General features: G+C 53.7%; 60 protein-coding genes and 2 pseudogenes (1 of these 62 cut by a window edge). 11 read left to right on the plus strand and 51 right to left on the minus strand.

The window, feature by feature from the left end; all coding sequences use genetic code 11:
- Window positions 1-21: 21 nt before the first annotated feature.
- The 6 genes from KNP02_RS04015 to glyA form a co-directional block, all read right to left on the minus strand.
- Window positions 22-660, minus strand: a complete 639-nt coding sequence (locus tag KNP02_RS04015; RefSeq protein WP_251129193.1) for a hypothetical protein — start codon at window positions 658-660, stop codon at window positions 22-24.
- A 116-nt stretch (window positions 661-776) separates the two neighbouring features.
- Window positions 777-2,015 (minus strand): sensor histidine kinase, encoded by a 1,239-nt coding sequence (locus KNP02_RS04020; RefSeq protein WP_214708456.1) that lies wholly within the window; start codon window positions 2,013-2,015, stop codon window positions 777-779.
- 1 nt (window position 2,016) lies between these two features.
- A complete protein-coding gene (locus KNP02_RS04025) occupies window positions 2,017-2,694 on the minus strand; it encodes a response regulator transcription factor (protein ID WP_214708454.1) in 678 nt (225 codons plus the stop codon).
- A gap of 71 nt (window positions 2,695-2,765) precedes the next feature.
- Window positions 2,766-3,002 (minus strand): hypothetical protein, encoded by a 237-nt coding sequence (locus tag KNP02_RS04030; RefSeq protein ID WP_034779230.1) that lies wholly within the window; start codon window positions 3,000-3,002, stop codon window positions 2,766-2,768.
- Window positions 3,003-3,148: 146 nt separating this feature from the next.
- Window positions 3,149-4,075 (minus strand): hypothetical protein, encoded by a 927-nt coding sequence (locus KNP02_RS04035; protein ID WP_138858775.1) that lies wholly within the window; start codon window positions 4,073-4,075, stop codon window positions 3,149-3,151.
- A gap of 3 nt (window positions 4,076-4,078) precedes the next feature.
- Entirely contained in the window at window positions 4,079-5,332 is a 1,254-nt protein-coding gene (gene glyA, locus KNP02_RS04040) for a serine hydroxymethyltransferase (RefSeq protein ID WP_214708452.1), read from the minus strand.
- 129 nt (window positions 5,333-5,461) lie between these two features.
- On the opposite strand from glyA, the gene KNP02_RS04045 reads away from it, so the two are divergent.
- Window positions 5,462-6,247, plus strand: coding sequence for an alpha/beta hydrolase (locus KNP02_RS04045; RefSeq protein ID WP_214708450.1), 786 nt, complete (start codon window positions 5,462-5,464; stop codon window positions 6,245-6,247).
- Window positions 6,248-6,282: 35 nt separating this feature from the next.
- Here the strand turns inward: KNP02_RS04045 and KNP02_RS04050 are convergent, their stop codons facing one another.
- The 10 genes from KNP02_RS04050 to rho all read right to left on the minus strand — a co-directional run bounded on the left by KNP02_RS04050 (window position 6,283) and on the right by rho (window position 14,504).
- Window positions 6,283-6,825, minus strand: coding sequence for a TIGR01440 family protein (locus KNP02_RS04050; protein WP_371819464.1), 543 nt, complete (start codon window positions 6,823-6,825; stop codon window positions 6,283-6,285).
- Entirely contained in the window at window positions 6,822-7,262 is a 441-nt protein-coding gene (rpiB, locus tag KNP02_RS04055) for a ribose 5-phosphate isomerase B (protein WP_021066115.1), read from the minus strand. The genes KNP02_RS04050 and rpiB overlap by 4 nt, the downstream gene beginning before the upstream one ends.
- Before the next feature lie 4 nt (window positions 7,263-7,266).
- On the minus strand, window positions 7,267-7,767 hold the full coding sequence (locus KNP02_RS04060; protein WP_214708446.1) for a low molecular weight protein arginine phosphatase: 501 nt from the start codon (window positions 7,765-7,767) through the stop codon (window positions 7,267-7,269).
- 22 nt (window positions 7,768-7,789) lie between these two features.
- Entirely contained in the window at window positions 7,790-8,800 is a 1,011-nt protein-coding gene (locus KNP02_RS04065) for an L-threonylcarbamoyladenylate synthase (protein WP_138858770.1), read from the minus strand.
- Window positions 8,766-9,638, minus strand: a complete 873-nt coding sequence (gene prmC, locus KNP02_RS04070) for a peptide chain release factor N(5)-glutamine methyltransferase (protein ID WP_214708551.1) — start codon at window positions 9,636-9,638, stop codon at window positions 8,766-8,768. The genes KNP02_RS04065 and prmC overlap by 35 nt, the downstream gene beginning before the upstream one ends.
- The gene (gene prfA, locus KNP02_RS04075; protein ID WP_034780138.1) at window positions 9,638-10,708 is read right to left on the minus strand and encodes a peptide chain release factor 1; all 1,071 of its coding nucleotides are present in this window, start codon (window positions 10,706-10,708) and stop codon (window positions 9,638-9,640) included. The genes prmC and prfA overlap by 1 nt, the downstream gene beginning before the upstream one ends.
- Before the next feature lie 79 nt (window positions 10,709-10,787).
- Window positions 10,788-11,399, minus strand: a complete 612-nt coding sequence (locus KNP02_RS04080) for a thymidine kinase (protein WP_021066110.1) — start codon at window positions 11,397-11,399, stop codon at window positions 10,788-10,790.
- A 116-nt stretch (window positions 11,400-11,515) separates the two neighbouring features.
- Window positions 11,516-12,739 carry a cation:proton antiporter gene (locus KNP02_RS04085; protein WP_214708444.1) on the minus strand — a complete coding sequence of 408 codons (1,224 nt, stop codon included), beginning with the start codon at window positions 12,737-12,739 and terminating at the stop codon, window positions 11,516-11,518.
- Window positions 12,740-12,838: 99 nt separating this feature from the next.
- Window positions 12,839-13,081, minus strand: coding sequence for a type B 50S ribosomal protein L31 (locus tag KNP02_RS04090; RefSeq protein WP_021066109.1), 243 nt, complete (start codon window positions 13,079-13,081; stop codon window positions 12,839-12,841).
- 82 nt (window positions 13,082-13,163) lie between these two features.
- Window positions 13,164-14,504 carry a transcription termination factor Rho gene (gene rho / locus KNP02_RS04095; protein ID WP_021066108.1) on the minus strand — a complete coding sequence of 447 codons (1,341 nt, stop codon included), beginning with the start codon at window positions 14,502-14,504 and terminating at the stop codon, window positions 13,164-13,166.
- A 378-nt stretch (window positions 14,505-14,882) separates the two neighbouring features.
- Here rho and KNP02_RS04100 point away from each other — a divergent pair, with 378 nt between their 5' ends.
- Window positions 14,883-15,584, plus strand: a complete 702-nt coding sequence (locus tag KNP02_RS04100) for a C40 family peptidase (protein WP_214708442.1) — start codon at window positions 14,883-14,885, stop codon at window positions 15,582-15,584.
- A 23-nt stretch (window positions 15,585-15,607) separates the two neighbouring features.
- Here KNP02_RS04100 and KNP02_RS04105 read toward each other — a convergent pair whose 3' ends face one another.
- Complete coding sequence (locus KNP02_RS04105; protein ID WP_214708440.1) at window positions 15,608-16,114, minus strand: DUF421 domain-containing protein; 507 nt, start codon at window positions 16,112-16,114, stop codon at window positions 15,608-15,610.
- Between the two features lie 118 nt (window positions 16,115-16,232).
- On the opposite strand from KNP02_RS04105, the pseudogene KNP02_RS04110 reads away from it, so the two are divergent.
- Window positions 16,233-16,631, plus strand: a pseudogene (locus KNP02_RS04110) (hypothetical protein).
- 10 nt (window positions 16,632-16,641) lie between these two features.
- Here the strand turns inward: KNP02_RS04110 and KNP02_RS04115 are convergent.
- The 10 genes and pseudogenes from KNP02_RS04115 to KNP02_RS04160 form a co-directional block, all read right to left on the minus strand.
- Window positions 16,642-17,412, minus strand: coding sequence for an ABC transporter permease (locus tag KNP02_RS04115; RefSeq protein ID WP_138858765.1), 771 nt, complete (start codon window positions 17,410-17,412; stop codon window positions 16,642-16,644).
- Window positions 17,402-18,409: pseudogene (locus KNP02_RS15115) on the minus strand (ATP-binding cassette domain-containing protein). The gene KNP02_RS04115 and the pseudogene KNP02_RS15115 overlap by 11 nt, the downstream one beginning before the upstream one ends.
- 21 nt (window positions 18,410-18,430) lie before the next feature.
- A complete protein-coding gene (glpX, locus tag KNP02_RS04125; RefSeq protein ID WP_214708438.1) occupies window positions 18,431-19,399 on the minus strand; it encodes a class II fructose-bisphosphatase in 969 nt (322 codons plus the stop codon).
- 17 nt (window positions 19,400-19,416) lie between these two features.
- Window positions 19,417-20,670, minus strand: a complete 1,254-nt coding sequence (murA, locus tag KNP02_RS04130) for a UDP-N-acetylglucosamine 1-carboxyvinyltransferase (protein WP_214708436.1) — start codon at window positions 20,668-20,670, stop codon at window positions 19,417-19,419.
- Between the two features lie 26 nt (window positions 20,671-20,696).
- Entirely contained in the window at window positions 20,697-21,347 is a 651-nt protein-coding gene (gene fsa, locus KNP02_RS04135; protein ID WP_128123504.1) for a fructose-6-phosphate aldolase, read from the minus strand.
- A 79-nt stretch (window positions 21,348-21,426) separates the two neighbouring features.
- A complete protein-coding gene (locus tag KNP02_RS04140; protein ID WP_214708434.1) occupies window positions 21,427-22,014 on the minus strand; it encodes a hypothetical protein in 588 nt (195 codons plus the stop codon).
- A gap of 12 nt (window positions 22,015-22,026) precedes the next feature.
- Window positions 22,027-22,257, minus strand: a complete 231-nt coding sequence (locus KNP02_RS04145; RefSeq protein ID WP_214708432.1) for a hypothetical protein — start codon at window positions 22,255-22,257, stop codon at window positions 22,027-22,029.
- Window positions 22,258-22,355: 98 nt separating this feature from the next.
- Entirely contained in the window at window positions 22,356-23,210 is an 855-nt protein-coding gene (gene fba, locus KNP02_RS04150; protein ID WP_138858762.1) for a class II fructose-1,6-bisphosphate aldolase, read from the minus strand.
- Window positions 23,211-23,370: 160 nt separating this feature from the next.
- A complete protein-coding gene (locus tag KNP02_RS04155; protein ID WP_034779266.1) occupies window positions 23,371-23,730 on the minus strand; it encodes a response regulator in 360 nt (119 codons plus the stop codon).
- An 80-nt stretch (window positions 23,731-23,810) separates the two neighbouring features.
- On the minus strand, window positions 23,811-24,161 hold the full coding sequence (locus KNP02_RS04160; protein ID WP_034779268.1) for a YxeA family protein: 351 nt from the start codon (window positions 24,159-24,161) through the stop codon (window positions 23,811-23,813).
- A 112-nt stretch (window positions 24,162-24,273) separates the two neighbouring features.
- On the opposite strand from KNP02_RS04160, the gene KNP02_RS04165 reads away from it, so the two are divergent.
- A complete protein-coding gene (locus KNP02_RS04165) occupies window positions 24,274-24,462 on the plus strand; it encodes a hypothetical protein (RefSeq protein WP_214708430.1) in 189 nt (62 codons plus the stop codon).
- Between the two features lie 42 nt (window positions 24,463-24,504).
- Here the strand turns inward: KNP02_RS04165 and KNP02_RS04170 are convergent, their stop codons facing one another.
- Window positions 24,505-26,160 carry a glycerol-3-phosphate dehydrogenase/oxidase gene (locus KNP02_RS04170; RefSeq protein ID WP_251129194.1) on the minus strand — a complete coding sequence of 552 codons (1,656 nt, stop codon included), beginning with the start codon at window positions 26,158-26,160 and terminating at the stop codon, window positions 24,505-24,507.
- A 260-nt stretch (window positions 26,161-26,420) separates the two neighbouring features.
- Between KNP02_RS04170 and KNP02_RS04175 the strand changes: the two genes are divergently transcribed.
- Window positions 26,421-27,536: an NADH-dependent flavin oxidoreductase gene (locus KNP02_RS04175; protein WP_214708428.1), complete on the plus strand. Its 1,116-nt coding sequence runs from the start codon at window positions 26,421-26,423 to the stop codon at window positions 27,534-27,536.
- Window positions 27,537-27,571: 35 nt separating this feature from the next.
- On the opposite strand, the gene KNP02_RS04180 is transcribed toward KNP02_RS04175, so the two are convergent.
- The 6 genes from KNP02_RS04180 to KNP02_RS14835 form a co-directional block, all read right to left on the minus strand.
- Window positions 27,572-28,906 carry a polysaccharide deacetylase family protein gene (locus KNP02_RS04180; RefSeq protein WP_214708426.1) on the minus strand — a complete coding sequence of 445 codons (1,335 nt, stop codon included), beginning with the start codon at window positions 28,904-28,906 and terminating at the stop codon, window positions 27,572-27,574.
- Between the two features lie 232 nt (window positions 28,907-29,138).
- A complete protein-coding gene (locus KNP02_RS04185) occupies window positions 29,139-29,969 on the minus strand; it encodes a TVP38/TMEM64 family protein (RefSeq protein WP_214708424.1) in 831 nt (276 codons plus the stop codon).
- A gap of 138 nt (window positions 29,970-30,107) precedes the next feature.
- Window positions 30,108-31,703 (minus strand): CTP synthase, encoded by a 1,596-nt coding sequence (locus tag KNP02_RS04190; RefSeq protein WP_214708422.1) that lies wholly within the window; start codon window positions 31,701-31,703, stop codon window positions 30,108-30,110.
- A 235-nt stretch (window positions 31,704-31,938) separates the two neighbouring features.
- A complete protein-coding gene (rpoE, locus tag KNP02_RS04195; protein WP_214708420.1) occupies window positions 31,939-32,418 on the minus strand; it encodes a DNA-directed RNA polymerase subunit delta in 480 nt (159 codons plus the stop codon).
- A gap of 155 nt (window positions 32,419-32,573) precedes the next feature.
- Window positions 32,574-33,533 (minus strand): hypothetical protein, encoded by a 960-nt coding sequence (locus KNP02_RS04200; protein ID WP_251129195.1) that lies wholly within the window; start codon window positions 33,531-33,533, stop codon window positions 32,574-32,576.
- Window positions 33,530-33,802 carry a hypothetical protein gene (locus KNP02_RS14835; RefSeq protein ID WP_251129196.1) on the minus strand — a complete coding sequence of 91 codons (273 nt, stop codon included), beginning with the start codon at window positions 33,800-33,802 and terminating at the stop codon, window positions 33,530-33,532. Before KNP02_RS14835 ends, KNP02_RS04200 begins: the two co-directional genes overlap by 4 nt.
- A 173-nt stretch (window positions 33,803-33,975) precedes the next feature.
- On the opposite strand from KNP02_RS14835, the gene KNP02_RS04205 reads away from it, so the two are divergent.
- On the plus strand, window positions 33,976-35,274 hold the full coding sequence (locus tag KNP02_RS04205) for a methyl-accepting chemotaxis protein (protein WP_214708418.1): 1,299 nt from the start codon (window positions 33,976-33,978) through the stop codon (window positions 35,272-35,274).
- A 39-nt stretch (window positions 35,275-35,313) separates the two neighbouring features.
- Here KNP02_RS04205 and KNP02_RS04210 read toward each other — a convergent pair whose 3' ends face one another.
- The 6 genes from KNP02_RS04210 to KNP02_RS04235 all read right to left on the minus strand — a co-directional run bounded on the left by KNP02_RS04210 (window position 35,314) and on the right by KNP02_RS04235 (window position 41,500).
- Window positions 35,314-37,443 carry a (Fe-S)-binding protein gene (locus tag KNP02_RS04210; protein WP_214708416.1) on the minus strand — a complete coding sequence of 710 codons (2,130 nt, stop codon included), beginning with the start codon at window positions 37,441-37,443 and terminating at the stop codon, window positions 35,314-35,316.
- A 90-nt stretch (window positions 37,444-37,533) separates the two neighbouring features.
- Window positions 37,534-38,250, minus strand: coding sequence for a hypothetical protein (locus KNP02_RS04215; RefSeq protein WP_034779293.1), 717 nt, complete (start codon window positions 38,248-38,250; stop codon window positions 37,534-37,536).
- Between the two features lie 6 nt (window positions 38,251-38,256).
- A complete protein-coding gene (locus tag KNP02_RS04220) occupies window positions 38,257-38,772 on the minus strand; it encodes a GNAT family N-acetyltransferase (RefSeq protein WP_214708414.1) in 516 nt (171 codons plus the stop codon).
- Window positions 38,773-38,818: 46 nt separating this feature from the next.
- Complete coding sequence (locus KNP02_RS04225) at window positions 38,819-39,247, minus strand: hypothetical protein (protein ID WP_214708412.1); 429 nt, start codon at window positions 39,245-39,247, stop codon at window positions 38,819-38,821.
- Window positions 39,244-39,663, minus strand: a complete 420-nt coding sequence (locus KNP02_RS04230) for a YwiB family protein (RefSeq protein ID WP_214708410.1) — start codon at window positions 39,661-39,663, stop codon at window positions 39,244-39,246. The genes KNP02_RS04225 and KNP02_RS04230 overlap by 4 nt, the downstream gene beginning before the upstream one ends.
- Window positions 39,664-39,790: 127 nt before the next feature.
- Window positions 39,791-41,500 (minus strand): glycoside hydrolase family 13 protein, encoded by a 1,710-nt coding sequence (locus tag KNP02_RS04235; RefSeq protein WP_214792178.1) that lies wholly within the window; start codon window positions 41,498-41,500, stop codon window positions 39,791-39,793.
- 214 nt (window positions 41,501-41,714) lie between these two features.
- Between KNP02_RS04235 and KNP02_RS04240 the strand changes: the two genes are divergently transcribed.
- Entirely contained in the window at window positions 41,715-42,179 is a 465-nt protein-coding gene (locus KNP02_RS04240; RefSeq protein WP_214708408.1) for a GNAT family N-acetyltransferase, read from the plus strand.
- A 47-nt stretch (window positions 42,180-42,226) separates the two neighbouring features.
- Window positions 42,227-42,991, plus strand: a complete 765-nt coding sequence (locus KNP02_RS04245) for a MerR family transcriptional regulator (protein ID WP_214708406.1) — start codon at window positions 42,227-42,229, stop codon at window positions 42,989-42,991.
- 26 nt (window positions 42,992-43,017) lie between these two features.
- Here KNP02_RS04245 and KNP02_RS04250 read toward each other — a convergent pair whose 3' ends face one another.
- The 6 genes from KNP02_RS04250 to KNP02_RS04275 are packed head-to-tail and all read right to left on the minus strand — an operon-like array spanning window position 43,018 to window position 49,265.
- Window positions 43,018-43,671 carry a hypothetical protein gene (locus KNP02_RS04250; protein ID WP_214708404.1) on the minus strand — a complete coding sequence of 218 codons (654 nt, stop codon included), beginning with the start codon at window positions 43,669-43,671 and terminating at the stop codon, window positions 43,018-43,020.
- 35 nt (window positions 43,672-43,706) lie between these two features.
- On the minus strand, window positions 43,707-44,708 hold the full coding sequence (locus KNP02_RS04255; RefSeq protein WP_214708402.1) for a polysaccharide deacetylase family protein: 1,002 nt from the start codon (window positions 44,706-44,708) through the stop codon (window positions 43,707-43,709).
- 19 nt (window positions 44,709-44,727) lie between these two features.
- Window positions 44,728-45,312, minus strand: coding sequence for a hypothetical protein (locus KNP02_RS04260; RefSeq protein WP_214708400.1), 585 nt, complete (start codon window positions 45,310-45,312; stop codon window positions 44,728-44,730).
- A gap of 12 nt (window positions 45,313-45,324) precedes the next feature.
- Entirely contained in the window at window positions 45,325-46,467 is a 1,143-nt protein-coding gene (locus KNP02_RS04265) for an aminotransferase class V-fold PLP-dependent enzyme (RefSeq protein WP_214708398.1), read from the minus strand.
- Window positions 46,464-47,315, minus strand: a complete 852-nt coding sequence (locus tag KNP02_RS04270; protein ID WP_214708396.1) for an NAD-dependent epimerase/dehydratase family protein — start codon at window positions 47,313-47,315, stop codon at window positions 46,464-46,466. The genes KNP02_RS04265 and KNP02_RS04270 overlap by 4 nt, the downstream gene beginning before the upstream one ends.
- A 30-nt stretch (window positions 47,316-47,345) precedes the next feature.
- Window positions 47,346-49,265: a polysaccharide biosynthesis protein gene (locus KNP02_RS04275; protein ID WP_214708394.1), complete on the minus strand. Its 1,920-nt coding sequence runs from the start codon at window positions 49,263-49,265 to the stop codon at window positions 47,346-47,348.
- Window positions 49,266-49,683: 418 nt separating this feature from the next.
- Between KNP02_RS04275 and KNP02_RS04280 the strand changes: the two genes are divergently transcribed.
- Window positions 49,684-50,436, plus strand: a complete 753-nt coding sequence (locus KNP02_RS04280; protein WP_214708392.1) for a homing endonuclease associated repeat-containing protein — start codon at window positions 49,684-49,686, stop codon at window positions 50,434-50,436.
- A 36-nt stretch (window positions 50,437-50,472) separates the two neighbouring features.
- Here KNP02_RS04280 and KNP02_RS04285 read toward each other — a convergent pair whose 3' ends face one another.
- From KNP02_RS04285 to speE, 4 genes are all read right to left on the minus strand, one after another.
- Window positions 50,473-51,423, minus strand: a complete 951-nt coding sequence (locus tag KNP02_RS04285) for a sodium-dependent bicarbonate transport family permease (protein ID WP_214708390.1) — start codon at window positions 51,421-51,423, stop codon at window positions 50,473-50,475.
- Window positions 51,424-51,616: 193 nt separating this feature from the next.
- A complete protein-coding gene (locus KNP02_RS04290; protein WP_214708388.1) occupies window positions 51,617-51,985 on the minus strand; it encodes a Na-translocating system protein MpsC family protein in 369 nt (122 codons plus the stop codon).
- A 2-nt stretch (window positions 51,986-51,987) separates the two neighbouring features.
- Window positions 51,988-52,869, minus strand: coding sequence for an agmatinase (gene speB, locus KNP02_RS04295; RefSeq protein ID WP_034779331.1), 882 nt, complete (start codon window positions 52,867-52,869; stop codon window positions 51,988-51,990).
- Window positions 52,866-53,705 (minus strand): polyamine aminopropyltransferase, encoded by an 840-nt coding sequence (speE, locus tag KNP02_RS04300; protein WP_114165210.1) that lies wholly within the window; start codon window positions 53,703-53,705, stop codon window positions 52,866-52,868. The genes speB and speE overlap by 4 nt, the downstream gene beginning before the upstream one ends.
- A 205-nt stretch (window positions 53,706-53,910) precedes the next feature.
- On the opposite strand from speE, the gene KNP02_RS04305 reads away from it, so the two are divergent.
- Window positions 53,911-54,831: an EAL domain-containing protein gene (locus KNP02_RS04305; RefSeq protein WP_214708386.1), complete on the plus strand. Its 921-nt coding sequence runs from the start codon at window positions 53,911-53,913 to the stop codon at window positions 54,829-54,831.
- 38 nt (window positions 54,832-54,869) lie between these two features.
- Here KNP02_RS04305 and KNP02_RS04310 read toward each other — a convergent pair whose 3' ends face one another.
- Entirely contained in the window at window positions 54,870-55,013 is a 144-nt protein-coding gene (locus KNP02_RS04310; RefSeq protein WP_161787553.1) for a hypothetical protein, read from the minus strand.
- 132 nt (window positions 55,014-55,145) lie between these two features.
- On the opposite strand from KNP02_RS04310, the gene cls reads away from it, so the two are divergent.
- Window positions 55,146-56,210: the 5' portion of a cardiolipin synthase gene (cls, locus tag KNP02_RS04315; RefSeq protein WP_214708384.1), read on the plus strand. 465 nt of this gene lie beyond the right edge of the window; the window shows 1,065 of its 1,530 coding nt (coding positions 1-1,065); its start codon is at window positions 55,146-55,148; its stop codon lies beyond the right edge, outside the window.

Below are 56,210 nucleotides of genomic sequence, written 5' to 3' on the forward strand. Positions count from 1 at the left end.
TGCCACTTACGTGGCACTTTTTTAGTCGTCATCTCGGTCATCGTCACGTTCAATCTCTTTCACTTGCTGTTGAAGGTTCAACTCGAGTTTGACGCGGTCACCGGCTTTTGGCGCCTCGTCGTCAAGCTCGTAGCGGCTCGCGAGTTTGAACGTCTCGGACTTGCCGTCACGCTCGATGGTCACGTCACGGTCCGACAGGCTGACGAACGTACCGTAGATGTCAAAGTCGTCACTCTCGCGGTCGACTTCCTTCACTTCCTCGTTTTGATTGAATTCCAATTTGACGCGGTCACCGGCTTTCGGTGTGTCGTCATCAATCTCATGACGGGATGCGAGCGGATACGTCGCTTGCTTGCCGCTGAAGCTGATCGTCACGTCCCGGTCTGATAGGTTGACGAGGGTACCATACAATTCATAATCATCGTCATCGACCGAGCGGACCGGCGTATCACTCGAGGCTGTTCCTTCTGTCGACGCGGCCGCTTCTTGGTTCGCATCGTCTTGTGCGTCATCTGCGGCATCATCCGTCCCACTGTTCACACTGTCGACCGACCGCGGGACGATGACCGTGTCCGTGTTGTCGTTCGCAACATACAACCCGATCCCTGCGACGGCGAGGACTGCCAAGCCGACGCCTAAAATCCATCCGATTAGTTTCATGATGTTTCCTCCTCGTTTCATGTGGTGAACTTGTTCTACATCTTCATCATAGAACGGTGACCTTAGAGCACCACGAGGATTCCATTAGAAAATGATGAGAATCTGCGAAAGTTTTGTCATTTTGCGACGAAGAAAATACTGCCATCCGGCGCGTTCGCATAACTGCCGACCGACCAACCGTTCATGTCGGCCACTTCCTTGGCGATGGCGAGCCCGAGTCCGCTGCCGCTCCGGTCCCGTGCCTCATCGAGTCGATAAAAACGGTCGAACAGACGCGCCCTGGCGTCATCGCTCAGCGTCGTCCCATGGTCACGCACTTCAATCCGATTCGGTGTCATCGTCACGTGCGTGTCAGTCGCGTACTTCAAGCTGTTGTCGATGAAGATGACGACAAGCCGTTGCAGCGAATCACGGTGTCCGTACCACGTTCCTGTCGCCTCGATTGTAAGCCGGACGCTATGCGAACGCTCGAACCGCTCGGTCAATTGTTCGGCGAATTCGGTTAATTCAATCGCTTCGGCCTCGATTTCTTCAAGTGAGGAGAAGCGGCTCAGTTCAAGCATCGGTTCAATCAAGTCTTCGCGCATTTGCCGGGACTCGGTCAAAATGTGATCGATCGCCTCGTCACGGACGGCCGGGTCGCTCTGTCCCCAGCGCCGGAGCAGTTTGGCGTACCCTTCGATGACCGTGAGCGGCGTCTTCAGTTCATGTGAAACATCGGCGACGAAACGCCGTTGTTGCTCCATCGACCCTTCGACCCGGCCAATCATTTGATTGAAGCCCGTCGCAAGTGTCGACACTTCGTCTTGGCTCGTCCCGACATCGATGGTCTCAAGGGTTCCCGATTCCGTGATTCGTTCCATCGTCGTCTCGAGCCGGCGGAGCGGGTCGAGCCCTTGCCTGACGATCCAAAGGCTGCCGATGAACGTCATCGCCACGGCGATCAAAAAGATGATGAGAAAGATCGTGGCGAGCGTCTGGAGCGTCTCACTCACCGCCGCGTCTTGAAACGCGTAGCCGAGTCCATTCGACGTCGCGATGACGAACCAGTCGTCGACGAGGGCCGGCTCGCCGAAATTGACGGGAAACCGCAATCCTTCCTCGGCCTCTCCGCCGATGATGCCCCAGTCGCCGTTCGCTTGCCGTTCGAGCACGACACTGTCCTCGTGTAACGACAAGACGGCCTGGCGATTCCGCTCGTCCTCCTCGAGCAAGCTGAGTGCCTGGCGCAAGACGTCATAGCGGGCGTCGACGATCTGTTGACGCGAGACGAGCCAGGCGACACCGAACGAGGTGATCAGGAGGAACAACATGAACCCCGCCATCGCCAAAGCGATTTTCGTCCGTAGTTTCATCTTATTCACCACGCTTCAGCATATAGCCGACGCCTCGGACCGTCTGAATCCAAGAGCCTCCGAGTTTCTTCCGGACATAGCGGACGTACACATCGACGACGTTCGTGTCCCCGTAATAGTCAAAGCCCCAGACGTGTTCGACGAGTTGGTCGCGCGTGAGCACGCGTTCCGAATGTTCGAGCAGATAGACGAGCAAATCGAACTCTCTCCGGGTCAAGTCGACTTTTTGCCCTTCGCACATCACTTCATGGCGATTGACGTCGACGGTCAGCCCTTCATACGATAAGACCCGTTCGCTCGTATCGACGTGGACGTGTTGCCGCATCCGTAAGAATGCCCGAATCCGCGCGAGCAACTCTTCCATCTCGAACGGCTTCGTGATGTAATCGTCGGCCCCGAGGTCGAGCCCGCTCACTTTGTCGTAACGGTCCCCGCGTGCCGTCACCATCAATACCGGGAGAAGCGGCTGCTCTTCTTTGACGCGGCGCACGACTTCGAGACCGCTCATCTGCGGCAGCATGACATCGAGCAACATGAGGTCAATCCCACCGGCGAGCGCCAAGTCGAGCCCGGCCCGCCCGTCATGAGCGACCTCGACTTGATAACCGGCATGCATAAGTTCAAGTTCGAGTAATCTGGCAATTTTAGCATCGTCTTCGACGACGAGAATCGTAGGCATGGCATTCATCCTTTCTCAAGAAAGCGCCGAGCAGTCCGCCCGACGCATCATTCTAAGTGTTCCCGGATTCCTCAGTCAAAAAACGGACGAACTGCTTCTGGAATCGCTTGTTCGATACGCAATTCGAGTGAATCGCCCATCCGGTCAAACGTCGTTTCAATCCCTTCCGCCTGAAACGCCAAATCAGTCCCGACTTGAGCGATTTGGTCGAGCCACGCGTTGCCGGTCAAGGTGAATAATAGGAACCCGGCGACCCCTGCCGCCATGAGTGTCAATGCGAGCGCACCGACGGCCACTCTTCGAATCATTCTTCCAATCTTTCCTCTGCTCATTGAGCGCATAAATCCCTCTCCCTTGTCTATTTTCTTTCTTTACTGTACGGGAGCGAACTGAGAAAGAGCGGTGAAACAGATTAGAATTTGATGAGAAAAAGAGGCCACAGCACGCTGCGACCTCATTCTTCCTCGAGCACCGATTTGGCAATCGGCGCCCAATACGTTCCATCCATGGCAGCGACCTCGGCGAGCGTCGTCCGGTACATGTCGTCCCCGGCCTTCTTCTCGGCGATGCCTTTCATCCATAAGACGTCCGCTTTATACCCTGATTCGGGATACGTCTCGACATAGGCGGCATAGTCTTGGATCTCCGCTTCACCGAGCTTGTTGTCGACGAGCAAGCGATAAAATCCGACCGCCTGTTCTTGACCGGCTTTCGCCTTGCCGACGAGGAGCGCATCGGCTTCCTCGTATCGTTTGTCCGAGACGAGTGTCTCGACTTTAGCGAGCGGGATGACGGTCGGTGCCTCAGGCGACTCGGTCGTCTCGTCCTCGGTTTGGAGCGCCTCGTTCGCTTCTTCAAGCCGGGCGACTTCTTTCTCGAGTTCTTCTAACCGTTTCGCGAGTGCCTCCTCTTCCGTCACCGTCACGACCCGCTCGTCGGAAGCGGACGGCGTCACTGGGGGTGGCGCCGGGTCCGGCCAAAAGGCGAGCGCGACCAGCCCGAGGCCGACGACGAGCGGCAGGCCGAGCCATGTCTTGTCCCACTTGAACGCATTCTTCCAATCTGACAAGTCCGCATGACCGATGACGGCCGGCGAGAACGAACGAAAGCGGCGCTTGGCCGCCTTCTTTCCGTTCGCCTTCACTTCGAGCGCGAGCCCGAGCCGATGAAACGCCGCCGGCACTTTCATCCCGAGAAGCGGTACGATCCGTTCACTTGCCTCGATATAATAGCCATGATCGAGCAGCGTCGTGACGACCTCGAACTCGTTCGCGACGAGGCGAAACGTCGGGTCGTGCTCGCCTTTTCGGACGAGCCATTCGGTCATATCGATGAGCGGTAGTTCCGCGAGTTCCCGATCTGCGAGTGTCCGTACGTCCATTCGTCAGCCTCGTGCAGGATAGAGCGGGAATTTCGCCGTCAACGCGCGAACGGCTTCGTGCGCTTCTGCGAGCACTGCTTCATCCTCGTGGTTCGTCAAGACGCGTCCGATTAAGCGAGCGACTTCACGCATATCGTCTTCTTTCAATCCGCGTGTCGTCATCGCCGCCGTCCCGAGTCGAATCCCGCTCGTCACGAACGGTGAGGCCGGATCGAATGGGATCGTGTTCTTGTTGACCGTGATGCCGGCTGCGTCGAGCGCATGCTCGGCCGCTTTCCCGGTGATATCGATGCCACGGAGGTCGACGAGGAGAAGGTGGTTATCCGTGCCGCCCGATACGATGCGGAGTCCCTCTTCTTCTAATCCTTGCGCGAGCACTTGTGCGTTTTTGATGACTTGTGCCTGATAATCTTTGAACTCAGGTTGAAGCGCTTCTCCGAACGCCACTGCCTTCGCAGCGATGACGTGCATGAGCGGACCACCTTGAATCCCTGGGAAGATCGACTTGTCAATCGCCTTGGCGAACTCCTCTTTACAGAGGATCATGCCGCCGCGTGGACCGCGGAGCGTCTTGTGCGTCGTCGTCGTCACGAAGTGCGCGTGCTCGACCGGGTTCGGATGAAGTCCGGCCGCGACGAGACCGGCGATGTGCGCCATGTCGACCATGAGGTAAGCATCGACGCTATCGGCGATCTCACGGAACTTGGCGAAGTCGATTGTCCGCGGGTACGCCGAGGCACCAGCGACGATGAGTTTTGGTTTATATTCTTTCGCGAGGGCTGCGACAACGTCATAATCGATGTGTTCTGTCTCTTTGTCCACACCGTATTCGACGAAATTGTATTGAACGCCCGAGAAGTTGACCGGACTTCCATGCGTCAAATGGCCACCGTGCGACAAGTTCATGCCGAGCACCGTGTCACCGGCTTCAAGTACTGTAAAGTAGACGGCCATGTTCGCTTGGGCACCCGAATGCGGCTGCACGTTGGCATGTTCTGCACCGAACAGCTCTTTCGCACGGTCGCGGGCCAAGTTCTCGGCTACGTCGACGAACTCACAACCACCGTAGTAGCGACGGCCTGGATAACCTTCCGCGTACTTGTTCGTGAGCACGCCACCTTGCGCTTCCATGACTGCTTCTGAGACAAAATTCTCCGAGGCAATGAGTTCGATGTTCTCGCGTTGGCGACCGAGCTCGTGTTGCATCGCTTCAAACAATTCCGCATCCTGTACTTTCAACTTCGTCGTGTTTACCATGTTGAAACCCCCTCTGAATGTCTAAAAATCAACACCCCCATCGTAACATATGCTTCTTTTTTTGGGTATCGTCTAATCCACGGGCAAGTCGGGTATCATAATGAAGAAGACGATCAGAGGAGGATGTTTATGATTGAGACAAAACAGATCACCATCACCCCGTTCGAGCGCGAGCGGACGGTTCGGATTTATACCCCGGCCGATTACGACACAACGGACAAACGTTATCCCGTGCTCTATATGCATGACGGACAGAACGTGTTCGCCGACGAGGACGCGAGCTATAAAATGAGTTGGCGCGCCGGCGAGTATGTGGACGCCTCGAAACGCGACTTGATTATCGTCGGCATCGACAGCGCCCCGGGCGAGATGCGACTCGACGAATACGGTCCGTGGGAAAATCCGTACATCGGCGAGAGCCTGCTCGGTCAAGACGTGACGCTCGGCGGCCAAGGGTCGGCTTACATTGAATACATCGCCCAAGAGTTGAAGCCGATGATCGATGCGAACTATCGGACGAATCCGGACGAGACGGCGATGATGGGCAGCTCGATGGGCGGCTTGATCTCGATTTACGCCGCATGTGTCTATCCCGACATCTTCAAACGCGTCGCCTCGCTATCATCGGCGTTCTGGTTCAACCAGACCGAGCTTGAACAGTTAATCGAGTCCAGCGATTTGAGCGGTGTCGAACGTCTATATATGGACGTCGGTCGGAAAGAAGTCGAACAACCGTCAGCGGACGGTCCGACGAACGAAATGTATCTCGAGTCGAGCGAACGCGTCTATGCGCTCCTCCGTGACAAAGTCGACCATATCCGTTTCGAGGTCATCGAGGAAGGCGTGCATAACGAGCTCGCTTGGCGTGAACGGTTCCCGATGGTCCTTTCCTACTTGTTCAGTGAAGAGTTATAACGCAAAAAAAGCCGGTCCTCGCGACCGGCTTTCGTTTATTTCGCTGGATAGTGGGCCCGGGGGCCGCCAATCAGTTTCGGCCGCGTGACGGCGAACGTGACATACGCCTCACCGAGCTGCTTCGCTGATAAGCGGACCGGGATCGCGACCGGCTTCAAATGCATACCGATCAGCGTCGACCCGATATCGATCCCTGCATCCGCTTGAATCGATTCGACGACGCAAGGCGTATCGAAGCTTTCGTACGCTTTCTCCGCCATCGCCCCGCCCGCTGCGCGCACAGGGACGACCGTCACTTCTGTCAAACCGAACTGTTTCTGCGTCCGTCGTTCGACCGTGAGCGCCCGATTAATATGTTCACAGCCTTGAAAGGCGAGATGGACGCCGGTCTTGTCGCGAAGCGTCAGAAACGCTTCGATGAAGTCTGACGCCACATCAATCGAGCCCGCTTTCCCAATCGTCTTACCGACGACCTCACTCGTCGAACAACCGATGACGAGAATCTTGTCCTCATCTAACGGAAACCGTTCGTGCAACTCCGTCAATAAGTTCAAAAGCTCCGCCTTCATCGCTGTCACTTCGTTTCGTAAGCGCTCATCTTATCGACACGGTTCGAGTGGCGTCCGCCCTCGAAATCTGTATCGAGCCATGTCGCCACTAAATCGAGTGCAAGACCCGGTCCGATGACGCGCTCGCCCATCGTCATGATGTTCGAGTCGTTGTGTTGACGTGTCGCTTTCGCGCTGAACGAGTCATGGACGAGTGCCGCCCGGATTCCTTTCACTTTGTTGGCGGCAATTCCGATGCCGATCCCTGTCCCGCAAATCAAGATGCCACGGTCGAACTCACCAGCCGCGACGGCTTCAGCGACCGGAATCGCCACGTCTGGATAATCGATTGACTCGGCCGAGTGTGTCCCGAAGTCCTTATACTCGTGACCAAGCTCTTCCAATAGTCCGATGATGTCTTTTTTCAAGTTAAATCCGCCATGATCGGCGCCAATTGCGATTTTCATTCGTTCATTCCCCCGTCTTCTTTGGTAGGCGTCTCGGTGGTTTTGTCACCTTTGACCCGTCATTCGTCAATTTTAGCACAAGTCGATTCACGAGTGGTTCGAGTTCGTTTCGGACTTGGCGGTAGACGTTCATCGACCCTCCGAACGGGTCATTGATGTCGCGCTCGAGTCCGGTGACGAACTCGTATAACGTGAACGTGCGGTCGGCCAAATCCGGGTACGTGTCCCGAATCTGTTCACGATGCGCCCGTGTCATCGTCATGATGACGTCCGCCCAACGTCCGAGGACATCGTCGAATGTCTGGGTCACGTGATCGAGCTCAATTCCTCGTTCACGCAACACTTGGAGTGCATTTTCTGAGGCGTCGAACCCTTGCATCGTCCGCAGCCCGGCCGAACGAATATCGAACTCGTCCCCCGTCACTTTCGAGCGGAGCAGGGCCATCGCCATCGGGCTTCGGCATGTGTTCCCACTACATATGAATAATACGCGTTTCATTGACATCGCGTGATCCTCCTCTATGTCCTTAAGCCTCTTCCTGTGGACGGATGACTTTACCGCCTGCCGCCTTGTAGAGGCGGTTATATACGGCAAGAGCGACTCCCGTCGGTTCAATCCGATTCACGTAAATCTCTTCTACATCCGTCTCATCAAACTTTCGCAACGCCTCATACAAACGCTGGGCCGCTGTCTCCATCGAAATACCGAGGGAGAGGGTGACGTCCGCCGGGGTCGTCGCTTCATCGAATACGAGTGCGCCAACTCGCTTGCCCGTCGCCTGTCGTGTCGTGATGACACGGACGAGGTCATCGCGTCCTCCTTCGACTAAATAAAGAGGGGCGCTCGGGGCGTAATGGGTGTACTTCATTCCTGGTGATCGTGGCGCAGCTGCTTCATCGCTCAAGTTGGCATCGAGAATGACCGGGCCGATGACCGCCTCAATCGCTTCTTTCGTCACGCCGCCCGGACGTAAAATCATCGCCGGCTCCGTCGTGCAGTCGATCACGGTCGATTCGACACCGATGCCTGTCGGTCCCCCATCCATAATACCCGCGATCCGGCCAGTCAAATCATCTGCCACGTGCCGGGCTGACGTCGGTGATGGACGTCCAGAACGGTTCGCGCTCGGTGCCGCCAGTCCAAGACCGGACGTACGAATCAATTCCAGCGCGGCCGGATGATTCGGCATTCTGAGTCCAATCGAATCAAGACCAGCCGTCACGAACGAAGACGCTCGGCCGTTCGACGGTAAGATGATGGTCAAGGCACCAGGCCAAAACGCTTCCATCAAGCGTCTGGCGACCGGCGGGATGGTTTGCGCGAAATGCTCGGCCTGTTCGACCGAGGCCACGTGGACGATGAGCGGGTTGTCCGACGGTCTTCCTTTCGCCTCGAAAATCTTTTTGATGGCGACGTCGTTCGTCGCGTCTCCGGCGAGTCCGTAGACGGTCTCCGTCGGCATGGCGATCACCTCGCCCGCCTGCAAGAGACGTACCCCTTCCTCAACTTCTGTCGGCTTGATCCATTTCGTTTCCATGCGCAATCCCTTCCCTCACGGCGTAGACGATTCGGTCTTTGCCGTTTATATCTTTTAAAATACCCGTTTCTGCTTCAGGATAACGTTCGGACAGGTACGATTTCACAACTTGTCCTTGATTATACCCGATTTCAAATGCAATCAATTGCCAATCGGCACACAAGACGCGCATCGAGTCGGCGATAATCTTCCGATAAAAATCGAGCCCGTCTGCTCCTCCGAACAAGGCGAGGTGCGGCTCATAGCCTGAGACCGTCTCATCGAGCAGTTCGTCCGCCTCGATATAGGGCGGATTTGAGACGAGCACACGAATCGAGTCGTCGGCAATCGGGGCGAGGCAATCACCTTCATGGAAGGACACGTCCGCCCCGAGCGCTGTTGCGTTCCGCTTGGCGACAGCAATCGCTTCCCGGGAAATATCGACCGTCTGGACGCGGACACCGAGTTCGAGACTTAGCGTGACGGCGATTGCCCCGCTGCCGGTCCCGATATCGACGATGTCATCATCGGCCACGTCGGTCACGTGCTCAACGACCCATTCGATCAACTCTTCCGTTTCCGGGCGCGGAATCAAGACGTCCCGATTGACCTCGAACATCCGCCCGTAAAACGGGGCGTGCCCAATCAAATGCTGGACCGGCTCGCCTGCGAGCAGGCGCTCGAATCCTGTTCGGAATTCAGATTCTTCATCCTCTGTCAATTCGTCGGATAAACGGATGAGCAGTCCCGTCCGATCGACGTCAAGGACGTGCATGAGCCACCACTCCGCGGTCGAGGCATCGCGCCCCGCGTCAAGAAGTTCCCGCTCCGCTTGCTTCAATCTCGCAGCGATTCGCATCAATCCACGTCCTCCATGAGACGAGCCTGTTCGTCCATGACGAGGGCGTCGATGATATCCTCGAGTTCCCCAGCGAGGACGCGGTCGAGCTTTTGAAGCGTGAGTCCGATGCGGTGATCGGTCACGCGGCTCTGTGGGAAGTTATACGTCCGAATCCGCTCCGAGCGGTCCCCTGTCCCGACGGCAGACTTGCGCTGCGCTGACAGTTCTTCGAGGTGTTCGCTCTGCATCTTGTCATAGAGCCGAGCCCGAAGCACTTTGAGTGCTTTGTCTTTATTCTTATGTTGCGACTTCTCATCCTGACATGAGACGACGAGCCCCGAGGGAATGTGCGTCAACCGTACGGCCGATTGGGTCGTGTTGACCGACTGCCCCCCTGGTCCGGACGACGTGAACGTGTCGACACGGACGTCTTTCATATCGATATGCACTTCGACGTCCTCGGCTTCCGGCAATACCGCGACGGTCGCCGTCGATGTATGGATGCGTCCGCCCGACTCGGTCGATGGGACGCGTTGAACCCGATGCGCCCCATTCTCGAACTTCAATTTCGAGTAGGCGCCGGTCCCGTTGATTAGGAACGTCACTTCTTTGAAGCCGCCGAGTTCTGTATAGTTGGCGTCGATCAATTCGGTCTTCCAGTTCTGCCGCTCGGCGAAACGCGTGTACATCTTGTACAGGTCGACTGCGAACAGTGCCGCTTCGTCCCCACCGGCCGCTCCGCGAATCTCGACGATGACGTTCTTGTCGTCGTTCGGGTCTTTCGGCAACAGCAAGACGCGAAGTTTCGCTTCGAGCGCCTTCACTTCCGGCTCGAGGAGCGCCATCTCTTCTTTGGCGAGCTCCCGCATGTCGGCATCAAGTGTGCGATCTTCAAGCATGAGTTTCGCTTCTTTATACGCCGTGCTCGTTTCTTTATAGTGGCGATATGCCTGTACCGTCTCCTCGAGTTGGGACTGTTCTTTTGAATATTGTCGTAATTTATTCGCATCGCTGAGCACTTCAGGGTCAGCGAGCATCTCATTTAATTGCATATAGCGTTCTTCTAATACGCTCAAACGGTCAAACATGATGATCCGTCCTTTCTCCGTCAAATCGAACTGTCTTCATTATAGCAAAAAACGAACCGCCGAGGGCGGTCCGTGGACGTCAGTCGGCCACTGTATGGCGGACTGGGCGTGGTTTATTCGGGACGTCATGACAATGGCGGCAACGCGGCTCATACGACTCCGAGGCACCGACCAAGATGACCGGATCCTCGAAACGGGCCGGTTCCCCGTCAATCAATCGTTGCGTCCGGGAAGCCGGCGCCCCGCATGACAGACAAATCGCCTGCAGTTTCGTGACAAATTCGGCACGTGACAACAGTTCCGGCATCATTGTGAACGGCTCGCCTCGGAAGTCCATGTCGAGTCCAGCGCAGATGACACGTTTGTCTTCTGACGCCAATTGCTCAATCACATCGACGATCCCTTCGTCGAAGAACTGAACCTCGTCGATGGCGATGACTTGCGTCTCTTCGCGCACCGCATCGTACAAATCTTGACTCGATTGAATCGGTACGGCCACGACCGAATTGCCGCTGTGGGAAACGACGTTTTCCTCATGGTAACGGTCGTCAATCGCCGGTTTGAACACTTGGACAGGGATTTTCCCGTAATGCGCCCGACGGACACGGCGGATCAGTTCCTCCGATTTCCCAGAAAACATACTCCCACAAATCACTTCTATCCAACCGTAACGGTTCGTCACATGCATCATTCTACTTCGCCCTCTCCTTCGTTAATCGCTTTCCGATTATAACCATCTTTCGGTCACAGGAAAAGGGTTGACTTCTGACAAAAATCGGAACGGCATGCTCCCGTCCCGATTTCGCTTCATTCGTCTGCCGCTTCTTCTTTTTTATTATCAATCAAATGCAATTTTCGAGCGAGCGGTCGAATCGTCAGCCCGTGTAGTGTCACAGAAATAAAGACCAGTCCGATCGTGAGCGGCAACATTTGTGACGCGTCGTCAATCCCGAGATGCGCCACTTCTTCTGCGAAGAAACCGGCGACTGTCATGGCGACGATTCCACGCGGGGCAATCCATCCGATGAAACCACGTTCGCTGAGCGGAAGCCCGACGCCGATCGTCGATCCATAAATTGCGAGCGGACGAACGAGAAACAAAATGCCGGCAATCGTCAAAAGAAGCGGCCATTGGAAGATGTTGAGCAGTTCATCACGTGATAACGACGCCGTCAGCAGGATGAACACCGACGAGATGAGCAGGATCGAGATGTCCTCTTTAAATGATTGCAACTCTTCGATAATCTCCTCATCTCGATGTTTCGTGTTCGCCATCGTCATCCCCATCGCCGTCACGGCGAGCAGGCCGACTTCATGCATCATGAATTCACTCAATGAGAACAAAATCAAGACGGCCGTCAACGTGACCGAGGCCCGGAGATAGCGAGGGATTTTCTCACCGACAAACCAGCCCATCAACATGTGCCCGAACAAGTAGCCGAGACCGATGCCGACGAGACAAGCACCCGCGAACAAGAGTTGCATCCACAAGTCCATCCCTTCGTAGACGATATAGCCGATGCGGATGACGAACAAGCCGAGAAGGGCACCGACCGGGTCGACGATAATCCCTTCCCATTTCAAGATGGCGCCGACCCGGTCCTTCAAATGCGCTTGGCGCAGTAGCGGGATGACGACCGTCGGCCCGGTGACGACGAACAGCGCCCCCATCGTCCAAGCGGCGACCCAATGGAGACCCCCGACATATTGAATCAACAGCGAGGCCCCAACGAACGACAACGTCACCCCGATCGTCACGATACGGACGATGGACCGGCGGAATTGATTGATTTCACTGAAGTGGAGGCCGAGGCTCCCTTCAAACAAGATGATGGCGACGGCAAATGAAATGATCGGGCTGTACAATTCACCGAGCAGTTCGCGCGGGTCGAACAATCCGAAAATCGGCCCCGCCAAAACGCCTGCGACCGTCATGACGATGATGGCCGGGATTTGATAGCGCCAAGCCAACCACTGTGACAATATACCGACGCCAATCAATACACTGATACTAATCAATATGAATTCCATAAAAGCCCCCTCGCGTCAGTCTTTCATCTCTTTACCCATCGAAAGACAACAAAAAACCGCCAAGGGCAATCCCTAGGCGGTGTGCATACAAGTTGACGATTAGCGTTGGTACTTCTTGTTGAAGCGCTCGATCCGACCGTCCGCAGATGCGAATTTCTGGCGACCTGTGTAGAACGGGTGCGAGTCAGAAGATACATCGACACGGATGAGTGGGTATTCGTTACCATCTTCCATCGTGATTGTCTCGTTAGAGTAACGAGTCGAACCAGAGATGAATTTGAACTCAGTCGTCGAGTCCATGAATACGACTTTACGGTATTCTGGGTGGATTCCTTGTTTCATTGCTTTTCAACTCCTTCGGCCCTAAGTATTCTTTCAACCTAGAGAAAGTTCACTAGAATATAATAGCACCCGGTTCACGGATTTACAAGTCCGTTTTCGTTTTTTTCACCGGGCGTCGACTCTTTTTCTTATCGGCCTCAAGCGCCGCAAAAAAGTCGAGGTTCGTTTTTGTTTCCCGCACCCGGCGCAAGAACTGATCGACGAAGTCTGGCGACTCGTTCATCGTGCGACGAATCGTCCAAAGTGAGTCGAGTTCGCCTTTGCCGAGTAGCAATTCTTCTTTCCGCGTTCCCGAACGACGGATGTCGATGGCCGGGAAAATCCGGCGTTCCGCGAGCTTCCGGTCGAGATGGAGCTCCATGTTCCCCGTCCCTTTGAACTCTTCATAGATGACGTCGTCCATGCGTGACCCTGTGTCAACGAGCGCCGTACCGAGGATCGTCAAACTGCCGCCGTCCTCGATGTTACGGGCCGCCCCGAAGAACTTCTTCGGTTTATGGAACGCGGCCGGGTCGATGCCGCCGGAGAGCGTCCGTCCGCTCGGTGGGACAGACAAGTTATACGCTCGTGTCAGACGCGTGATCGAGTCGAGCAGAATGACGACATCCTTCTTGTGTTCCACGAGACGCATCGCCCGCTCTAAGACGAGCTCTGAAATCCGGGCGTGGTTCTCCGGTGTCTCATCAAACGTCGAGTAGGCGACATCTGCGCCCGGCACCGAGCGCTGGATGTCCGTCACTTCTTCTGGCCGCTCGTCAATCAAGAGAATGATCAACTCGACGTTCGGATGGTTCGTCGTGATCGAGTTGGCAATCTCTTTTAAAAGCGATGTCTTCCCGGCTTTCGGCGGGGCGACAATCAACCCACGCTGTCCAAATCCGACAGGCGCGATCATGTCCATGACGCGGACCGACAAGTGATTCGGCTCTGTCTCGAGCACCATCTGCTGTTCCGGGTAAATCGGCGTGAGCGCCGGGAAGTAATCCCGATTCCGAGTCGAGTCGGTCGTCTCACCGTTGACCGCTTCGACACTGAGCAGCCCTTGGAACCGTTCGTTCTCTTTCGGTTTCCGGACTTTCCCCGTCACGAGGTCGCCGTTGCGAAGATTAAAGCGCCGGATTTGCGAGGCGGCGATGTAGATGTCTTCAGACGATTGAGAGTAGTTGATCGGTCGGAGGAAACCGAAGCCTCCGTCGTTTTGGGACTGCGGGTTTGGCGGGATGATCTCAAGGATGCCTTCGAGGAAATAAAGATCTTTCGATTCAGCCTGTGATTTTAAAATCCGAAACATGAGCTCGCGCTTGCGTGCCTCTCGATATTGGGGCACGTTCACTTCTTTCGCGATTTCATATAATTCTTTCAACGTCTTCGTCTCGAGTTCCCGAAGCGTGTAATTTTTAGCCGGTTCTGTCGTTTGACTCATTCAAGTCACCTGTCTTTCATGATTCTATATTTCAAAAATAAACGTTCAATCCTCATTCATCTAATCACAATTCTGTCGAGCCGTCACTGTTTGAAAAACGGCTTCATGACAGTCTATTCCCCTATTGTTGAAAACATAACAGTCTTTTCCCTTTCTATGTAACAAACAAGTCTCTATTCTCGCATATTGTTTCAAATATGTTACAAGAAAACCGTTTTTGTCTTGTGATTGAAAAATGCCATCGGTCTTGCGCATGATATAGTTTATTTGCACAGGAAACCGGGTAACATCCGCAACTTGTGCTCGACTATTGTTTACACACATCGATCATATACAGCCACTTAGGGTTTTATTTTAAAAAACGGAGGGAAATATATTATGTTAAAGCGTTTCGCATCTATCATTGTCGCTGCCACTCTCGCTTTCTCGGGTCTTGCTTTCACAACAGGTGAACAAGCAGAAGCCGCTACTGGAACATTCGCTTACTCGAAAGTTAACGGCTTGAACATCCGCACAGCACCGTCGCTCAAATCGAAAGTCACGACAACGATGAACAAAGGCCAACGCTATGCATACCTCGGTAAAGTTGGTTCGTTCTACAAAATCAACTACAAAGGGTCTCACCGTTATATCTCAGCTTCATCGACATATACGTACTTGAAGCCAAACACGAAAACAGCAACTGCGAAGAAAGTAACAACGTCTTCTACATCAAGCGCTCGCACGAAACTCGTAGCCGAGTCGAAGAAGTACCTTGGTACACCTTACCGTTACGGTGGAACGACAACTTCAGGATTTGACTGCTCAGGTTACACAGGTCATGTCTACAAAAAAGCCATCAACAAATCAATTCCACGTGATTCACGCTCACAATACGCCAACTCGAAGAAAGTTTCGAAGTCAGCGATTCAAGCCGGCGACCTCGTGTTCTTCTCACACAACGGCCGCACGATCCAACACGTTGGAATGGCACTCAGCAAAACACAAATGATCAACTCTGAGACAGGCGGCGTTAAATACGCGAGCTTCACATCAGGTTACTGGGCACCACGTTATGTCGGTGCTGGCACGTACCTCTAATACAAACGATCAAACGACTCGGTTCATCGGAACCGAGTCGTTTTTTTCGTCTCGACGTTTCGTAACACGGTGTCCGTGCTCGTCAATACGGAAAACGTCCCATCCGTCTCCAAGACGACGGCCTCGACTTGATCGAAATCCGTACCACTCGATCGGATCGCCTGCAACACTTCAATCTCGAGCACCCGTTCCCGGCGCATCATTTCTTTTAAATATATCCCATCATAGTAAAGCAGTGCTGGCGTCGACTTGATCAGTTGATTCACACGTTTCGAGCGGGTTGCCAACTTGGCCATGATGTATTGCATGAACACGAGTGTCGCAAATGCGGTCAACCCGTTCAGTAACGGCGTCTGTTGACTCGTCAGTGTCGTGGCCAAAATCGAACCGAGCGCGACGGTGACGATAAAATCGAAGGCATTCATTTTGGCGAGTGTCCGCTTTCCGGAGACTCGCAAGATGAGGATGATCGCCAAATAGGCCCCCACCCCGGTCAGTATGATTTGTAGCATCGTTCGCAGTTGGTCCATCGTCTCCCTCCTTCTCTACTACTGTTCCACGAAGCGCATCGATTCAATCCCTGTTCATCTTCCGTTCATCTGGATTCGCTACGATGGAGCCATCACCTTGAAGGAGTTGTTCTACGCCATGGAAATGATTTGGAGTCTTCGTTTGATTCGCCTCGCCGCTCTGTTCGGCGTCATCGGGACGGCGCTCGGTTCGCATATGTCGGGGGCCGGCAGTTACGCCTTCCGCCCGATTCAAGCCCATATCTTGCTCGCCGGTTGGTTATCGGCCTTCGCTTGGGGCGTGTTCTATCGTGTCTATTCGGTCCGAAACCAACTGCTCGTGACGATTCACGGATGAACGGCCGTGCTCGGATCGATTGGATTGACGAGCGGGATGTGGCTCTATACGATGAACCCGTTCCAATGGAATGAGACCGTCACCCTCGTCTATTTCATTATCGGGGGCACTGTCTCATTGATCAGTTTCATTCTCTTTTTGATTGTCACGTTTATGATCGACCAGGACGAGCGGGGTTAAATCCTGCTCGTCATTTCTGTTTTAAGGCGCCGCGCGCGTTCGTCGCCGCGAACACGACCATGATGACGCTCATCGCTCCGGCGACGGCGAGTCCAGCCGATAACGCGCTCCAATCGATTGTCGGTTGCGTCAAGACGGCGCGCATCCCTTCAAAGATGTACGTCGTCGGATTGAACGTCGCCGCTACTTTCAGCCACTCGGCCTCAATCAACTCTTTCGGGACGAACGTCGTCGACAAGAAGATAAGCGGGAAGAAGAGTAACGTCCCCGCCTGTGCGGCCTGAGCGTTCCGTGTCTTCAATGCGACTCCGACCGAGTAGCCGGCGAAACCGAGGCCGAACCCGATGGCGAGCAACACCGTGAACAAGAAACCAGGCAGACCGACCGGAATCGACAAACCGAGCAAGAATGCGACGCCAAAAATGAGGAGCGTCTGGACGAGCAGTTGCAACATGCCGGCAATCATCGGTCCGAGCACAATCGCCGTCCGCGTCGCTGGCGTGAGGAGCAACCGGGCGAAGTACCCGCTCTCGATATCACGGACGAGCGCTTGCCCTGTCCCACCGGCCCCACCGACCGCCCCTGAGACGATGGAGACGGGCAAGATGAAGTTCAAATAGGCGCTCCCATCAAACTGAGGAAGCGAAGCGACACTCGACAGCCCGCTCGTGTAAACCAGTAAAAAGAAGACAGAGATGATCAAGTTCGGGATGAACGAGAACGGATTTCGAATCGTCGTGACGAGACTCCGTTTCGTGAAGAGCCATGTCTCAGTCCACATCGGGCACACCTCCTTCGTATGATTCCCCGGTCACTTTTAAAAACACGTCGTCGAGTGACGGCTGTTTCACGGTCAGACGTTCCGGTTGAAGCGAACGCTCATCGAGTTGGCGCACGACTTCCATCAACGTATGGTCGACGAGCTCGAACGCTACGTGTTGCCCGGTCGCCGCATGGCCGAACAGCGCAGCGGCTGCGGCCGCCTCTTGATTGCTGTGGAACGTCATCGCAATCGTCTCGCCGCCGACGAGTCGTTTCAACGCTTCCGCTGTCCCTTCGCTGACGATTTTTCCATGATTAATGATGGCGATCCGGTCGGCCAGTTCGTCCGCCTCTTCTAAGTACTGGGTCGTCAAAAAAATCGTCGTGCCGAACTCCTCGTTGAGCCGTCGAACCTCGTTCCAAATCTCGATACGGCTCACGGGATCGAGCCCGGTCGTCGGTTCATCTAAAAACAACACGGTCGGGCGATGGACGAGCGTGAGCGCTAAATCGAACCGACGCCGCATCCCGCCCGAATATGTGCCGCTTCTCCGGTCGGCCGCTTCGGTGAGCGAGACGACACGAAGCAGTTCCTCGGCGCGCATCTCCGCCTCTTGTTTGGTCATCTTGAACAATCGCCCTTGCAGGACGAGCAGTTCCCGCCCGGTCAATACTTTGTCGATCCCGGTCTCTTACAGGGCGACACCGATGGACAACCGGACGTCTTTCTCTTGCTTGACGACATCGAATCCGTTCACCCGCGCCTTCCCTTCGGTCGGCCGGACGAGCGTCGTCAACATTTGCACGGTCGTCGACTTCCCGGCTCCGTTCGGTCCTAAAAATGCGAAGATTTCCCCTTCCTGGACCGAGAACGAGATGCCATCGACGGCAGGGACATCTCCGAACGTCTTGACGAGTGACTCCACTTCAATCATCCTCACACACCTCCTGCCCCTCCTTTCCCGTTCTGCGTGCATTGTAAATATGTAGGAACACATCAAAAAAGCCGCGGACATCACGTCCGCGACTCGAGAGAATTAAGGTTTCATGACCATTTTCGGTTTTTTCTTCAAGGAGTGGATGCCTTCGACGAAACGGACCGTCCCCGACTTGGCACGCATGACGACCGAATGTGTCTGACCGCCTTGTCCGGTGAACTGAACGCCGCGGAGCAACTCCCCGTCCGTCACGCCCGTCGCCGCGAAGATGCAATCCTCACCTTTGACGAGGTCATCTAGAAGCAAAATCCGGCCCGTGTCGGCGATGCCCATGTCTTGGCAACGCTTCTCTTGGGCTTCGTCTTCAGGAAGCAGACGGCCTTGGAAGTCACCGCCGAGGCACTTCATCGCGACGGCCGCGATGACACCTTCCGGCGCACCGCCCGAACCGAGCAATAAATCGACCCCCGTTTTCGGGAACGCCGTGTTGATGGCCGCGGCCACGTCACCGTCTGGAATCAATTTGATGCGAGCACCGGTCGCCCGGACGCGTTGAATCATCTCTTCGTGACGGTCACGATGTAAGATCGTCACGACGACGTCTTCGACGTTCTTGTTCTTCGCCTTGGCGACGATGGCGATATTCTCTTCAATCGAATTGTCGAGACTGATCAATCCAGCCGCTTCCGGACCTACGGCAATCTTGTCCATATACATGTCCGGCGCGTGGAGCAAATCACCGGCATCGGCGACAGCGAGGACGGCGAGCGCTCCCCACGTCCCCGTCGCGACGATGCTCGTCCCTTCGAGCGGGTCGACGGCGACGTCGAGGCGTGAGCCGTAGCCGTTCCCGACTTTTTCACCGATATAGAGCATCGGCGCCTCATCCATCTCACCTTCACCGATGACGACAACCCCTTTCATCGGGATCGTATCGAACACTTCACGCATCGCGGTCGTCGCCGCGTCGTCCGCTTCTTCTTTCAAGCCTCTACCCATCCAGCGAGCCGAAGATAGCGCTGCCGCTTCTGTGACTCGGACCAATTCCATTGATAAACTACGTTCCACCCGAATTCTCCCCTTTGTTACTCGGACACCTCATCGACCCAGGCGAGGGCGCCGAGTTGTTTTAGTTTGCCGACGAAATCGACATAAGAATCGTTCAATTTTTCCGCATGGATCACCGTGGATTCACCACTCGCTTGAAGTCCTGCCAAGACGAGTGCCGCCCCGCTCCGCGCGTCCGCACATTCCATTTCCGCATTGGCGAGCGTCGTCCCACCACGGATGACGGCCGAAGCGTCCTCGAGCGTGATCTGTGCGTTCATCCGTCGCATTTCCGCGATATGGCGGAAGCGTTGGGCGTACAGTTTATCCGTGACGACACTCGTCCCGTCTGCTTTCAACAGCGCGGCCGACATGATTGGTTGCAGGTCGGTCGGATATCCCGAATAGTGGAAGACACGAATATCAATCGGACGGAAGGCGTTCGCCCGTACTGTAATCGATTCTTCGTCCACTTCGACTTCAGCCCCGTAATCCATCAACTTTTGGATGACACCTTCTAAGTGGGTCGGGATGACGTTTCGAACCGTCACTTCCCCTGCCACAGCACCAAAAATCATGAATGTCCCGGCCTCTAAGCGGTCAGGAATGAGCGTGTGCGTGCAGCCGTGTAATTTGTCGACCCCTTTAATGCGAATCTCATCGGTCCCTGCCCCGATGACATGTGCCCCCATCGAAGTGAGCATCGTTGCGACGTCGACAATTTCCGGGTCGATGGCCGCGTTCTCGATGACGGTCGTCCCCTCAGCGAGCACGGCCGCGAGCATGGCACTCACCGTCGCCCCGAACGAGCGAAGGTCGAGATAAATTCGATTCCCTTCCAATTTTTCGGCGTTCACATGGTAGAGTCCCGATTCGTTCTCGACTTTAATCCCGAGACGTTCGAGTGCTTTCAAATGTAAATCGATCGGTCGTGGACCAATCGCATATCCACCGGGAAGCCCGACGGCCCCTTTCCCAAAACGAGCCGCAAACACCCCGAGCAAATAGACAGCGGCTCGGACTTTACGCGTTTCTGAGCCGAGTAGCGGCATGGCGACAGCGTCTTTCGCATGAAGCGTCATCCGCTCCCCGTCCCGTTCAATCGCGACCCCGAGTTCTTGTAATAGACTGAGCATCACTTCGACGTCCTCGATCACGGGGACGTTCTCAATCGTCACCGGTTCTTCCGTCAACAGTGCTACGACGAGACAAGGCAAGGCGCTCTGTTTGGCACCACTAATGTCAACTGTTCCTTCAAGCTTTTGCTGTCCTACGATATGGAGAATTTCCACGATGATCAAACCTTTCTGCGACAAACTTATTTGGATTGAGCGTTGTTCCAATCCGCTAAGAATTGCTCGATCCCTTTGTCAGTGAGCGGATGTTTCATCATCTGTTCGATGACTTTATATGGTACCGTGGCGATGTCAGCGCCAAGAAGGGCTGCTTTCGTCACGTGAACCGGATGGCGAACGGAAGCCGCGATGATTTCCGTCTCAATCCCATGAATGGCAAAGATATTGGCAATCGTCTCGACAAGATCGAGGCCATCTTGACCGATATCATCCAAACGACCGATGAATGGTGAGACGTATGACGCGCCGGCCCGAGCCGCAAGTAAGGCTTGGTTAGCGTTAAAGATGAGTGTCACGTTCGTCTTGATGCCGAGCTGTGAAAACGTATTGACCGCTTCCATCCCCGCTGGCGTCATCGGTACCTTGACAGTAATATTCGGCGCGATGGCCGCAAGTTCCTTTCCTTCTTCCACCATACCCGCTGCGTCGAGCGCAATAACTTCCGCACTGACTGAGAGATCCCCGACGATCTCACAGATTTCGCGTAGCCGCGTATGGAAATCGACGCCTTCTTTGGCGACGAGCGATGGATTCGTCGTCACGCCCCCGATGACGCCCATCTGATGAGCTTTCTTGATGTCTTCCACGTTTGCCGTATCAATGAAAAAACGCATGTACAATTCCTCCTCGAATGGTGTTGTGATCGCTTACACTTCTTATTATGAGGAAATTGTCATGGAATTGCTACACCCTTTACGTGAAGGCGGCGATGGCGAGCATCGATCCGATGAGTAAACCAACGCCGACAAGCGTCCCCACTGCCGTCCATCGTTTCACGTTTTTTTGTTTTGTCTCATACGCTTGATACGGCCCTTTCTTCAAGCGCTCCGATCCATGCGTCTCGACCCAAAGTCCGACCGCGGTCTCTTCGTCGGTCACGAGGTTGCCTGTATACGTGAACGGGATGATTTCTTCGGGTCGACGGAGCATGTCGAACCGCTCCCGCCGTGTCGCGATGTTCGCCCCGATCCAGTAGAGCCGTTTCGGTGTATAGAAAACTGGCACGCTATCTCCGATAAAATACTGAATCCACTGTTCGAACGCGTCGAGATCGCGTTGGTCGAACAAGATTTCCATTGAATCCTCCTCGGTCATGATGGCGAGCATCGGGCACAACTCGATCGTCCGTCGTCTATAGGGATGCGGCATGGCCGCTTCTGTCTTTCGGACGATGGCCGGGAAGAAGACGACTTGCTTGATCGCATCGAGCGGGAACGATTGCTCGACTGACTCACCTGGCTCGTGCCGATACGTCGTCCCCTCAATATGTGTCGCGGTCACTTCATAGTGCGATCAGTGCCGCTCTTTCCAGAACAGCTGGCGAAACAGTTGCAAGAACCGATACACGCCGTAACCGCCGAGTGCAGTGAGTGACAACAGCGGAATCAACCACGGTTTCGGATTCATGAGGATGAGAATGACCGGAAGCGCGGCAAAGGCCAACGTCATACCAATTATAATGATGGGACCGACGATATAAAAAATGCGCCAAAATGATTCTGTCGAACGTTCTTGATACTTCATGCAAACTCCCCCTTTTCATCTATATACGGTACCCTAACCGCTTATGTTTCAATAAAAAAAGCCGGTTCTCACAGGGAGAACCGACTGATGTGACAGGATTATGCTTGGTTGCTTGAACCGAACTCACGCATTTTGCCAGTAACGACGTTGTAGATCGCTTCGACACCAGGGCCGATGACTTTACGTGGGTCATACACTTTCGAGTCCGTGTTGAGCTTCTCACGTACGGCACGAGTCCATTCTTGTTGGCACTCTGTGTTAACGTTGATTTTGCTGTGACCGAGCTCGATTGCTTTTTTGATTTGGTGCTCAGGAATACCTGAACCGCCGTGAAGAACGAGTGGAGTTTTAGTCGCTTCTGCGATTTCTTCCATCTCTTTGAAGCCGAGTTTTGGCTCGCCTTGGTATTCTCCGTGTACAGAACCGAGTGCTGCCGCAAGAGCGTCAACTTTCGCTTCTTTAACGACACGTACACACTCGTCGAGATCAGCGTATTGTACGCCGCCGACAACGCCGTCTTCTTCGCCGCCGACTGTGCCGACTTCCGCTTCAACTGAAGCGCCTTTAGCGTGTGCATATTCAACGACTTGTTTCGTCATTTCGATGTTCTCATCAATCGGGTGGTGTGAACCGTCGATCATAACAGACGTGAAACCAGCGTCGATCGCTGCTTTACACTTGTCGAAAGATGAACCGTGGTCGAGGTGGATTGCAACTGGAACAGTGATGTTGTAGTCGTGCATGAGACCTTCAGTCATTTTAACAACTGTTGTGAAGCCACCCATGTACTTCGCTGCACCTTCTGATACACCGAGGATAACTGGTGATTTCTCGTCTTCCGCAGCGCGAAGAATCGCTTGCGTCCACTCGAGGTTGTTGATGTTGAATTGGCCGACTGCATACTTGCCTTCGAATGCTTTGTTAAGCATTTCTGTCATTGATACTAATGGCATAATGACATCCTCCTGTCTGTTCGCTATTGTGCACTATGGGAAAAGTGCTCCCGTGCAATTCGTTCCCATTATAACACATGTCGAAACGTGTGCCTATGCTATTCGGGCATATAAATGGCTCTGCGCAAGCGTTTACATATGTCATCTTCGTGACGAATCACTAGATTTTTAGGACTTCTTTCACTTTTTCAATCATGCCATAAATATCGAACGGCTTTTCGAATTGCGCGGTGATGCCCAGGCGTTGCACTTCTTCGAGTGTCGATTTCTCGCCGAACGCGGTCATGATCATGACCGGGGTATCAATGTCTCGTTGACGCATGTTTCGGAGCACCTCATGGCCGAACATGCGCGGCATGTTCATATCGAGCAATACTAAATCATATCCGTTCTGTTCAAGCTTTTCCCAAGCGCTCAGTCCGTCATTCGCCGTGTCGACCTCAATGCCGAGGTTTTGGAACACCTGTGCCAACATCAACCGAATCCCGTCTTGGTCGTCTGCGATCAACATCCGTGACATCCATCTACCTTCTCTCCATATTTTGCAATACTCTAACCATACCAAATCCAATTTCATTTGGCGACGCGACTATTTTGAAATCAAGGCAACGGTATCGCTACCGGTTCATCGGTCTGTTCGTCCTTCAGCTGGGCCGGCACTTCCGACTCGGCTACCGGTTCGTACGCGGTCACCCGTCCCTCATCTTTGACATATACTTTCAAAAAATCACCTTCAGCCAAGCGCGTCGGGTCCTGGAACGTAATCGGGCGTTTCTTTCCATCTTCGTCATAGCCGATCATCTCATACGTGTATGTCGTTCCTCGGTCGATCACTTCCGCGCTCGGTACTTTCGCATAGTAGACGTCGGCAAAGAGCCGATTCGTGTCGACGAATTGCCAGCCGAGAAACAAGATGAGGACGATGCCACTAATCGTAAGTCCTCGTTTCATCGCATATCCCCCACTCTCCTCGTTTCCATCTTGTTCAATACCATCGTGTCCCCATTTCTAAACGTCGGAACGATTGCTATACTGAACTCACTACATGAATGGGAAACGAACTATGAGACATCATCTATGGTACATTCTTTTTTTATTCCTCTTAGGAGGACGCAAGACCACGCTGACGGTCGAGACAGAAGTGTACCGTGAGGACGGTACGTATCTTTGTCTCTATTTGTTCGGTGAACCAGACGTCGTCGAGGCGCTCGACGAACGCATCATGGCGTACTATGAAGAACTGGGCATATGAAAAGGAACCTCGCCGCGGCGAGGTTCCTTTTGGTTCATTTCATTATTCAACGGTCACTGGGACAACGGCGAGATCAATCTCTTTCTCGACTTCGGCCCGTTCTTCGGCGAGACGAGCGTCCGACCATTTGAAGACGTCAGCCATGCAACGGAGCACGCCATCTTTATGGTCGCGGACGAAATCGATGTCGAAGAACATCGCCCCGGTCCGGCGGACGAGGAAGTCGATGGCCCGAACGATCGACTCTTCTTCGATGCCGTACATGAGTTGTGCAAAGACGTACTCTGGAAGGTCGTACGCGTTCGAGTCCATCCGCTCGATGACACGATCGATGTTCGATCCGTATAGACGAACGAGCTGCTCGGCTTTGACGTCATCGAGACCAAGGTTTTTCAGTTCAGCCTTCTTCTTCGTCAAGAAGTCATCGAACCCTTTCGAGCCACCGACATGGCCGCCCGACATCGGCATATGCTTCGTACGCGAGGCGAGGAAGACGATACCTTCTTCTTGTTTGAGCAGTTTCGCCACTAAATCGACGACTGTCTCTGACATCTTGCGGTAACCCGTCAACTTCCCGCCGGCAATCGTAATCAAACCGCTCTCTGACTGCCAGACCTCATCTTTCCGTGAAATCTCAGATGGGTCTTTGCCTTCTTCATAGATGAGCGGACGAATCCCGGCCCAGCTCGACTCGACGTCGTCTGCCGTCACATTGACATCTGGGAACATATAGTGAATCGCCTCTAAAATATAGTCGCGATCCTCGGTCGTCATACGTGGGTGAGCCTTATCCTTATCGAAGAACGTGTCCGTCGTCCCGACGTACGCCTTGCCGTCACGTGGAATCGCGAATACCATCCGTCCGTCCGGTGTATCGAAGTAAATCGCTTGCTTGAGCGGGAATTTCGATTGGTCGATGACGAGGTGAATCCCTTTCGTCAAGCGGAGCATCTTCCCTTTGTTCGAGCCGTCCTGCTCGCGGAGCACGTCGACCCAAGGTCCGGTCGCATTGATGACTTTCTTCGCATAGACCTCATACGTCTTACCGTCGATTTGGTCCTCGACGTGCACGCCGACGACTTTGCCTTGCTCATAGATGAGACCGGTCACTTTCGAGTAGTTCATTAAGAGGGCACCGTGATTGGCCGCCTCTTTCGCAACTTCAATCGTCATCCGAGCGTCATCCGTCCGATATTCGACGTAATATCCGCCACCGACAAGACCGTCTTTTTTGACGAGCGGTGCTTTTTGAATGACTTCATCCGGTTTCAACATCAAGCGGCGCTCTGCGCGTTTGACGCCGGCCAAGAAGTCGTACACCATCAAGCCGACCGCGGTCGAAAGTGGTCCGAACGTGCCGCCCTTATGCATCGGCAACAGCATGCGCTCCGGTGTCGTGACGTGTGGCCCGTTCTCATAGACGATTGCCCGCTCTTTACCGACTTCGGCGACGAGTGCGACTTCGAACTGTTTCAAATAACGTAAACCTCCGTGGACGAGTTTCGTCGAGCGGCTCGACGTTCCGGCCGCGAAGTCTTGCATCTCGAGTACGGCCGTCTTCATCCCACGGGATGCGGCATCGAGCGCAATCCCGGCACCAGTGATGCCTCCGCCGACGACGAGAATATCATGGCGTTCCCCCGTCAATTGTTCGTATCGTTTGGCACGTTCTTTCGCTGAGAAATTTCTGATTTCCATCTTGTCCCCTCCTATAATGAATCCGGTCAGATGTATATGAAAAGAGACCACAACAAAACAAGGCTTCGCCCCCCATGTCGTGGTCTCTCTGTAGTCTCCAACCGGTTATCAACTTTTCTCCTGTATTATACCCTATTCTCACGTCTTCAACCATCGACCCGCTCACCAAGTGTGCAACGTGCTCCTCAGAAAGCGTCCTGCTCGCAATTTCGAAAAGAGACGACTAGACTTCAAGGTATCACCAACAAGGAGGAGTTTTTATGAAACGCATGTTACAACCTTTCCAATTTAAAAACGGCGTCGAGCTCCACAACCGGCTCGTACTCGCGCCGATGACGCACTATTCGTCTGAACCGACGGGTGAAGTGTCAGAGCACGAACTCGCCTACTACCGGAAGCGGGCCAAGAACGTCGGACTCGCCATCACGGCATGTGCTTACGTGACCGAGGACGGCAAAGGGTTCCCGAACGCTTTCGGTGTGAACGACGACAGGTTCATTCCAGGGCTGCGCCAGCTCGCCGAAAGTCTAAAAGCGGAAGGCGCGAAAGCGATTCTCCAAATCTTCCATGCGGGACGCATGTCTCCTCCGGAACTCGTACCGAACGAACAACCGGTAAGCGCAAGTGCCGTCGCACCGGTCCGTGAAGGGGCCGCCACTCCACGTGCCCTCGAGACCGAGGAAGTCGAAGCCATCATCGAGGCGTTCAGCGATGCGACACGTCGTGCCATCGAGGCCGGCTTTGACGGCGTCGAGATTCATGGGGCGAACACATACTTGATTCAGCAGTTCTTCTCACCCCACTCGAACCGACGCGACGACCGCTTCGGCGGCGACGTGAACGCACGTCTCACATTCCCGCGTGAAGTCATCCGCTCGGTGAAACGTGCGGCCGAAGGCACAGACGACTTCTTGATCGGTTACCGCTTCTCACCGGAAGAAGTCGAGGAGCCGGGTATCACGCTCGACGATACGGACATATTGATCGATATGTTGCTCGAAGAAAACCTCGATTACCTCCACGCCTCGCTCTGGAACTTCAACATCGGTTCAATGCGGAACGAGAACGTGACGGAGCGGTCGATTGATCGCATCGCCAAACGCATCAACGGTGCCATCCCGCTCATCGGAGTCGGACAGCTCCAGCGCCCAGGTCAAGTCGAAGACGCACTGAACGTCATCGACCTCGCCGCGCTAGGCCGCGAACTCATCATCGACCCGGATTGGCTCGAGAAAGTGAAAGACGACCGAGAAGACGAGATCGAGACCGAACTCGACTTGAACAAGCAAGCCGAACTCGCCGTACCGGCTCCGCTCTGGAACGCCATCACGACACGCGCCGGCTGGTTCCCAATCAAAGACCAAGAAGTGAAGTAAACAAGAAAACCCGCCAACGAGCGGGTTTTCTCCTGTCATTTGATCGTCAACAGTTCACTCATCGTGACAAATTCATATCCCTCCTCTTGCAAGGAAGCAAGAACACGCGGGAGCCCTTCTGCTGTCGACTCATGAATATCATGCATGAGTACGACTGCGTTCGGATGGATCCCTCCCATGATCAACTCATGCATCTGTGAAGCGTCACGATGACTCCAGTCAAGCGAGTCGACAGTCCACAAGGCGAGCGTCTGTCCTCTCGACTCGATCGTTCGTTCCACCACCTCATTTTTTGAACCATATGGTGGACGGACGAGATGAGCCGGCTCACCGATGATCGCCTCGATTTGAGTGTCGACAGCAGTAAGTTCGACATCGATCGCATCGGCTGATAGTTGTGCCAAGTTTGGGTGATGGTCCGTATGGTTCGCCAATTCATGTCCTGCCGCAGCGACTGCTTTTGCCACATCTGGATAAAATGCCATTTGACTACCGAGCATGAAGAACGTCGCCCGAGCGTCATACTGTTTTAACGCAGCGAGCACCTGTGGCGTCACCGTCGGATGCGGACCATCGTCAAACGTTAAAGCGACATACTTTCCATCTGGGTCAAGCGGTTTCCGATCCGGATATGGCGTCACCACATCTTCTCGATCATTCTTTTCCTCATCCACATCCATCGTAACATACGGTTTGACGACCTCGAACGGGATGTTCACTTCGATGGCCCCAGCCGCCCCAGCTGCTACTTCGTACTCATCAAACCAGACCGTCAGTCCAGACGACGTGAGCAACCAGTTCGTCGTTTCGGGTGTTCTAAGTGCTTCGTCTAAGAGCTCTTCGAATACGTAGTCATTTTTTTGAGCTTCTTCGGACACCACTTTTTTGAACCAGTCTTTCGATTCATTCCCTGTTTGAAATACGTCGTCCCATCCGATCCATTCCCCTGTCGCAACGTCAAATCGAAATACGTTCACCGTTGCCGTGCCGTTTGCACCTCCAGTGAATGCATATGTATGGACAACGAGTGCGTAGACCGTCTCACTCACTCGAACCGTGTCGGTTTGAATATTCAAATGCCCTTGACGCTTATCGTGTTCTACTAGTTCTGCTTCAAATAGTGCTCGTTTTTCTGCTATAAAAGCATCAAGTTTCTCGTTCACTGCATCATGGTCAGTTCTTGGAACCGATATTGCCATCGTATACGCTTTTGTCTGAACGCTTTCGACGGTCAAATAGAGACCAGGATAGTTCCCTGTAAAGGATGGCGTCAGAATTTTTTTCGTTGTCGGGGCAGCATCTGCCATGTAATACCATGTGCCCGCACTAATCAATAAAAACGCGAGCATAATCCACCTATTGCGTTTCATCGTTCTCTCTCCTATTCACAGATCATCTAGACGTTATGAGTTTACCAAATCCAATTCTAGAAAAATTATCAATCTGGCATCAATTATTCATTCAATGCGCTACGATCAATGTGGTTCAATTATGGAAGGAAAGACGCTTACGTCACTATTCCAAATCAGAAAAAACGCAACGCCTCCAATTGAGACGTTGCGTTTTGAATCGCGTTCTCGCTCCACATCCATTTTATAACCATCAGTTGGAGTTCCCTTTCCTGCGTTGACGCCAGATAAAAGCAAGGATAACAAGAATGAGACTCGCCATCACGGAAATGATCGCGAACGGGCTTGCCCCGGTGAGGAATAACTCGCCTAGTGCGACCGAGTAAGCGAGCCCGAACGACGTGACAAGTTTCGCCCCGATTGCGATCAATGCAAAGCGTGGAAATGGAACCCGGCTAAATCCGGCAGCGAGACAAATCACTTCATCAGGCAAAATCGGAATGACGAACAAGACGAGCAGGACACCGAGCCCATATTGATCGACGTACCGATCATACGTCGCAAGTTTGTCGGCATCGATAAGCCGCATCATTCGCTCTCGACCGAAGCGCGCGATCCCGTACATGACGAGAATACCGAGCGTCGTGGCGATACTACCGATCAAAGCCGCTCGAAGCGGACCGAGTGCGACGCTCCCAATCGGGATACTAACCGCCTCTGGTACAGGGAGTGCAATCGGTTGTAAAAAACTGAATGCGGCGAACACCCACATGGCCTGCTCCCCATACTGTTCGAGCAATCGTTCAAGTCCATATGAATCGTACAGGACGAGCCCAAATGAAACGTAATATAAGAAGACAAACAAAAGAAATAGTGTAAACGTCACTTTCAACATCTGTTTCAAGTACGTATTCGACCCTTCACGAATCGATCGCAATAGACCGATCGAGAGTGCGAGCAACACGATCCCGGTCCATCCAAGTTGATAAGGGAGCAATAGCGTCGGCAAGACGACGAACGGCAACAGGCTGAGCGCGACGAGCGCGCCTCCGTATCCGATATACACCATCATTCGTTTCTGCATGTCGCATCGCCCTCTCCCCGTTCTACTCTTAGTGTACCCGGATTCCTGCCTCGATGTATCCATCTGGGGCTACGGAATGTATCAGCCTTTTGCCCGAGAAAAAAGGCCACAGTCTGATGAGAGACTGTGACCTAACACTCACTCGCCGAATGAAGCTTGGATGAAATCGTGGAACAAGCGTTGTGGACGCTCCGGACGCGAAATGAGTTCTGGATGGAACTGTGACGCGACGAACCACTTGTGCTCTGGAATCTCGATGATTTCGACGAGACGGCCGTCCGGGCTCGTTCCTGAGAACTTGAACCCTTCCGCTTCGAACGCCTCACGGTACTCGTTGTTGAACTCGTAACGGTGACGATGGCGCTCATAGACGAGCTCTTGATTGTAAGCGGCGTGCGCTTTCGTTCCTGGCTCGAGCTTACATGGATAGAGGCCGAGACGGAGCGTGCCACCGAGGTCCTCGATATCTTTTTGCTCTGGGAGAAGGTCGATGATCGGGTAGTCCGTCGTCGGATCGATCTCCGCCGAATGGGCGCCATCGAGCTTCAAGACGTTGCGGGCGAACTCGACCGTCGCAAGCTGCATGCCGAGACAAATCCCGAAGAATGGGACGTTGTTCTCACGGGCATAACGTGTCGCTTCGATTTTCCCTTCGATTCCGCGTTCTCCGAATCCGCCTGGGACGAGAATCCCATCAGCATCCCCGAGAATCGTCTCGACGTTTTCCGCCGTCACGTCTTCTGCGTTGACCCAATCGATATCGATGTCCGCGTTGAAGGCGTAACCGGCGTGTTTGAGCGATTCCGCGACCGAGATGTACGCGTCACGAAGTTCAACGTATTTCCCGACGAGGGCGATTTTCACTTTCTTCTCGAGGTGCGTGACCGTGTGCACGAGCTCTTTCCAAGCCGTCATATCCGCAGCTGGCGTGTTGAAGCCGAAGTAGTCGTTGACGAGTTGGTCCATCCCTTGTTTTTGAAGGTTGAGCGGTACTTCATAAAGGGTTGATGCGTCTTGTGCTTCGATGACCGCTTCTTTGCGCGTGTCACAGAACAAGGCGATCTTTTCACGCATATCTTCCGGAATGTCGTGCTCGGTACGGAGGACGATGATATCCGGTTGAATCCCGTAACTACGAAGCTCTTTGACGCTGTGCTGCGTCGGTTTCGTCTTCATCTCACCGGCAGCGCGAAGGTAAGGGACGAGCGTACAGTGGACGTACATGACGTTCTCTTTGCCGATGTCGTTCTTCACTTGACGAATGGCCTCAATGAACGGAAGCGACTCGATGTCCCCGACTGTTCCACCAATCTCTGTGATGACGACATCTGCGTTCGTCTCGCGACCGGCGCGGAAGACACGGTCTTTAATCTCGTTCGTGATGTGCGGGATGACTTGGACCGTACCCCCGTTATAATCGCCACGGCGTTCTTTTTTCAAGACCGTCGAGTAGATGCGACCTGACGTCACGTTGGCGTTTTGTGACAAGTTGATGTCGATGAAGCGCTCGTAGTGACCGAGGTCAAGGTCCGTCTCGGCGCCGTCATCTGTGACGAACACCTCGCCGTGCTGGTACGGGCTCATCGTCCCTGGGTCGATATTGATATATGGGTCAAACTTTTGAATCGTCACGTTCAAACCTCGGTTTTTGAGTAGACGTGCGAGCGAAGCGGCTGTGATCCCTTTACCGAGTGAAGATACTACCCCACCTGTTACGAAAATATACTTTGTCATCATCATTCTCCTCTCTTGAATGCCACAACGGGAAACGAAAAAACAAAAAAAGCAAAAGTGCCCCCACTGAAATGGAGGACACTTTTGCTGCATCGTTACGTGCTAAACTAGCCCATGACTAATTTACGTCAGAGACGATGCAGTCGTCAAGTCATTATTTTTTCTTTTTTTCAACTATCAAAAAAGAAAAAGAGACACGCCTAGCCGGGACAAATGCCCGGCTTTTTGCGGTCTCTTATAAATCATCCTCGTCTTCAAGGTCGAGGTCGTCGTCCAAGTCTTCGTCCTCGAACTCGTCAAGGCCTTCCACTTTTTCGGCTTCATCCTCGGCATCGAACTCAGATGCGTCAAAATCTTCACCTTTTGCAAAGACGTCAAGGTCGTCTTCAATGTCGACGATGCCTTCATCTGTCTCATCGATCCCTTCTTCGAACTCATCGAGCTCACCGCGTTGGCGTGCTTCGATGACGAGATCTTCGTCTGACTTATCGAACGGATACCAAACACGAAGCGCCCAACGGTTAGCTCCCAAGTTGACGAATAGTCCGTCGATGTTCATGTCCGTGTAGAGTTGCGCGATTTTCTCGAGCTCTTCCTCTTCACTTGCGAACGTATAGTTTTGTCTGATCAGCTCACGGATCTCATCAAATGATACTGGTTGCTCGCCAGTCTTTTGAAGAATTTCGTAAACGAAATCAATCAACGATTTATTCATTAAAGGACACTCCTTTTCCGTCACTAGTTAAACATCACTCCTCATTATAAACAAAACCGATATGAAAAAGCTAGAGGAAATTATTTTGAAGTTTCAACGTTTTTTTTGGATGCTTAACCAATAGAGCGTAATCAATCCAACGTTGAAGATCCACGTCAGTCCGAGCACCCCAAGCATCCAATCGCGTGGGACTTTGAAGGACAACTCCGCATTGACCGACTGGCCGGTATATAGACCGTAGCCGAGCAATCCGACCATAAGCGCGGAATACGCGACGACCATCCCGAACCGTTTCCATAGTTGCAACAGCAACAAGGCAAACTCTTTATGCCCCCATACGATGCATATAGATAGACGTGACCCGCACTCGCATACATCGTCTGGACGTACCCACTCACAAACAAGACCGGGATGAACACGAGCGGCTCCAAGAATCCGAGGAAGAATAGCAACGACGTGACGAGCAGGACGTAGTACTGATGACGCGCCACGTCGAACACACGGTTCAATAATATCCAGCCGATGACGCCCGCCAAGAACGGCATGAACACATAGAACAAAAGCACTTGAAACGAATATAGCGCCAGACTGACGAATACGGCGCCAATCAACGTCCAACCGCCGAACAATCCGACGACGAACGAGAGCAACTGGACTTGCCGTGTTTTGGTCGCACTGACGTACGTTCTCGTCCGCTCCTGGAACAATACCCATCCGACGTACCCGAGCAGAATAATCATCAATAAAAAGATTTCCACGTACCCGCTCGCCCCTTCCAACAGGCTGAGGAGACGGCTCACCAACGTGAACACGGTGACGGTGATGAAGGCAAGCACGAACTTCCCGGTCGCCCACGTCCACGTCGCCGTTTTCTCGAGCGGCAACTTTCTGACAAACGACCATGGAAGAACGAGACTGACGAGGAATAGAAGGACGGCCCCGTTATACGATTGCGTCAGGATATAGGAGAAGGCGACAATCCAAGCAATGAGCGTGAGCACAAGCGGTAACGAACTCCCTTTCTCATCTGACGGTTGTTTTGGTGCCGACAATTCGCTTAGCTGTGACAGAATCGTCGTCATAATCGACCCGACACCGACAAGAAAGGCGCTCAATTCGATGGCCTAGCCAAACGGCCACAAGAAGCAGACAAGCCCGCGACCAAGACGGACAATGCCAACAAGAATGTCCGTTTCGAGCCTAGCCGTCCGATGACATACACCCATAACAATAGCCCCGACATACTCGCCACATAAAAAATCATGAACGGGATTAATCGTCCTGAGCCTTCTTCCACTGCCATAAGTGATAAAAATAAGATTTGAGGCAAAATTTGACTGCTGAGGGCACTGACAATCGTCAATAACACGACCGTGTTCTTCAAACGGAACACCTCATTTCTCAAAAATGGCCGAATCCATCTCTCTTTCTTCTCTTTCCCGCTTCTAGTGCGAAAACAGCCAGCTTCATCGCACATCGATTTCTCAGTTTTTTCACATGTTTGCCGATATAAAGGAGAACGCTATTTTAGCTGTATGAGAAAAAGGAGAATGAATCATGGCACTGTTCCGTAAAGCAAAACCTGCCGCCTACGCCGCGTCGATCGGCTTTCCCGATGTGGCGACAATCGCGCAACCAACCGACCCGAATTTGAACGGACGCACCCATTATATGGGTTATACGGCGTCGCAAGTGACACAACTTCAAAACATGGCCCCGCTCGTCGAAGCGGTGTTAGATGACGTCCTTGAAAACGTGCTCGACCACTTGATGTTGCAACCCGAGATGGTCCAACTCGCCAACGCCTCATCGACGCGTGAGCGTCTGAAAAAAGTGTTCGCCGACTACTTCCGTAGCCTGTTGACCGGAAAGATCGATGACAAGTTCCTCGCCATGCGCAAGCGGATGGGACAAACGCATCATCACTTCTCGGTACCGGTCGTCTGGTTCCTCGCGACGTATTCCGCCTTCAACACGTTGCTCATCCCAAAAATCGTCGAGGCGTATCAACACGACCCGGCCACGATGACTGAGTCGCTCCTCGCTTTGTCTCACGCGATGAACTTGGACGCTCAAATCGTCACCGAACAATATGTCGACGCCCGCCTCGATGAAATCGAATCGGCGAACGTCGCTCGGGCGGCGCTACTTCATGACGTGAGCCGCGTCAGCACAGAAGTCGCGACGACGATGGAACAAACCGGTCACGCCATGTCCGAGACGAGCAAGCGGGCCCATCAAGTCTTGTCCGAAACCGAACAGACGGAGAAGATGAGCCGCCACTTGATGAACTTGACGCATACGAACGGCGAACAAATCGAACAGATGGAGACCGAGTTCAAGCAATCGGCGACGTACGTCGATGCCTCGCTCGAACGGATCACCGCCCTTAAGGACGGTTCACAAGACATCGTCAGCATGACCCGGAGCATCGAACAGATCGCCAATCAGACGAACTTGCTCGCCTTGAACGCATCGATCGAAGCGGCCCGGGCCGGTGAGCACGGTAAAGGCTTCGCCGTCGTCGCCACCGAGGTGCGCACGCTCGCCGAGAACGCGAAGCAGTTGAGCAGTCAAATCAATGTCCTCATCCATGAGAACGAGACGAACATCGCCGCCCTGCTCGACCAGATGGGACAGATGCATCGGACGAACGACGAGGCGATGCGTCAACTCGGTGCCGTCAAAGCAGGCTTCTCGACCGTCAAAGACGAGATGGGCAATTACGTCCTGTCGTTCGAACGGAACAAGCAAGACCTCGGCCAAATGGTCGAGACGATCTCCGCCATCAACGAGACGACGCAAGGCTTATCGCACTTGACGTCTTCTTTACTAGCTACGTCCGAAATGCACTGACGACAAAACAAGGCACGGTCCGCGGACCGTGCCTTGTTTTTATTGGACAATCGGTTCTGGTACTTCGATTGGAGCGAGGGAGCGATCGAGCAATTCGACGACGTCGAACGTGCCGACCGTCTCATCGACTTCTTTCGCTTTCGTCCCGTCCGAGAGCATCGTCAAACAGTACGGACATGCCGAGCCGATGACGGTCGGCTTCGTCTCGAGCAGCTGCTCGGTCCGAGCCACGTTGACGCGCGTCCCGACTTTCTCTTCTTGCCACATGAGACCGCCGCCGGCACCGCAGCACATGCCGTTCTCACGGTTCCGGTCCGCCTCGACGAGTTCGACACCCGGGATGCGTTCCAAGACGAAACGTGGGGCGTCGTAAATGCCGTTATAGCGCCCGAGGTAGCACGAGTCGTGATAGACGACCCGTTCGTTCACGGAGAAGTCCGGTTTGACCCGGCCCGTATCGAGCAGCTCGGCGAGGAGCTCGGTATGGTGATATACTTTCACACCGCTCAGTCCGAAGTCCGGATACTCGTTTTTGAACGTGTTGTACGCGTGCGGGTCGACCGTGACGATTTTTGTGACCCCATACTTCTCGAACAGTTTGATGTTCGCCTCGGCAAGCTCTTGGAACAACAGCTCATTCCCGATGCGGCGTGGCGTGTCCCCTGAGTTCTTCTCTTCGTTCCCGAGGATGGCGAACGAGACGCCGGCCTTGTTCAAGACGCTCGCAAAGCTTTGGGCGACTTTTTGGCTGCGGCTATCGTATGAGCCCATCGCCCCGACCCAGAAGAGGAACTCGAACTCTTCGCCGGCCTTTTTCTTCTCTTTCGCCGTCGGGATGACAAGTTCTTCCCGGTCTTTGCGCCAGTTCTCGCGCTCTTTCCGGTTCATCCCCCACGGGTTGCCTTGACGTTCGATGTTCGCGACCGTACGTTGCGCCTCAGGATCCATCTTGCCTTCCATCATGACGAGGTAACGACGAAGGTCGATGATCTTGTCGACGTGCTCGTTCATGACCGGACATTGGTCCTCACAGTTGCGACATGTCGTACATGCCCAAATCTCTTCTTCGGTGATGACGTTGCCAATCAACTCGTCGGCGACGAGCATATGCCCGTCTTGAGCCGCGGCCGCAATCTCGGCCCCTTGCGTGTTTTGGAACATGAGCGCCGGTGCCCACGGCGATTTACGCGTGATGGCGGCCCCTTTCATGTTCATGTGGTCGCGCAGTTTGACGATGAGGTCCATCGGCGACAACATTTTACCAGTCCCGGTCGCCGGGCAGACGTTCGTACAGCGTCCGCATTCGACACAGGCATACAAGTCAACGAGTTGTTTTTGGTTGAAGTCTTCGATCTTATTGACGCCGAAGACGATTTCTTCATCCGACTCCTCGGCCTCTTCCATCGCTGAGAAGTCGACCGGTGCGAGACGACCGACCTGGTGCGTCCGTCCGAGCCAGACGTTGAGCGTCCCGGCAATCAAATGGGCGTGCTTGCCTTGCGGGATATAGATCATGAAGCTGAGCAAGAACAAGAGGTGAAGCCACCAAAAGACGACGAACAAGGCGAAGGCGACCCCTCCCGGTACCCAAGCGAACGCCGAACCGATGAGTGTCGCGACCGGTTCGCCCCACATCGGGAGCTCTTCTTTATAGACGAGGTAGAACCCGTTCCCGAACAAGACCGATACCATCAACCCACCGATGAAGATGAGGGCGAGACCGGCCAGAAAGTTTCGTTTTAAACGCACGAGTTTCTCGACGTAACGGCGGTAGAATCCCCAAACGACCGCGACGAGAATCATGAGCATGACGATTTCTTGCATGAACGTGAAAATCGGATAGAGCGGACCGAGCGGGATGTGCGGGAAACGCGTCCCGACAGCAAGTCCTTTCCAGATGAAGTCGATGGCCCCGAACTGGACGAGGATGAACCCATAGAACATCATGACGTGAATGATGCCGCTCTTCTTGTCTTTCAACAGTTTCTTTTGCCCGAACACGTTGATCATGACCTGTTCAAGCCGTTCCTTATTCGTTTGGCTCCACTCTGCCTTTTTCCCGAGCTTGATGAACGTATAGCGCTGGTACACCAACGATGCGAACAAATATAGTCCATAGCCGAGGACGAGCAAGAATAGAATCCAGTTGACGATTAAAAATGTAGACATCCCCAAAACTCCCCCTTATGAAAACGGATTCAATCTTGAGTTCAGTATATCAAACAATGAATGAACAGTCATTCATTTTTATCGAAGAGGTCAAAAATTGAGCACATGCTTCAAGAATAAGAGGATGCCGCCATACCCGACGACGGCGAGGACGAACGTCCGGAAGTGAAGGTTGCGGTCGGCCGGGAGCTCGAACTTGACGATGTTCAGAATCATCGCCCCGGCGACGAACGCGAACAAGATGGCCTCGACGTGCGAGGCGAGGTCGATCAAGCGGGAGAAGAAACCGCCAGCAAGAATCCCGCCGCTCAACAAATAACGCCCTTGCCGGATGTACCGTTCCCCGTAATGGCGATACAAGTCGTGGCCGACGGCGAGGAAGTGTACGCCGAGCGCCGTCGCGTAGAAGCTGCGTGCGACGAACGTGACGGATGACGCTGTGACGACGTAAGCCGAGAACGACATATATGCCGTCAACAGCGTCACTTGGAGCCAGTACGACACGTTCTGGTCAATCGTCTCGTCTTTGAAATGGGGCGTCCGGACGACACGCATCGTCCCGTAAAAGACGGTGAAACCGAGCAGGCTGATGACATAAATCTCCGACGGCAAGGCCAGGTCGAGCCAATCCACTTGAAGCGTGTCTTGCCGCTTGTTCAAGGACGGCAAGAGATACATGAAAAAGTATGTGATGGCGATCCCGCTCGAAAACGAGAACCATTTTTGAGACGGCACCCGGTCTCGCGGAAACAGATAAATTCCGAAAAAATTGATGAGCGCTAAATAGACCACGATCCAGTTCGCCATCTCATGTCACCCCTTTAGTTCAATCCAAAACCGCTCGACAATTTTCCCGCCTTCCGCTGTGAACGGCGTGTCCGGCACGCCGCCATTGTTCAAAATGACTCGGCGTGACGCTTCGTTCGTCCGGTCGCACGTAATCAACGCCCGCTCGATCCCGAGTTCTTTCGCTTTCTCGAGTGCGAGCTCGAGCTGTTTCGTAGCGAGACCACGTCCGCGGGCACTCGGCTTGATGCCGTACCCGATGTGTCCCCCGAAGTTGAGGAGGTTGTCATTCAATTCGTGACGGATATTCGCCGCCCCGAGCAACTCGTCCCCATCCGTCAGCCAATACGTCGTGCTCGGCACCCAACTGACGTTGTTCACCCGTACTTCTTTATCACGAATCTGTTTAACGTACGACGCAAAGTCGGACGCGTCACGGTCGACGGCGTTCGGGACGATCGTCTCGGAGCGTTCCCGCCATTCCTTTAAAAAATCGAGCACGTTCGCTTCCTGCTCCATGGATGTCTTCACTAGTCGCAACATAACGCTTCCCCCTATTTTTATGTATAGAAAAGACCGCAAAGCGGCCTTAATCTTCGAGTCCTAATCGTTTTGGCATCTGCGGGGCGAGCTCACGTGCCTCGTCAAGACGGCCCGCTTCGACGAGCGTATGGAACCGTAAAAACTCCTCTTGCGTCGCGTCACCGATGGCGGCCAAGTAGTCGATGTAGCGGTCGTATACCGATCTATCTTCCGGTCGCGCCTCGATCAAGGCGACGTAAAGCCGGACCGTGTCTTCCCCGTAAAGAAGCGGGAACTCATCGTTCAATTGGAGCAATTTATCGACCGAGTCCATATCGACGCCAGTCTCGTTATCGTAGTGCCCGACGACCTGTTCGGCGTGGTCCTCGAGGCGGCCGCGCCACTCTTCATATTCGTCCTCATTCGTCTCGAGCATCTCGAACCAATCCTCGTTCAACATCTCTTCAATCTTTCTTACGCGTTCTGCAAAATTCATGCGAACTCTCCTCCTTCAAACGTCCACGTGACGTCGACTACATAGTTACCTGCCAAGTCATCGTTCATCGACAACTCGTAGGCGAAGCGGCAACGTCCGTCCGCGACATCGAGCCGCTCCGTCGTCGTCGCCATCGTCATCGACATGTATGGGTTTTTATATAGGCTTTGGGTCAAGCGCCCTTCAATAAAGGAATGATTCATCTCAATCGGTCCTTTACAGATGAGCGCGAGCCGGCCCGTCGTATATTTGATCGTTGTCGGCACGACGCCGTCTTCTCGTTCTTGATCGAACGTCAAGACGAAGCCGGTCTTCAATTCATAATAGAGCCCGTCGACTTGCAGCTCAATCGGCTCCTCGATTTCACTGATCATTGTCTTTTGGCGCACACGTACGCGTTTCGGTTCAATTGCCATGGTGATTCCCCTTTCCGCTGTCCCATCGTACCATATCTCGCGAACGGTCCGGAATCGGTAACTTTTTCTTTCCCGGTTCGCGGACCGTTCACACTACAAAAAAGACAGAGTTCCCCCTGTCTTTGAATCAACTTAGCTTATAGACGCGACCTTCGAACGGCTTCAAATGAAGCAGTGTCGTCTCGTCATGCGGCTCGAGCGGCATGTTTTTCAAGACGACGTCTTCTGAGCGAAGCGTGATCTCCGTCGCAAAGATGGCTTCTTTCCCTGTCAAATTCGTCATGACGAGGTATTGCGAGTCACCGAGCGTGCGTGTGTACGCGTAAATCTCTGGGTGCTCCGGCAAGACGATGTCATACGTCCCATAGACGAATGTCTCATCTTGCTTGCGAAGACGAATCATCTCTTTATAGAAGTTGAGAATCGAGTCGTCGTCTTCGAGCTGGGCGCCGACGTTGATGTCCGTGTAGTTCGGGTTGATGCCGAACCACGGCGTCTCCGCGAACGTGAAGCCCGCGTTCGGGGCGTCGCTCCACTGCATTGGTGTGCGCGTGTTATCACGTGACGAGTTCCACGTGATGTCCATCATCTCGTCATGGCTCTTGCCGTTCTCGAGACCGATGTAATACCGGTTGCGCGTCGCGATATCATCGTACTGGTCAATCGAGTCGAACTTCACGTTCGTCATGCCGATCTCTTGGCCTTGATAGATGAACGGCGTCCCTTGCATGAGGAAATACATCATCGCGATCGACTTGGCGCTCTCTTTCCAGTAGCGCTCGTCATCACCCCATGATGACACGGTCCGCGTTTGGTCATGGTTCTCGACGTAAAGGGCGTTCCAGCCGTCTGCTTCGAGGCCTTTTTGCCATTTCGTGAGGACGTTCTTCAAGTGGACGACGTCGAGCTTCGACTCGGCGTCTTCACGCCAGAGACCCATGTGTTCGAATTGGAACACCATGTTCATCTTGCCTTCCTTCTCGCCGACCCAAAGGTGGGCATCGTCAGGTGAGACGCCGTTCGCTTCGCCGACAGTCATGATGTCGTGCTTGTTGAACGTCTCGTCGCGAAGTTCTTCTAAATAACCGTGAATCCCGTCGACGTTCATATGCATCTCGAACGATGGCACGAAGTCGAGACCTTCCGGGTTCGGCAAGTCGCCGAACGACGGGTGTTTGCGGATGTGGCTGATTGCATCGACACGGAAACCGTCAATACCCTTGTCGAGCCACCAGTTGATCATGTTGTACACCGTCTGGCGCATCTCGGCGTTCTCCCAGTTCAGGTCCGGCTGTTTCTTCGAGAAGACGTGCAAGAAGTATTGTTCCGTCGTCTCGTCAAACTCCCAAGCCGACCCGCCAAAAATTGACTCCCAGTTGTTCGGTTTCGAGCCGTCGGGTTTGCCGTCACGCCAAATGTACCAGTCACGCTTCGGATTGTCTTTTGAGCTCTTCGATTCGATGAACCATGGGTGCTCATCCGACGTATGGTTGACGACGAGGTCTAACAGCAATTTCATGCCGCGCGCATGGACTTCCGTCAACAGACGGTCAAAATCTTCCATCGTCCCGAACTCGTCCATGATGTCCTGATAGTCGCTAATGTCATAGCCGTTGTCATCATTCGGCGATTTGTACATCGGACAAATCCAGATGACGTCGACGCCGAGGTCTTTCAAGTAATCGAGTTTGTCGATGATGCCTTGAATATCGCCAATCCCGTCCCCGTTCGCATCATAAAAACTGCGCGGGTAGATTTGATAAGCGACAGCTTCTTTCCACCAGTTTCGTTTCAGTGTTTTCGTTTGTGTGTGTTGGTCACGTTGTAAAAGTTGCATGTGTCAATGATACTCCCTTGTCCCTAAACTCACTGCGCATCCTATATACTAATATCAGTGCTGTTGTCTCTTTATCTCGTTAGCGCAATCGTTTGCACGATTGCAGTAAGTTTATCTTACCAAAAATCATTCCACGACACAAAGATGTTTTTAACAGCTTACTCATCGTGTACCCTACACGAATTTGAAATGAAATGAAAGTGAGGCGACTTACATGATCCGTTTGGCCACACAGGCCGATCTCTCGGCAATCGATCAACTGATTTTAACGAAAGCGCAATCGTTTCGGGCCGCTGGAAAAACGCAATGGCAAAAATATTTAGAGCCGAGTCGGACCGATTTTGTGACCCATGACGTCACGAACGGAACCGTCTATGTATACGAAGCGAACGGAGACATCGCCGGGTCGGTCAGCTTGATCCCACCGACGTCTTGGGACGAGAACTTGTGGGACGATCCTGACGCGGCCGTCTATTTACATCGCCTCGTCGTCGATGACCGGATGAAAGGCCGACAAGTCGGTGAACAGTTGATGCATTATGCGCTTGCAGCGACGTCAGACCGAGTTCGCCTCGACTGTGTCGCCACGAATCACTTCTTGAACGCCTATTATCCTCGCTTCGGCTTCAATTATGTCGGCGAACGAAATGGATTCTCTTTGTTCGAAAAAGAGGCTTGACCTTGACGCGACGTCAACGTGTACGCTGACTTCAAGGAGGTGAGGACATGTACACGATTCAACAACTCGCGACACTCTCTGGCACGACCACAAGGACGTTGCGTCATTATGACGCCGTCGGTCTGCTCGTCCCGGAACGTGACGTCAACGGCTATCGGCGCTACTCGTCGCATGATGCCGAGCGGTTGCAGACGATTCTGCTGTATCGTTCGCTCGACTTCCCGCTCGAGACGATTCAAGGCTTACTCGAAGCCGAACCGTTCGATCGGACCCGTGCCCTCGAGGAGCAAGTGACCGCCCTGCGCGCGAAAGCCGCCTATTTTGCGACACTCGCCGAGACGGCGGAATCGACGCTCACCTCACTGAGAGGAGGAATTCCAATGGAAGACAAATCGTTGTTCAAGGGATTATCGTTTGACGAACTGAAAGCCCATGAAGCGAAGCACGAGGCGGAGACAGAAGAACGTTGGGGCAAGAGTGAGGCGTATAAGACGTCACGTGCGCGCGCCGACAAGCGATCGAAAGAAGACTGGGAAGCGCTCAGTCAACAACAAGTCGATCTCGTCAAGCCGCTCGTCGACTTGTTCACTGCCGGCGTCCCGGTCGAAGACCCGCGTGTCCAAGCGGCCGTCCGGGCGAACCACCTGTTCATCAATGACCAGTTCTATGACTGCTCGCTCGACATGTTCAGCGGACTCGGTCAGATGTACGTCATGGACGAGCGTTTCACCGCGTTCTATGACAAGTACGCGCCAGGACTGGCCGTCTATTATAATGACGCCATCCAACACTATTGCATCACCCAAAGCTAAACGGCCAAAGCATCGCGCTTTGGCCGTTATTTTGCCGTTCGACGGTCATACACATCATCCTTTAGCAATGACTCGATTTGACGTCTCAAGAGCGGGAGCGCCGTCGTGAGCTGCAAGTACGGATACGTGGCAAAATTATCCGTCCCGCCGATGTAGAGCACGGCCCGGTCTGCTACAGACCAGCCCCGCTCGGTCCACTGTTCGATTCGTGCCTCACAGACGTCCGGTTTGGCCCGGAACGCCCAGTACGCTTGGAGTTGTCCTTCTGCCATCGTCGGTGCGACCGTCAATACCGGGCAGTCGAAGCGGGCGAGGACGCTCGGGTCAATCGGCCCCGTCTCATGGGTGACGATGAGCTGCGGGTCGAGACGATCGAGCCACATCGTCGTCTTCGTATCGTTCAATGAGGTGACACGTAGAATGTGGTGGAACGGAATCGGCTCATCGTTCAATGGATAGCGACCTTTCAGTTCTCGGATCCGCGTCCGGCTCGAAAGGCGCATGACAGGCGACGTCAGCCGGACGTATACATGCGTCAGCCAATGCTTGATGGATTCCGGACGATGCTCGCTCGGCCCATCTTCCTGAACGACATGGGTTACCCCAAAGTTGCGGATCGCATGATAGACGTAGGCAGATGTCCGGTGTTCTCCAATGAGTAGTACGATCGGTCGGCCCATTTTGTCCCTCCCCTTTCTCTTCCTCCGAACGCCTCTCATCCGTGTCGCTCCTGCGTCGAGACGACGGCCGGGCGGCAACGGTCCGCCACTTCTTCCATCGATAAACTTTCAAATTGATACGTTTGATGCAACGTTTCATAATGGGCGATGATTTCACCCAACAAGGCCATGTTTTCGGATACATGTTTGCCGAAGTTGTGCGGGTGCCACCAAAGATGGAACACTTCCCCCCGTTTGGCCGCATGCGTCATGCTCCGTTTGATGCGCCGCACTTTGAGTCGGTCGAGGAAGCGAAGCGCCGGCACGTAAGGTCTAAGGAATCGGCTCGATGGGACGTTATAAGGAGATGATTGCCGAATGGCTGCCCACGAGACCGTGTGGTGGCCCGTCAAATTGACGTAGGCATCAAGCAGACGAAGAGCCCGTCGTCCTAATCCCTCATCCCTTCTCGCATCGGCCCGATAAATGTAATGGGTCTCATTGCCGCGATAGACATCGATTCCGACTTCTTGTGCCGCTTGGAAATGCGCCGGGCTCGATTGATTGCGCGGATAGACGATGCTCTGAATGGATAAGTCGCGACGTGCGGCCACCCGCTTCGCCGCCTCGAGATCGGCCTTGAACGCCTCGATGGTCACTCCTTCTTCTAAACAAGATAGATGACAATACGTATGCGTCCCGATGGTTTGACCAGGCGTCGCCGCGATTTGATCGACGAGTGATTTCCCGAAGTGATACGGGTCGACCGCCTCGTCCGCCCCGACGTGCTGCATCCAATTGTATGAAGAATATTCGGGATGCCGATACGCCGGTTGAATCGTCGGCAAGTCTTTCAATAGCTCTGCTTTCGTCTCATAGAACAGGAATCCGACCGTCGCCCAAGTCGCATGAATCTGGTGCACGGCAAACAAGTCGAGCAAGCTCGGTACGACTTGCCGGACCCCGAGTAAATTATCGCCATACGCCTCAATCGTCGTACCGTCAAACGTGCCCCAGTTCAATTCAAAATCTAGTGAGATGACAAACGCTCCGTTCATCGAGACCCCTCCTCTGTCTTCACTTCTTTCCTTCACACGACTCACGAAGCTCTAGTTCGGCGAGCGCCCGTTTCCAGGAGCCGTACCGACGGGATACTTTGGCGACACTTGGTCGTTTATGTTGTTTCGCCCATTTTTGATAGGTGATCGCGTTGAATGGCATGACGACCCGACTTGCTTCTAGCAACGATTGAACGATTTCTGCTTTTTCACGTTCTGGCTGGACGGTAAAATGGAGCTCCTCTAAACGCTCTACCGTTTTCACGGCCAGACTCCAAGACCCGAAATGGGAAATAATATCACCTAGGGAAGGACCGGGATGATCTTTGACCCATTGTTGGTAATGGGTGCTCGTCAACTTCCCTTCCTGTTCAAGTGCGAGCCGAAGCGCTGCAACGAGTTCTTGTTGGGTATAGTGCTTTCGGGCTTCTAAGAGTCCGGCTGCTTTCAAGGCGCCGGTCCATGACCCGTAAAAATTGAGAACGTCGAGAAATGTCGGGACGTCCCGGTCTCGGCTCCAGAGCTGATATTGTTTAACCGTGAGGGTCGGAGTCAGAGATGCAGCGGCTCGAAGCGCTTGAATGATCTCTGCTTCCCGGTTCATCGTTCGTCCTCCTCAGACACTTTGTTCCGTGACGATCGAGCGCGTATCGAGCACGGTCTGGATGACTTGCTGTTGTTCCCCGAGGGTCAAGTCGGATCCCGATGGAAGGCAAATCCCATTCTCGAACAGACGCCGACTGACATCTTCTCCATCGACCGTCACATATTCGGCATCGCGATACACCGGTTGTAGGTGCATCGGTTTCCAGACAGGACGAGATTCGATGCCGGCACTGGCGAGTCGCTCCATCACCGTGTCACGGTGCAAGTCTGTCTGATCCAACTGCATGGCGGTCAGCCAACGATTGGCCCGTGAGTGCGGGACTTCTTGCTGATATGTCGTCCCGAGCTGACGGAACATATGCTCATAGCGAGCGAACACGCGACGTCGTGCTTGAACGCGCTGCTCAATCACTTCGAGCTGTCCCCGACCGATCCCGGCCGAGACGTTGCTCAATCGATAGTTATAGCCGACTTGTTCGTGCTCATAATGCGGCGCGTCTTCCCGAGATTGCGTGGCCAACTTGAGCGCCAACTGTCTCGTTTCCTCATTCGGTACCATGAGCATGCCGCCGCCTGATGTCGTGATGATTTTATTGCCGTTGAACGAATAAAACCCGATGTCCCCGATGGTTCCCGTCATTTGCCCGTGCCACGTCGAGCCGAGTGATTCGGCCGCGTCCTCGATCAATGGGACACCGAACTCACGACAGATGTGGCGAATCTCACCGATTTTCGCGACGACGCCGTACAGATGGACGACGATGACCGCTTTCGGAAGCTTTCCTTTCGTCGCGGCTTGGACGAGCGCTTTCCGAAGCGCGTCTGGCGACATATTCCACGTCGTCGTTTCCGAGTCGATAAAGACCGGAATGGCGCCGACGTAACGGATTGGATTGACCGAGGCGACGAACGTGAGTGACTGACAGAAGACCGTGTCCCCTGTCCCGACGCCGAGCGTAAGTAGCGCCAAATGGAGGGCAGCCGTCCCTGAGCTTGTCGCCAAGGCGTACGGATGGTCTGCGTAAGCGGCGACTTCCGCCTCAAACGCGTTGACGTTTGGCCCAAGCGGGGCGATCCAATTGCTCGCGAACGCCTCTTCGATGTAGGCCATCTCACGGCCCGACATATGGGGCTTCGATAATAGGATGTTCATTTGATGCCCTCCTTCATCATGGTTTTATACGAGATATACCAATCGACGACTTGCTCGAGTCCTTCAAACAGCGATGTGCTCGGGCTGAAGCCGATCAGCGTGTCGAGCGTCGGAACGGCCGACTGCCGAAGTACCGACTCGCGCATCGGCAACGACGTCTTCGCCGATTTGTTGAGGATATGTCCGATGTCGGACAGTAACGTTTGGACGTTCACGTAGTCGGAGGCCGGGATTTGAAAATATCCGACTGGCGACATCCCGGTTTGAATCAAGCGAAGCAAGCGGACGACCGATTCGACGACATCATCGATATAGGAGACGTTGATGATATCCGTCGCGTAATACCCTGAGAGTCGGACACCGCGGTCGACGGCGACAATGGCCTTTGACACTAGCGTCGAGGCATCGTCCCAAGGTCCGAAGACGTCTTCTGTGAACAGATGGATCACCGGACATTCCCCGTCCTCCTGTTTTACAGGCAAGTCAAACGTGATGAACGATTCAACCGGGACCCGCTTCGTTTGGATGGCGATGTAGCGTTTCATCAACTCGTAACGTTCCAGCGGCTCTTCACTTCCGTTATGGCGACGGGTCGAACATAAGATGATGTGTCTCGGTTCGTGTCGATTCAAAACGCTGCGCATGACTGTCTTGTTCGCGAGCGTCGAACGAATCAAATGAAAGCGCGGGTGGGTGAGTACGTAGAGGCGCTGTTTGGCGATTCGTGTCTTATGCCGCCCTTCATCGTCAATCCCGACGACGTCAAACCCTTCGTGCAACAGCCGACGTGCGATATGAAACCCTTGAAAACCAGCTACTCCGACGATAAGCACCGTTTGATCGTTCATCATTCTCCCCCTCTTCAATCGTGATGACCTTCAATTTCCGTCAGCGAGACGTGTCCCGGCGATATAGGGACGCATCCGTTTCACACCGTGCGTGAAGAGACGATCGATGTCTCGATCAAGATCGTCACTATTGGCGATAAAGAGCAACAAGTAAGTCAAGGCTTCCCGGTCATCCCGTAACGTCTCGATGAGATGCAGGACGGAAGCGACGGTCGTGAAGGGACGGGTCCGGCCGACAAAGATTTTTGGGAAGACGTTCGCTTCTGGACCGAGTTCGCTCGCGGCGAGCAATTCTTCATATAACTTCTCACCCGGACGAATGCCGGTGACTTCAATGTCGATCTGTTCGGTCGTAAAACCGCTCAACTCGATCATTTTCTTCGCCAAGTCGATGATTTTGACCGGCTCGCCCATGTCGAGCACGAAAACCTCTCCCCCTCTGGACAAGACGCTCGCTTGGATGACAAGCCGGCTCGCTTCCGGGATGGTCATGAAGTAGCGGGTCATCTCAGGATCGGTGACGGTGACCGGTCCGCCCCGGAGAATCTGTTCTTTAAAGAGCGGTACGACCGAGCCGCGACTGCCTAAGACATTTCCGAAGCGTACGACTGCAAAGATCGTCTCGCTCGTTCGGGCTTTCTCTTGGACGACCATCTCGGCGATTCGTTTTGTCGAGCCCATCACGTTCGTCGGATTGACCGCCTTGTCGGTCGAGACCATGATGAAGCGGCTCACGTTATGCCGGGCCGCGACATCGACCATATGTTTTGTCCCGTAAATATTGTTTTTGACGGCTTCGAGCGGATTGTCTTCCATGAGCGGCACATGTTTATGAGCGGCGGCATGATAGACGATGTCCGGCTGGTACGTACGGAACACATCTTCGAGCCGAGCTTCGTCTTGCACATCCCCGATGACCGGGTGCAGGATCGTCTCCGTACCGAGCCCACGCAACTCTCGCTCGATCAAGTAAATACTGTTCTCCCCATGACCGAGGAGAATCATTTCTGCCGGGGCGAATTTGATCAATTGGCGACACAACTCCGAGCCGATTGATCCACCGGCGCCAGTGACGAGCACAGTCGCGCCTTCGACATGGCGAGATATTCCAGATATGTCCAATTGAACCGGCTCACGTCCTAGCAAATCCTCGATTTTCACTTCGCGAATCTCGTTGATGGAGACTTTTCCGGTCGCCAGTTCCGAAATCATCGGCAAGGCGTGGGATTCGGCTCCTGTCTTCTCGATTCGTTTCAGCAAGGCGAGACGCCGTGTATAAGCCAAGCTTGGAATGGCCAAAATAACCACTTCGATACCATGTTCTTGAATGATGCGTTCCAAATCGTTCGTCATCCCGAGGACCGGGACACCGTGGATGTAGAGTGCCTGCAGTTGCGGGTTGTCGTCGAGCAGACCGACGACGCAGAGGACGGTCGTCCGATGTTCTTTCAACTCACGGACAATCAACTGTCCGGAATCCCCGGCTCCGATGATGAGTGCTTTTCGTCCCGGATGGTTCGAATGGGGTTTGAACACGTCAAACACATGGTTGCGGGCTAAGAAGCGGGTGAACAAGATGAGGTTGAATGCGAGCAACCCTTGTACGGCGATGATCATCCCAAGGCCAGCCCCGAAGTGGAACTGGTTGTAGGCGTACAACACCAAGTCACTGCTCAGTAAGGCGATGGCGACTTGTTTCATCTCATGGACCGAAGCGTAACGCCAGTCGATGCGATGAATCTTCAAGACGCTCCCGACGAGACTGAAGCTGACGATTTTAATGGCGACCATCATCAACATCTCGCTCGATTCGAGTGCCGCGTACGACGTGATCGTGGAGAACATCAGTTCAAACGTCGCGTACAATACAAACGAGACGATCAAGATGTCGAGACATAAAAAGAGCAAATTGCGTTGATTCTTCCGATAGACGTTCACGAGTGTTGCCATGGTAGTTCGCACCTCCAAGAGTCTGAGTTGTTCGTTCGTGGTGTAGGTTGGAATGCGCAAAAGATGCGTCGATGCTAGTAAACTACCCGACTATCCTCAACAAGTTTAAAGATAAAACGAGCTTTTTCTCATTAACGACATAGATGCGAAAAAGGAGTTCACGAAATTATTATCATGATTTCATTCACATAATGAATAATTGTCGGACAAACGGGAAATGGAAATACATATAACCCGAATTGGGTATCGTTTACATTATTTTGAACATAGCTAAAACGTCACATAAGGAGGTAGAAATCGATCGTAAGCATCCTTTTTGACTAGCTCGTTGACTCTTCAACCAATACATGCTGTTCATTCACACCAAGAGACCTTCCGAGACGCTCGCTGCGTCTCCCTCCAAAGGAGAGACACCAAGATGAAAAAATGGACACGCCCTCAAATCGTACAAGCGTTGCAGTTAGCTGCTCAAGAACATGCCGAGCTCGATTCGAAACGGTATAGTGTATGGTCGCAAACCAAAAATGTCCCGTCCCTTTCCACCGTCATCCATCAGTTCGGGTCTTGGCGCGAGGCGCTCGCCGCTGCCCAAATCCAAATGTCGTTCCATTACTACTCGGATGAAGACATCCTCCGCGCGTTGAATCAAGCCGCCGAGGAGTTACCGCTCTTCACGAGCCAAACGTATCGGGAATGGTCGAAAGTGACACGCTCCCCGTCGCTCACGTTGATCAGCAGTCGTTTCGGCTCTTGGTCGAACGCGCTCCGGGAAGCGAAACTTCAGACGACCGCCGCGAAAAACAACGAAGAGCGCATCATCCAAGCCTTGATTGAAGCATCCGAAGAACTCGAACGTCTTACGTCCCAGCACTACGCCATCTGGGCCCAAGAATGCGGTTATCCGACAGTCGCGACGATCGCCCGGAAATATGGATCTTGGAGCTACGCCTTGTTCGTCCTCGACATCGCCCCGCCGAAACGGAAATGGGACGAAGAAGATGTCATCGAAGCCCTCCGCGTCGCGAAACATGAATTGTCACACTTCAGTATTCTGCATTACCGGAAATGGGCCGAAGGACGTAACGTGCCGAGCACGTCGACCATCAACGCCCTCTTCGGCAGTTGGACGGCCGCATTAAAATGCATGGAAGAACAGACGATCACCCAATAACAAAAGCCCTGTCTCACGATGAGACAGGGCTTTTGTTCAAGTGACGATCGAAATGAATAGCGGGATGCCGATGAGCAAGTTGAACGGGAACGTGACGGCGAGGGCGAGCGTCAAATAAAACGACGGCTCCGCCTCCGGGACCGATGCTTGGAGCATGGCCGGTGCGGCGATGTACGACCCGCTCGCCGCGAGCGTCATAAGCAGAATCGTTCCCCCATCAGACAGTCCAGCCATTCCGGCAGCGAGAAAACCGATGGCCGCGCCGACGAGCGGAAACGTCATCCCGACGACTAAAAACTTCATCCCGTACGACGGTAGCGTCTTCAGCTGATGACCGACCTTTACGCCGAGGCTGAGCAAGAACAACAGCAACACGCCTGGGAACAAATCGACAAAAAACGGGGTTAATGCCGACATATCCGGGGTGACCAGCCCGACGATGAGACCAGCCAAAAGCAGCAAGATGCTTTTCGAGAGCAGACTGTCACGAATGACGGTGAGCGATTGGGTCGGTGCCGCCGTGATGCCGAGGACGCGGCTTTGATTGTATAACAACAGTGCGACGACGAGACCCGGAATTTCGAGGACGACGACGAGTGTTGTCATGAACGGCTCATAACTGATGCCGAGACGTTCGAGCTGCGCCGTCGCGGCGACATACGTCACGAGCGAGACCGAACCGAACGTCGCGGCCATGGCAATGCGCTCCGGAAACGTGAACTTCAAGAACGCTCCAAGGCCGAACGCGACGAGCGGAAGTACGAGACCAAGCACGAGCGTGACGGCGAGCGGGAACGCCAACTCGTCCATCGATACCGAGGCGAGCCCCATCCCTCCTTTCAATCCGATGGCAAGCAGTAAGTATAGGTTGAGCGTGATGCTGAGTGACTCAGGAATCTTCAAATTCGATTTGCCGAGAGCGGCAATCACACCTGTCACGAATAGGAGCACCGGGGCACTCGTCAATAAAAACATCAATTGTTCCATCTTTTCCTCCTGGACGACAAAAGCGCACACCAAAGAAGGGTGTGCGCTGCATGCCGACGGCTCGAACACGTTCGCTCCGTCTAGCCGACAACTGTCGGGTATTTAGTTCGTCAGCTCCGGGACAGGACGACGGGAATGTCGCACGGACACTTCCCAATCCTGAACCGTCTCTGCTTCTAGTGTAAAAATGTCGTCACGGCTTGTCAATCCCGCCATCCCATGGTGCATCAAGTCGAAAGACGATGAGGCGTTCCCCTGTCTTCGTGCTGATATCCGTGTGAAGCGAGACGAGACGCCGACCGAGCAAGTCATGTAAAATCGCCTCGAGTTGGGCCCGCCCTGATTCGACGAGGTTATTGCGATATTTCTTCAATTGCTCACGACCGGCCGATTTGGCGGCCAGTTCGTACTCGGCCGGGGTCAAGACGCCCTGAAGCGTCACGATGGCCAAGTCGCGGAGCAGGTCTGCTTTACACGTCAATGAGCCGCGCCCGAGATACTCTTTCTCCCATTGGGTGATCCGAGCACTCAGTTCCATTTCGAGCTGACCTTTTTTCGGCATCGTTACTTCACGAATCCGATCATCATCTCGCGAAGAATCTTCGCGGCGGCGATGGCCGTCATGTCCGATTGGTCATATGCTGGTGACACTTCGACGAGATCGGCACCGATGATGTCGATGTCGGCGTTCGCGATGGCGTGCACTGCTTCAAGCAATTCTTTCGTCGTGATGCCACCGATTTCTTGCGTACCCGTTCCCGGTGCAGCCGATGGGTCGAGGACGTCGATGTCGATCGTGACGTACACTTTCTTCCCGGCGAGCGTCGGTAACACGCGTTTGAGCGGTTCAATCACTTCATATTTATACATGTTATAGCCGACTTCTTTGACCCAGTCGAACTCTTCTTTCATCCCAGAACGAATTCCGAACGAGTAGCAGTTCGACGGTCCGATGAGTTCGGCCGCTTTTTTGAGCGGTGTCGAGTGCGACAATGGCTCACCTTCATAGTCGTCACGGAGGTCCGTGTGCGCATCGAGGTGCAAGATGACGAAGTCATCCCCATACGCATCATGCATCGCCTTGATGACCGGCCATGTGACGAGGTGTTCTCCCCCCATACCGAGTGGGAACTTGCCTTCTTTGATGATGTCTTTGACGAACGACTCGATCATGTCGAGTGACTTCTGGGCGTTTCCGAACGGGAGCGGGATATCGCCGGCGTCATAGACAGCTGCTTCCGTCAAATCACCATCAAGATAAGGGCTATATTCTTCGAGTCCGATCGAGACTTCACGGATTCGGTTCGGACCGAAGCGTGAGCCTGGACGGAAACTGACCGTCCAGTCCATCGGCATACCGTAAAGGACCGTCTTCGCGTCCGTCACTTCCGGCAAGCTCGCGATAAACACTTTGCCTGAGTAGGCTTCATCGAAACGTTTAATCATTTCGTCAAGTCCTCCACAAATTTAGGAAGGACGAAGGCCGCATTGTGAAGTTTCGGCGTGTAGTACTTCGTCTCGATGTCATGGAAACGCTCCGGAGCCACTGCTTCCGGGTCATACTGCTTCGAACCGATCGTGAACGTCCACATGCCGCTCGGATACGTCGGTACGTTGGCCGTGTAGAGCTTCGTGATTGGGAAAATCTCTTTCACGTCACGTTGAACCGTTTGGATGAGCTCCGGCGTGAACCATGGGTTGTCCGTCTGCGCGACGAAGATTCCATCGTCTTTGAGCGCTCTCGAGATGCCGGCGTAGAATCCTTTTGTGAACAAGTTGGCCGCTGGTCCGACCGGTTCTGTCGAGTCGACCATGATGACGTCATACTCGTTCTCTGATTCGGCGATATGCATGAAGCCGTCACCGACGATGACTTCAACACGCGGGTTGTCGAGTTCGCCTGCGATATTTGGTAAGTATTTCTTCGAATATTCAATGACTTTCCCGTCGATGTCGACGAGAACTGCTTTTTCGACTGATGGGTGTTTCATAATCTCACGGATGACGCCACCGTCTCCGCCACCGACAACGAGCACATGCTTCGGATTCGGGTGTGTGAAGAGTGGGACGTGAGCCACCATCTCGTGATAGACGAATTCGTCCTTATCCGTCGTCATGACCATTCCGTCAAGCAACAACATTGTTCCGAACTCGTCCGTTTCGACCATTTCTAGTCGTTGAAACTCCGTTTGTTCGCTCTCATAAACGTGGTTTACACGGAACGTGATTCCGTAATCTTCTGTTTGGTGCTCCGTAAACCATAATTTTAATTTTTGGTCCATCGATAGAACCCCTTTCTGTTCAAAAAGTTGTTCGTATGCGAGTGGCGTTTTGAGGCGCTTCTTATTCATACGATAGGAAGTATACAAAAACTGTACCCGTTTTGCACGATTTTTTTATTTATTTATCTCGATGTGTGAGTTTTAGGTGAGTTTTGTCCGATAAATTGATTAGAGAGTATTTCGATTATTTGAAAGGAGGGATCCTATGTGGTCTCCTTGTACCGCCTGCTCCACGACCATCCCATTTTTTGAACGGGGCCTCGTCGTCGTCAATGACAAGCCCCACCCGTACGACTCGTTTGACGAATTGACGGAACGCCTCGCCGCTGTCGAGGAAGACGTGTACTGTGTCGACCCGGCCACAAAACGCCAGACCGCCGTCGTCTCGGCGAGCGACCTGCTTGAACAAATCGCCAACCGCGACACGATCGAATTGATTCAACACGGTGACTTCGAGAGCCACTTGCAACCGATCATCCATCTCGACACCGGAGAACGATTCGGCTACGAGGCTCTTCTCAGAAGCCAGAACAACGTCTCACCGGACGAACTGTTCCGGGCCGCGAACCGATTCGGGCTTCACTCGAAGCTAGATCAACGCGCTCGCGCCGAAGCGATCAAAGCGACGTATCACGCCGTCGAGCCGCACGAGAAGACGTTCATCAACTTCTTGCCCTCGACGATTTATAACCCAGACTACTGTCTCCAACACACGTTCGAGATTATCGACCGGTACGGACTCAGTCCCGATCGTTTCATCTTCGAGGTCGTTGAGACGGAGAAAGTCCAAGATGTCGCCCATTTGCAACATGTGTTCTCTACATATAAGAAGCGTGGTATGAAAGTCGCCCTTGATGATGTCGGCGCTGGCTTCTCGACGCTCGATATGTTGAAGCGACTTGAGCCCGACTATGTCAAAATCGACCGGTCGTACATCTCCTTCTGCGACCAAGACGCCGAGAAACGAGCGTTCTTGAAAAACGTACGTCAATTGACAAGCTCAATGGGCATCACCATCCTCGCCGAGGGAATCGAACGCTCCGAAGAAGTCGACGTCTGTCGCGAACTCGGGTTCGACCTCGCCCAAGGCTATTACTTCGGTAAACCGTCTCCTTATGCGCTTTGACGCAATGAAGGCCTAGAGCACCCGCTCTAGGCCGTTTTTTAATCCTCGTCTTCCTCTTCGTCCATGTCTTCTTGCATCTCTGTATCTTCGTTGTTCATCGGTTCTTCCTCTGCTCCCCCACAAGCCCCGAGGATGATGCCCGTCGCCAACAGCGACGCGGCCAATGCACCTTTCTTTTTCATCATGAACACCCCTTTTCACGTTGTGTCGTACAGTACGGTTAATTCCCTCGCGCTTCATGCTGAAACGTTTTTTAGGTTAAGAACGTGTAAACGGTGGAATGAATCTAGTGATGACAACTGAACAGAAAGAAGGTGTACTTGTTGAAACAACGCGTCTGGCAACTCCTCATCATGATTGTACTCGGCATCTTCCTTCTTGGTTTGCTTTACTCGATCGATGGGCTCATCCCGTTCCTAGTTGGGGCCGCAATTCTCATTCCGCTCATCGTCGGCTGGCATATCTTATTTGACCATGTCCAACCGCAGGCCAAGCTCGCCTGGCTGCTCGCCGTCTTGTTCATTCCGTTCCTCGGTGCCCTCGCCTGGGTACTGTTCGGCCGAACACCTCGACGACACCGACGCATCAAACGGACCTCGACCGAGATTCGGATGTTCCGGCAAGCAATCGAGGCCGAACGGATCGAGACGGCAAACGACGTGTCGGATCGCTTTCCTCTCACGCGCACACTCGAGAAGCTCGGCGCGACCGGTGCGGATGGTCACACGTCGACGAAACTGCTCGTCAACGGCGAGGAAAAATTCGATGCGGTGATTAAAGATATCGAGCAAGCGACCCATCATATCCACGTCCAGTATTATCTATTCCGGACCGATGAAATCTCGCTCAAGATTCGTGACGCTCTCATTAAACGATCCAACGAGAATGTCACCGTCCGTTTTTTGTATGACGGCCTCGGCAGTCAAGAGATTAGCGAAGCGTTTCTCGAACCGCTCCGCGAGTCCCGCGTCCACGTCGAAGCGTTCGACCCGGTCGTCCACCCGCTCCTCGTCTTTAACGCCAACTTCCGCAACCATCAAAAGTTGATCGTCATCGATGGGCGAATCGCTTACACCGGCGGACTGAACGTCGGGGATGAATATCTCGGGAAATATAAAAAGCTTGGATTTTGGCGTGATACCCATCTGCGCCTCGAAGGACCGCTCGTCCGGGAACTTCAGCGTTTGTTCGTCGAGAATTGGCTGTATGCCGGTCATGAAGACGATACAGAACGCTGGGACTTGTTCGCCGACAGCAAACATTTGCCAGAATACTTCATCGACGACCCGCAACCGGATAACGGGGCGACCCAGCTACTCGTCACGTCTCCTGGAAAAGATGTCACGATCCGAGACGGGCTCATTACGCTTTTGATGGAG

Source organism: Exiguobacterium sp. s40 (assembly GCF_018617905.1).
Lineage (GTDB): Bacteria > Bacillota > Bacilli > Exiguobacteriales > Exiguobacteriaceae > Exiguobacterium > Exiguobacterium mexicanum_A.

Excerpts from the sequence above, each read along its gene's own strand:
- KNP02_RS04035 (WP_138858775.1), bottom strand. The coding sequence starts at position 4,075 with ATGGACGTACGGACACTCGCAGATCGGGAACTCGCGGAACTACCGCTC.
- KNP02_RS04090 (WP_021066109.1), bottom strand. The coding sequence starts at position 13,081 with ATGAAACAAGGAATCCACCCAGAATACCGTAAAGTCGTATTCATGGAC.
- fba (WP_138858762.1), bottom strand. The coding sequence starts at position 23,210 with ATGCCATTAGTATCAATGACAGAAATGCTTAACAAAGCATTCGAAGGC.
- KNP02_RS04160 (WP_034779268.1), bottom strand. The coding sequence starts at position 24,161 with ATGAAACGAGGACTTACGATTAGTGGCATCGTCCTCATCTTGTTTCTC.
- prmC (WP_214708551.1), bottom strand. The coding sequence starts at position 9,638 with ATGCGAATCGCTGCGAGATTGAAGCAAGCGGAGCGGGAACTTCTTGAC.
- KNP02_RS04030 (WP_034779230.1), bottom strand. The coding sequence starts at position 3,002 with ATGATTCGAAGAGTGGCCGTCGGTGCGCTCGCATTGACACTCATGGCG.
- KNP02_RS04060 (WP_214708446.1), bottom strand. The coding sequence starts at position 7,767 with ATGTCAATGAAACGCGTATTATTCATATGTAGTGGGAACACATGCCGA.
- KNP02_RS04100 (WP_214708442.1), top strand. The coding sequence starts at position 14,883 with ATGTTAAAGCGTTTCGCATCTATCATTGTCGCTGCCACTCTCGCTTTC.
- KNP02_RS04220 (WP_214708414.1), bottom strand. The coding sequence starts at position 38,772 with ATGTTGCGACTAGTGAAGACATCCATGGAGCAGGAAGCGAACGTGCTC.
- KNP02_RS04260 (WP_214708400.1), bottom strand. The coding sequence starts at position 45,312 with ATGAACCGGGAAGCAGAGATCATTCAAGCGCTTCGAGCCGCTGCATCT.
- KNP02_RS04215 (WP_034779293.1), bottom strand. The coding sequence starts at position 38,250 with ATGGCGAACTGGATCGTGGTCTATTTAGCGCTCATCAATTTTTTCGGA.
- KNP02_RS04265 (WP_214708398.1), bottom strand. The coding sequence starts at position 46,467 with ATGAACATCCTATTATCGAAGCCCCATATGTCGGGCCGTGAGATGGCC.
- rpiB (WP_021066115.1), bottom strand. The coding sequence starts at position 7,262 with ATGAAAATCGCAATTGGCGCCGATCATGGCGGATTTAACTTGAAAAAA.
- KNP02_RS04285 (WP_214708390.1), bottom strand. The coding sequence starts at position 51,423 with ATGGAACAATTGATGTTTTTATTGACGAGTGCCCCGGTGCTCCTATTC.
- KNP02_RS04230 (WP_214708410.1), bottom strand. The coding sequence starts at position 39,663 with ATGGCAATTGAACCGAAACGCGTACGTGTGCGCCAAAAGACAATGATC.
- speB (WP_034779331.1), bottom strand. The coding sequence starts at position 52,869 with ATGATTAAACGTTTCGATGAAGCCTACTCAGGCAAAGTGTTTATCGCG.
- glyA (WP_214708452.1), bottom strand. The coding sequence starts at position 5,332 with ATGGTAAACACGACGAAGTTGAAAGTACAGGATGCGGAATTGTTTGAA.
- KNP02_RS04065 (WP_138858770.1), bottom strand. The coding sequence starts at position 8,800 with ATGGAAACGAAATGGATCAAGCCGACAGAAGTTGAGGAAGGGGTACGT.
- KNP02_RS04310 (WP_161787553.1), bottom strand. The coding sequence starts at position 55,013 with ATGAAAAAGAAAGGTGCATTGGCCGCGTCGCTGTTGGCGACGGGCATC.
- rho (WP_021066108.1), bottom strand. The coding sequence starts at position 14,504 with ATGAGTCAAACGACAGAACCGGCTAAAAATTACACGCTTCGGGAACTC.
- KNP02_RS04180 (WP_214708426.1), bottom strand. The coding sequence starts at position 28,906 with ATGAAACGCAATAGGTGGATTATGCTCGCGTTTTTATTGATTAGTGCG.
- KNP02_RS04205 (WP_214708418.1), top strand. The coding sequence starts at position 33,976 with ATGGCACTGTTCCGTAAAGCAAAACCTGCCGCCTACGCCGCGTCGATC.
- KNP02_RS04290 (WP_214708388.1), bottom strand. The coding sequence starts at position 51,985 with ATGCCGAAAAAAGGTCAGCTCGAAATGGAACTGAGTGCTCGGATCACC.
- KNP02_RS04015 (WP_251129193.1), bottom strand. The coding sequence starts at position 660 with ATGAAACTAATCGGATGGATTTTAGGCGTCGGCTTGGCAGTCCTCGCC.
- KNP02_RS04020 (WP_214708456.1), bottom strand. The coding sequence starts at position 2,015 with ATGAAACTACGGACGAAAATCGCTTTGGCGATGGCGGGGTTCATGTTG.
- KNP02_RS04045 (WP_214708450.1), top strand. The coding sequence starts at position 5,462 with ATGATTGAGACAAAACAGATCACCATCACCCCGTTCGAGCGCGAGCGG.
- KNP02_RS04245 (WP_214708406.1), top strand. The coding sequence starts at position 42,227 with ATGTACACGATTCAACAACTCGCGACACTCTCTGGCACGACCACAAGG.
- KNP02_RS04275 (WP_214708394.1), bottom strand. The coding sequence starts at position 49,265 with ATGGCAACACTCGTGAACGTCTATCGGAAGAATCAACGCAATTTGCTC.
- KNP02_RS04175 (WP_214708428.1), top strand. The coding sequence starts at position 26,421 with ATGAAACGCATGTTACAACCTTTCCAATTTAAAAACGGCGTCGAGCTC.
- KNP02_RS04240 (WP_214708408.1), top strand. The coding sequence starts at position 41,715 with ATGATCCGTTTGGCCACACAGGCCGATCTCTCGGCAATCGATCAACTG.
- rpoE (WP_214708420.1), bottom strand. The coding sequence starts at position 32,418 with ATGAATAAATCGTTGATTGATTTCGTTTACGAAATTCTTCAAAAGACT.
- prfA (WP_034780138.1), bottom strand. The coding sequence starts at position 10,708 with ATGTTTGACCGTTTGAGCGTATTAGAAGAACGCTATATGCAATTAAAT.
- KNP02_RS04190 (WP_214708422.1), bottom strand. The coding sequence starts at position 31,703 with ATGACAAAGTATATTTTCGTAACAGGTGGGGTAGTATCTTCACTCGGT.
- KNP02_RS04105 (WP_214708440.1), bottom strand. The coding sequence starts at position 16,114 with ATGGACCAACTGCGAACGATGCTACAAATCATACTGACCGGGGTGGGG.
- KNP02_RS04170 (WP_251129194.1), bottom strand. The coding sequence starts at position 26,160 with ATGGAAATCAGAAATTTCTCAGCGAAAGAACGTGCCAAACGATACGAA.
- KNP02_RS04185 (WP_214708424.1), bottom strand. The coding sequence starts at position 29,969 with ATGCAGAAACGAATGATGGTGTATATCGGATACGGAGGCGCGCTCGTC.
- KNP02_RS04225 (WP_214708412.1), bottom strand. The coding sequence starts at position 39,247 with ATGAATTTTGCAGAACGCGTAAGAAAGATTGAAGAGATGTTGAACGAG.
- KNP02_RS04255 (WP_214708402.1), bottom strand. The coding sequence starts at position 44,708 with ATGAACGGAGCGTTTGTCATCTCACTAGATTTTGAATTGAACTGGGGC.
- KNP02_RS04080 (WP_021066110.1), bottom strand. The coding sequence starts at position 11,399 with ATGATGCATGTGACGAACCGTTACGGTTGGATAGAAGTGATTTGTGGG.
- KNP02_RS04115 (WP_138858765.1), bottom strand. The coding sequence starts at position 17,412 with ATGTGGACTGAGACATGGCTCTTCACGAAACGGAGTCTCGTCACGACG.
- KNP02_RS04270 (WP_214708396.1), bottom strand. The coding sequence starts at position 47,315 with ATGAACGATCAAACGGTGCTTATCGTCGGAGTAGCTGGTTTTCAAGGG.
- KNP02_RS04305 (WP_214708386.1), top strand. The coding sequence starts at position 53,911 with ATGTGGTCTCCTTGTACCGCCTGCTCCACGACCATCCCATTTTTTGAA.
- KNP02_RS04250 (WP_214708404.1), bottom strand. The coding sequence starts at position 43,671 with ATGGGCCGACCGATCGTACTACTCATTGGAGAACACCGGACATCTGCC.
- KNP02_RS04145 (WP_214708432.1), bottom strand. The coding sequence starts at position 22,257 with ATGAAGTATCAAGAACGTTCGACAGAATCATTTTGGCGCATTTTTTAT.
- KNP02_RS04210 (WP_214708416.1), bottom strand. The coding sequence starts at position 37,443 with ATGTCTACATTTTTAATCGTCAACTGGATTCTATTCTTGCTCGTCCTC.
- KNP02_RS04025 (WP_214708454.1), bottom strand. The coding sequence starts at position 2,694 with ATGCCTACGATTCTCGTCGTCGAAGACGATGCTAAAATTGCCAGATTA.
- speE (WP_114165210.1), bottom strand. The coding sequence starts at position 53,705 with ATGGACCAAAAATTAAAATTATGGTTTACGGAGCACCAAACAGAAGAT.
- KNP02_RS04280 (WP_214708392.1), top strand. The coding sequence starts at position 49,684 with ATGAAAAAATGGACACGCCCTCAAATCGTACAAGCGTTGCAGTTAGCT.
- fsa (WP_128123504.1), bottom strand. The coding sequence starts at position 21,347 with ATGCGTTTTTTCATTGATACGGCAAACGTGGAAGACATCAAGAAAGCT.
- KNP02_RS04165 (WP_214708430.1), top strand. The coding sequence starts at position 24,274 with ATGAGACATCATCTATGGTACATTCTTTTTTTATTCCTCTTAGGAGGA.
- KNP02_RS04085 (WP_214708444.1), bottom strand. The coding sequence starts at position 12,739 with ATGGAATTCATATTGATTAGTATCAGTGTATTGATTGGCGTCGGTATA.
- KNP02_RS04235 (WP_214792178.1), bottom strand. The coding sequence starts at position 41,500 with ATGCAACTTTTACAACGTGACCAACACACACAAACGAAAACACTGAAA.
- KNP02_RS04155 (WP_034779266.1), bottom strand. The coding sequence starts at position 23,730 with ATGTCACGGATGTTGATCGCAGACGACCAAGACGGGATTCGGTTGATG.